The organism is Agrobacterium sp. V1, from assembly GCF_030518355.1.
In the GTDB taxonomy this organism is placed as follows: domain Bacteria; phylum Pseudomonadota; class Alphaproteobacteria; order Rhizobiales; family Rhizobiaceae; genus Agrobacterium; species Agrobacterium cucumeris.
This window is the reverse complement of record NZ_JAULSF010000001.1, coordinates 2588495-2645631: the sequence shown is the minus strand read 5'-3', so window position 1 is coordinate 2645631 and position 57137 is coordinate 2588495. Positions and strand designations below refer to the sequence as shown.

General features: G+C 57.6%; 54 protein-coding genes and 1 riboswitch (2 of these 55 running past the window's edge). Of the genes, 30 read left to right on the top strand and 24 right to left on the bottom strand.

Annotated features, from left to right (window positions below):
* Positions 1–2911 carry the 3' portion of a double-strand break repair helicase AddA gene (addA, locus tag QSV77_RS12710; protein WP_302733717.1) on the top strand. It extends 647 nt beyond the left edge of the window, so 2911 of the gene's 3558 nt are visible here — the last part of the coding sequence; its start codon lies off the left edge, out of view; the stop codon is at positions 2909–2911.
* A 77-nt stretch (positions 2912–2988) separates the two neighbouring features.
* The gene (gene trxA / locus QSV77_RS12705; RefSeq protein ID WP_142842115.1) at positions 2989–3309 is read left to right on the top strand and encodes a thioredoxin; all 321 of its coding nucleotides are present in this window, start codon (positions 2989–2991) and stop codon (positions 3307–3309) included.
* A 47-nt stretch (positions 3310–3356) separates the two neighbouring features.
* Here the strand turns inward: trxA and QSV77_RS12700 are convergent, their stop codons facing one another.
* The 8 genes from QSV77_RS12700 to QSV77_RS12665 form a co-directional block, all read right to left on the bottom strand.
* A complete protein-coding gene (locus QSV77_RS12700) occupies positions 3357–4736 on the bottom strand; it encodes a folylpolyglutamate synthase/dihydrofolate synthase family protein (protein WP_302733716.1) in 1380 nt (459 codons plus the stop codon).
* 86 nt (positions 4737–4822) lie between these two features.
* Complete coding sequence (gene accD / locus QSV77_RS12695) at positions 4823–5719, bottom strand: acetyl-CoA carboxylase, carboxyltransferase subunit beta (protein WP_142842117.1); 897 nt, start codon at positions 5717–5719, stop codon at positions 4823–4825.
* A gap of 26 nt (positions 5720–5745) precedes the next feature.
* Positions 5746–6585: a tryptophan synthase subunit alpha gene (trpA, locus tag QSV77_RS12690; RefSeq protein ID WP_271362635.1), complete on the bottom strand. Its 840-nt coding sequence runs from the start codon at positions 6583–6585 to the stop codon at positions 5746–5748.
* A gap of 4 nt (positions 6586–6589) precedes the next feature.
* A complete protein-coding gene (gene trpB, locus QSV77_RS12685) occupies positions 6590–7810 on the bottom strand; it encodes a tryptophan synthase subunit beta (protein ID WP_302733715.1) in 1221 nt (406 codons plus the stop codon).
* A 1-nt stretch (position 7811) separates the two neighbouring features.
* Positions 7812–8474, bottom strand: a complete 663-nt coding sequence (locus QSV77_RS12680) for a phosphoribosylanthranilate isomerase (protein ID WP_302733714.1) — start codon at positions 8472–8474, stop codon at positions 7812–7814.
* Positions 8475–8573: 99 nt separating this feature from the next.
* Entirely contained in the window at positions 8574–9341 is a 768-nt protein-coding gene (locus QSV77_RS12675; protein ID WP_302733713.1) for a M48 family metallopeptidase, read from the bottom strand.
* A gap of 69 nt (positions 9342–9410) precedes the next feature.
* Positions 9411–10643 (bottom strand): polyhydroxyalkanoate depolymerase, encoded by a 1233-nt coding sequence (locus QSV77_RS12670; RefSeq protein ID WP_302733712.1) that lies wholly within the window; start codon positions 10641–10643, stop codon positions 9411–9413.
* Between the two features lie 126 nt (positions 10644–10769).
* Positions 10770–11612 (bottom strand): fumarylacetoacetate hydrolase family protein, encoded by an 843-nt coding sequence (locus QSV77_RS12665; RefSeq protein ID WP_142842123.1) that lies wholly within the window; start codon positions 11610–11612, stop codon positions 10770–10772.
* 128 nt (positions 11613–11740) lie between these two features.
* Here QSV77_RS12665 and QSV77_RS12660 point away from each other — a divergent pair, with 128 nt between their 5' ends.
* Complete coding sequence (locus tag QSV77_RS12660) at positions 11741–12343, top strand: nitroreductase family protein (RefSeq protein WP_302733710.1); 603 nt, start codon at positions 11741–11743, stop codon at positions 12341–12343.
* A 103-nt stretch (positions 12344–12446) separates the two neighbouring features.
* On the opposite strand, the gene gyrB is transcribed toward QSV77_RS12660, so the two are convergent.
* The 5 genes from gyrB to QSV77_RS12635 form a co-directional block, all read right to left on the bottom strand.
* A complete protein-coding gene (gene gyrB / locus QSV77_RS12655; protein WP_269700777.1) occupies positions 12447–14882 on the bottom strand; it encodes a DNA topoisomerase (ATP-hydrolyzing) subunit B in 2436 nt (811 codons plus the stop codon).
* Between the two features lie 157 nt (positions 14883–15039).
* Positions 15040–15405: a helix-turn-helix domain-containing protein gene (locus QSV77_RS12650; RefSeq protein ID WP_046799712.1), complete on the bottom strand. Its 366-nt coding sequence runs from the start codon at positions 15403–15405 to the stop codon at positions 15040–15042.
* Positions 15402–15971 (bottom strand): Smr/MutS family protein, encoded by a 570-nt coding sequence (locus tag QSV77_RS12645; protein WP_302733709.1) that lies wholly within the window; start codon positions 15969–15971, stop codon positions 15402–15404. The genes QSV77_RS12650 and QSV77_RS12645 overlap by 4 nt, the downstream gene beginning before the upstream one ends.
* Positions 15968–17080 carry a murein transglycosylase A gene (locus QSV77_RS12640; protein ID WP_302733708.1) on the bottom strand — a complete coding sequence of 371 codons (1113 nt, stop codon included), beginning with the start codon at positions 17078–17080 and terminating at the stop codon, positions 15968–15970. Before QSV77_RS12640 ends, QSV77_RS12645 begins: the two co-directional genes overlap by 4 nt.
* A complete protein-coding gene (locus tag QSV77_RS12635) occupies positions 17077–17775 on the bottom strand; it encodes a Tim44/TimA family putative adaptor protein (protein ID WP_142842128.1) in 699 nt (232 codons plus the stop codon). The genes QSV77_RS12640 and QSV77_RS12635 overlap by 4 nt, the downstream gene beginning before the upstream one ends.
* A 151-nt stretch (positions 17776–17926) precedes the next feature.
* Here QSV77_RS12635 and QSV77_RS12630 point away from each other — a divergent pair, with 151 nt between their 5' ends.
* Positions 17927–18487 (top strand): FxsA family protein, encoded by a 561-nt coding sequence (locus QSV77_RS12630; RefSeq protein WP_302733706.1) that lies wholly within the window; start codon positions 17927–17929, stop codon positions 18485–18487.
* 103 nt (positions 18488–18590) lie between these two features.
* Complete coding sequence (secB, locus tag QSV77_RS12625) at positions 18591–19073, top strand: protein-export chaperone SecB (RefSeq protein ID WP_046799707.1); 483 nt, start codon at positions 18591–18593, stop codon at positions 19071–19073.
* A 122-nt stretch (positions 19074–19195) separates the two neighbouring features.
* Here the strand turns inward: secB and dnaQ are convergent, their stop codons facing one another.
* From dnaQ to QSV77_RS12600, 5 genes are read right to left on the bottom strand one after another with little or no spacing between them, the layout of a single operon-like run.
* Positions 19196–19894 carry a DNA polymerase III subunit epsilon gene (dnaQ, locus tag QSV77_RS12620; RefSeq protein ID WP_142842130.1) on the bottom strand — a complete coding sequence of 233 codons (699 nt, stop codon included), beginning with the start codon at positions 19892–19894 and terminating at the stop codon, positions 19196–19198.
* The gene (coaE, locus tag QSV77_RS12615; RefSeq protein WP_302733704.1) at positions 19887–20492 is read right to left on the bottom strand and encodes a dephospho-CoA kinase; all 606 of its coding nucleotides are present in this window, start codon (positions 20490–20492) and stop codon (positions 19887–19889) included. Before coaE ends, dnaQ begins: the two co-directional genes overlap by 8 nt.
* Positions 20492–21352 carry a shikimate dehydrogenase gene (locus QSV77_RS12610; RefSeq protein WP_302733941.1) on the bottom strand — a complete coding sequence of 287 codons (861 nt, stop codon included), beginning with the start codon at positions 21350–21352 and terminating at the stop codon, positions 20492–20494. Before QSV77_RS12610 ends, coaE begins: the two co-directional genes overlap by 1 nt.
* Positions 21345–21944, bottom strand: a complete 600-nt coding sequence (locus QSV77_RS12605) for a Maf-like protein (protein WP_302733703.1) — start codon at positions 21942–21944, stop codon at positions 21345–21347. The genes QSV77_RS12610 and QSV77_RS12605 overlap by 8 nt, the downstream gene beginning before the upstream one ends.
* A gap of 31 nt (positions 21945–21975) precedes the next feature.
* Positions 21976–22797: a pyruvate, water dikinase regulatory protein gene (locus QSV77_RS12600; RefSeq protein WP_046799702.1), complete on the bottom strand. Its 822-nt coding sequence runs from the start codon at positions 22795–22797 to the stop codon at positions 21976–21978.
* A 408-nt stretch (positions 22798–23205) separates the two neighbouring features.
* On the opposite strand from QSV77_RS12600, the gene hemE reads away from it, so the two are divergent.
* From hemE to QSV77_RS12560, 8 genes are all read left to right on the top strand, one after another.
* Positions 23206–24240 (top strand): uroporphyrinogen decarboxylase, encoded by a 1035-nt coding sequence (hemE, locus tag QSV77_RS12595; RefSeq protein WP_302733702.1) that lies wholly within the window; start codon positions 23206–23208, stop codon positions 24238–24240.
* Positions 24237–24782, top strand: a complete 546-nt coding sequence (gene hemJ / locus QSV77_RS12590; protein ID WP_161991377.1) for a protoporphyrinogen oxidase HemJ — start codon at positions 24237–24239, stop codon at positions 24780–24782. Before hemE ends, hemJ begins: the two co-directional genes overlap by 4 nt.
* A 186-nt stretch (positions 24783–24968) precedes the next feature.
* On the top strand, positions 24969–26234 hold the full coding sequence (gene rho / locus QSV77_RS12585; RefSeq protein WP_004444236.1) for a transcription termination factor Rho: 1266 nt from the start codon (positions 24969–24971) through the stop codon (positions 26232–26234).
* Between the two features lie 88 nt (positions 26235–26322).
* Positions 26323–27651 carry a tRNA uridine-5-carboxymethylaminomethyl(34) synthesis GTPase MnmE gene (gene mnmE / locus QSV77_RS12580; protein ID WP_302733700.1) on the top strand — a complete coding sequence of 443 codons (1329 nt, stop codon included), beginning with the start codon at positions 26323–26325 and terminating at the stop codon, positions 27649–27651.
* Positions 27652–27713: 62 nt separating this feature from the next.
* Positions 27714–29597, top strand: a complete 1884-nt coding sequence (gene mnmG, locus QSV77_RS12575) for a tRNA uridine-5-carboxymethylaminomethyl(34) synthesis enzyme MnmG (RefSeq protein ID WP_302733699.1) — start codon at positions 27714–27716, stop codon at positions 29595–29597.
* Positions 29598–29608: 11 nt separating this feature from the next.
* Positions 29609–30226, top strand: a complete 618-nt coding sequence (rsmG, locus tag QSV77_RS12570; protein ID WP_302733698.1) for a 16S rRNA (guanine(527)-N(7))-methyltransferase RsmG — start codon at positions 29609–29611, stop codon at positions 30224–30226.
* 19 nt (positions 30227–30245) lie between these two features.
* Positions 30246–31040: a ParA family protein gene (locus QSV77_RS12565; protein WP_271362615.1), complete on the top strand. Its 795-nt coding sequence runs from the start codon at positions 30246–30248 to the stop codon at positions 31038–31040.
* Between the two features lie 30 nt (positions 31041–31070).
* The gene (locus QSV77_RS12560; RefSeq protein WP_302733697.1) at positions 31071–31952 is read left to right on the top strand and encodes a ParB/RepB/Spo0J family partition protein; all 882 of its coding nucleotides are present in this window, start codon (positions 31071–31073) and stop codon (positions 31950–31952) included.
* 63 nt (positions 31953–32015) lie between these two features.
* On the opposite strand, the gene QSV77_RS12555 is transcribed toward QSV77_RS12560, so the two are convergent.
* The gene (locus tag QSV77_RS12555) at positions 32016–32216 is read right to left on the bottom strand and encodes a DUF1674 domain-containing protein (RefSeq protein WP_142842141.1); all 201 of its coding nucleotides are present in this window, start codon (positions 32214–32216) and stop codon (positions 32016–32018) included.
* Positions 32217–32335: 119 nt separating this feature from the next.
* On the opposite strand from QSV77_RS12555, the gene htpX reads away from it, so the two are divergent.
* From htpX to purH, 4 genes are all read left to right on the top strand, one after another.
* Positions 32336–33295 (top strand): zinc metalloprotease HtpX, encoded by a 960-nt coding sequence (gene htpX, locus QSV77_RS12550; protein WP_271362612.1) that lies wholly within the window; start codon positions 32336–32338, stop codon positions 33293–33295.
* Complete coding sequence (locus tag QSV77_RS12545) at positions 33292–34692, top strand: RsmB/NOP family class I SAM-dependent RNA methyltransferase (RefSeq protein ID WP_302733694.1); 1401 nt, start codon at positions 33292–33294, stop codon at positions 34690–34692. The genes htpX and QSV77_RS12545 overlap by 4 nt, the downstream gene beginning before the upstream one ends.
* 124 nt (positions 34693–34816) lie before the next feature.
* Positions 34817–36484, top strand: a complete 1668-nt coding sequence (locus tag QSV77_RS12540; RefSeq protein ID WP_302733940.1) for a heparinase II/III family protein — start codon at positions 34817–34819, stop codon at positions 36482–36484.
* A 167-nt stretch (positions 36485–36651) separates the two neighbouring features.
* Positions 36652–38268, top strand: a complete 1617-nt coding sequence (gene purH / locus QSV77_RS12535) for a bifunctional phosphoribosylaminoimidazolecarboxamide formyltransferase/IMP cyclohydrolase (protein ID WP_302733693.1) — start codon at positions 36652–36654, stop codon at positions 38266–38268.
* An 86-nt stretch (positions 38269–38354) separates the two neighbouring features.
* Here the strand turns inward: purH and QSV77_RS12530 are convergent, their stop codons facing one another.
* Positions 38355–39887, bottom strand: coding sequence for a UxaA family hydrolase (locus tag QSV77_RS12530; protein WP_271362609.1), 1533 nt, complete (start codon positions 39885–39887; stop codon positions 38355–38357).
* Between the two features lie 41 nt (positions 39888–39928).
* On the bottom strand, positions 39929–40621 hold the full coding sequence (locus tag QSV77_RS12525) for a FadR/GntR family transcriptional regulator (RefSeq protein ID WP_302733692.1): 693 nt from the start codon (positions 40619–40621) through the stop codon (positions 39929–39931).
* Positions 40622–40877: 256 nt separating this feature from the next.
* On the opposite strand from QSV77_RS12525, the gene QSV77_RS12520 reads away from it, so the two are divergent.
* The 9 genes from QSV77_RS12520 to QSV77_RS12480 all read left to right on the top strand — a co-directional run bounded on the left by QSV77_RS12520 (position 40878) and on the right by QSV77_RS12480 (position 50193).
* Complete coding sequence (locus QSV77_RS12520; protein WP_302733691.1) at positions 40878–42440, top strand: sugar ABC transporter ATP-binding protein; 1563 nt, start codon at positions 40878–40880, stop codon at positions 42438–42440.
* Positions 42441–42448: 8 nt separating this feature from the next.
* Positions 42449–43471, top strand: a complete 1023-nt coding sequence (locus QSV77_RS12515; RefSeq protein WP_142842148.1) for an ABC transporter permease — start codon at positions 42449–42451, stop codon at positions 43469–43471.
* 76 nt (positions 43472–43547) lie between these two features.
* Positions 43548–44489, top strand: coding sequence for an ABC transporter substrate-binding protein (locus QSV77_RS12510; RefSeq protein ID WP_046799686.1), 942 nt, complete (start codon positions 43548–43550; stop codon positions 44487–44489).
* A 64-nt stretch (positions 44490–44553) separates the two neighbouring features.
* Positions 44554–45567 carry an aldo/keto reductase gene (locus tag QSV77_RS12505; RefSeq protein WP_302733690.1) on the top strand — a complete coding sequence of 338 codons (1014 nt, stop codon included), beginning with the start codon at positions 44554–44556 and terminating at the stop codon, positions 45565–45567.
* 5 nt (positions 45568–45572) lie between these two features.
* Positions 45573–46394, top strand: coding sequence for an amidohydrolase (locus QSV77_RS12500; protein ID WP_302733689.1), 822 nt, complete (start codon positions 45573–45575; stop codon positions 46392–46394).
* Positions 46395–46397: 3 nt separating this feature from the next.
* Positions 46398–47408 (top strand): zinc-binding alcohol dehydrogenase family protein, encoded by a 1011-nt coding sequence (locus tag QSV77_RS12495; protein WP_153515424.1) that lies wholly within the window; start codon positions 46398–46400, stop codon positions 47406–47408.
* Complete coding sequence (locus tag QSV77_RS12490) at positions 47405–48538, top strand: mannitol dehydrogenase family protein (RefSeq protein ID WP_302733688.1); 1134 nt, start codon at positions 47405–47407, stop codon at positions 48536–48538. The genes QSV77_RS12495 and QSV77_RS12490 overlap by 4 nt, the downstream gene beginning before the upstream one ends.
* Before the next feature lie 11 nt (positions 48539–48549).
* Positions 48550–48879, top strand: a complete 330-nt coding sequence (locus QSV77_RS12485; RefSeq protein WP_302733687.1) for an L-rhamnose mutarotase — start codon at positions 48550–48552, stop codon at positions 48877–48879.
* A 36-nt stretch (positions 48880–48915) separates the two neighbouring features.
* Positions 48916–50193 carry an L-fuconate dehydratase gene (locus QSV77_RS12480; protein WP_302733686.1) on the top strand — a complete coding sequence of 426 codons (1278 nt, stop codon included), beginning with the start codon at positions 48916–48918 and terminating at the stop codon, positions 50191–50193.
* Here QSV77_RS12480 and cobD read toward each other — a convergent pair.
* Positions 50175–51221 carry a threonine-phosphate decarboxylase CobD gene (gene cobD, locus QSV77_RS12475; RefSeq protein ID WP_302733684.1) on the bottom strand — a complete coding sequence of 349 codons (1047 nt, stop codon included), beginning with the start codon at positions 51219–51221 and terminating at the stop codon, positions 50175–50177. The genes QSV77_RS12480 and cobD overlap by 19 nt on opposite strands.
* Here cobD and cbiB point away from each other — a divergent pair.
* Positions 51220–52185: an adenosylcobinamide-phosphate synthase CbiB gene (cbiB, locus tag QSV77_RS12470; RefSeq protein ID WP_302733683.1), complete on the top strand. Its 966-nt coding sequence runs from the start codon at positions 51220–51222 to the stop codon at positions 52183–52185. The two genes, cobD and cbiB, sit on opposite strands and share 2 nt — an antisense overlap.
* Here cbiB and QSV77_RS12465 read toward each other — a convergent pair.
* Complete coding sequence (locus tag QSV77_RS12465) at positions 52172–53629, bottom strand: cobyric acid synthase (RefSeq protein WP_302733682.1); 1458 nt, start codon at positions 53627–53629, stop codon at positions 52172–52174. The genes cbiB and QSV77_RS12465 overlap by 14 nt on opposite strands.
* A gap of 1 nt (position 53630) precedes the next feature.
* On the bottom strand, positions 53631–54248 hold the full coding sequence (gene cobO, locus QSV77_RS12460; protein WP_302733681.1) for a cob(I)yrinic acid a,c-diamide adenosyltransferase: 618 nt from the start codon (positions 54246–54248) through the stop codon (positions 53631–53633).
* 133 nt (positions 54249–54381) lie between these two features.
* A riboswitch (cobalamin riboswitch) is annotated at positions 54382–54601 on the top strand.
* 118 nt (positions 54602–54719) lie between these two features.
* Here cobO and QSV77_RS12455 point away from each other — a divergent pair.
* The 3 genes in view from QSV77_RS12455 to cobN are tightly spaced (at most 31 nt apart) and all read left to right on the top strand, a layout consistent with a single transcriptional unit that may run on beyond the window.
* The gene (locus tag QSV77_RS12455) at positions 54720–55145 is read left to right on the top strand and encodes a DUF1636 family protein (protein WP_302733680.1); all 426 of its coding nucleotides are present in this window, start codon (positions 54720–54722) and stop codon (positions 55143–55145) included.
* Positions 55142–56179, top strand: a complete 1038-nt coding sequence (gene cobW / locus QSV77_RS12450) for a cobalamin biosynthesis protein CobW (RefSeq protein ID WP_065114404.1) — start codon at positions 55142–55144, stop codon at positions 56177–56179. Before QSV77_RS12455 ends, cobW begins: the two co-directional genes overlap by 4 nt.
* Before the next feature lie 31 nt (positions 56180–56210).
* Positions 56211–57137: the beginning of a cobaltochelatase subunit CobN gene (gene cobN / locus QSV77_RS12445; RefSeq protein WP_302733679.1), read on the top strand. 2424 nt of this gene lie beyond the right edge of the window; 927 of the gene's 3351 nt are visible here — the first part of the coding sequence; the start codon lies at positions 56211–56213; its stop codon lies beyond the right edge, outside the window.

The following is a 57137-nucleotide window of genomic DNA, read 5'->3' as shown; positions in this document are numbered from 1 at the left end:
TCGCAGCGCCCTTCGCGCCTTTCTGCTCGAGGCAAAACAATCCGGCGGCATCGATACCCGTTTGCGGCAGGCTATGCAGATCGATCATGAGGAAACCGAGGAAACGGCGGCGGCGGCCTTCTGGCCCCTGCCCGGTCTTTCCGGCCTTGCGCTCGACACCTATCTGACGCTTGCCGATGAGGTGGGCGGATCGCGCGTCATCGATGTCGCTTATGCGCTAAGGGAAGCGAAACGGCAGACGGACCCGGTGCGGCGGATGGAGTTCATCGAAGCAGCACTGCTGACGGCCAAGGGCGAGAAGAAATCGGATGCCTATGTCATCAACAAGGGCATGCAGAAATCCGCCCCCGATCTTGTGGACGCGCTGACACTGGCGCGGGATCATGTCGTTGCCTGCCGCAACCGATATCGTCTGGTGCGGATGCTGGCGGCGACGAAATGCGCGCTTGTTCTGGCCGAAAGGCTGATCGGTGATTTCGAGGATCTGAAAAAGCAGCGTAGCCAGCTCGATTTCGAAGATCTGATCGAACGCGCCGCCAATCTCCTCAACCGCGATACCGCGGGTGCCTGGGTGCATTACAAGCTGGATCAGGGCATCGACCATATTCTCGTCGACGAGGCGCAGGACACAAGCCCGGTGCAATGGTCGATCATCCAGTCTCTGGCCGCGGATTTCTTCACCGGCGAAAGCGCCCGCATGGGGCGGCGCACGCTGTTTGCCGTGGGTGATGAAAAACAGTCGATCTATTCCTTTCAGGGTGCGCGGCCGGAACGGTTCTCGCAGGAGCGCGACGAGACCAAAAGGCGCGTCGATCAGGTGGAGCAGGCTTTTCACCGCATACGTCTTCCGCTCTCTTTCCGTTCGACGGAGGACGTACTGGCCGCCGTCGATCAGGTCTTCTCGATCCCGCAAAATGCCAGCGGCCTCAGTGCCGATAACGAGCCCGTCGAACATCGCTCCAACCGCGCAGGGCACCCTGGCACCGTGGAGGTGTGGGACATGGTGGCGCCGGAAACTGCCGATGACGAAGAAGACTGGACCGCGCCTTTTGATGCCTTGAGGGAAAGCGCACCCGCTACCATCGTCGCCCGCCGTATCGCTGCGCGGATCGCCGACATGATCGGAAGCGAAACTATTATTGAGAAGGGCGTGGAACGCGCCGTCGAAGCAGGCGACATTCTGGTGCTGGTGAGAAAACGCCATGCCTTCGTTAATGCGCTGACGCGGGAGTTGAAACGACGTAAAAACATTCCTGTCGCTGGCGCCGACCGTCTTCGCCTGACCGACCACATTGCCGTGCAGGATCTTCTGGCGCTCGGCCGTTTCGTAGTGCTGCCGGAGGATGATCTTTCGCTTGCCGCACTGTTAAAGAGCCCGCTCTTTAACCTGACCGAAGATGATGTCTTCGAGATCACCGCGACACGATCCGAGACGGAGAGCGTATGGCAGCGGCTGCAGGTGCTTTCACGGGAAGAGAAAAGCCATCTTTCCGTCGTTACCGGAAAACTGCAAAGCTTCATCACGCTTTCAAAAACGGCCACCGTGCATGATTTCTTCGCGGCGGTTCTGACACTGCATGATGGGCGCAAAAAATTCCTCGGGCGGCTTGGCAACGAGGCAAGCGACGTACTGGACGAGTTTCTGTCGTTTGCGCTGGACCATGAAAGAACCGGGCTGCCCGGCCTGCAAGCTTTCCTGTCCGTTCTGGAGACCGATTCGCCTGAAGTGAAGCGTGAGCAGGACAAGGACCGTGGCGAAGTGCGGATCATGACCGTGCATGCCTCTAAGGGGCTGGAAGCACCAGTCGTTTTTGTCGTCGATGGCGGTTCGAAAGCCTTCAACCACAGCCATGTGCCGAAGCTGCGCTTCATCGAAGCGGAAGGGGACGCGGTCCCGGTATGGCTGCCCGGCAGCGGCTTTTCCAATCATCTCATTCGCTTGGATGAGGAACGCCTGAAGACGGCCGCCGAAGACGAATATCGCCGGCTGCTGTATGTCGCGATGACCCGTGCCGCCGACCATCTGGTTATCTGTGGTTATCGCGGCCAGAAAGAAAATCCCGAATGCTGGCACGCCATCGTCAAGGCAGCGCTTGCGGATAATCAGGATCACTGCCAGCCGCAGCAGTTCGCAGCCGATGGCGAAGAATGGCAGGGGCTTGTCTGGCGCAAGTCCGAAGCTCGCTCGACACCTGCGCCGCAGAGGGTGCCAGAACCGCAGTTAGACGAAGTTTACGCCCTTCCGGTGGGACTTCTTGCCCCCTTGCCGGCCCTGCCTTCGCTGCCGAGACCGCTCAGTCCTTCCGGTGCGGGCACCATCATCGATGACGGCGCGGACGATCTGGCCGTGCGTTCACCGCTATTTGGCGAAAAAGCCGATGTCTCCTCTCTCGCGTTGCAACGCGGCCGACTGGTGCATCGCATGCTGCAGGCCCTGCCGGATTTCGCCGAGAGTGAGCGGGAAGCGGCGGCCCGGCGTTATGCGGAACGGGCGGCGCGTTTCTGGCCTCCTGCCGAGCGCGAATATCTGATACAGGCGATTTTGCGGGTTCTGTCCGAACCGGCGGTGCAACCGGCCTTTTCCGCCAACAGCCGCGCGGAAATATCCATCATGGGCACGATGACGATTGGCCGGCAACAATATGCCGTGTCCGGCCGTATCGACCGGCTGGCGGTGGATGGCGACCGCGTCATTCTGGTGGATTACAAAACGAACCGCGTTCCTCCACGTGAAGCCCGTGAGATCCCCTACTCCCACGTGGCCCAGCTTGCCATCTATCGGGAAATTCTGGCGCCGCTTTATCCCGGCAAGGAATTTGTCTGCGCGCTGATCTATACGGAAAATGCCAGTTTTGTGACGGTTGGCGATGCTGCGATGAGAGAGGCTCTTGCCGCAATAAAGACAAAGTGAGATACCGGGGCATTGAAATTCCGACGCGCCCGCATCACATCGATAGCGGAAAAGTTTAGCTGAAAGGAGAGCCAGATATGGCTACCGTAAAAGTCGACGCCGCCAACTTCCAGTCCGAAGTCCTCGAATCCTCCGAACCCGTTGTGGTGGATTTCTGGGCCGAATGGTGCGGTCCGTGCAAGATGATCGCGCCGAGCCTTGAAGAAATCGCGTCTGAGCTTGCCGGCAAGGTCAAGGTCGCAAAACTCAACATCGACGAAAACCCGGAACTGGCCGCCAAGTTCGGCGTTCGCTCGATCCCGACGCTCGCCATGTTCAAGGGCGGCGAAGTGGCCGATATCAAGGTAGGTGCTGCACCCAAGACAGCGCTTTCCGCCTGGATTTCCGGCGCCGCATAAGCCATTTTATGGAATGAAAAAAGCCCGGCATCACTGCCGGGCTTTTTTTATTGGGGGACCGTGCCGTTCAATGCAAGGGCATTTCCGGCAAGATAAAGCGATCCGCCGATCAGGATGCGCGGCGGTGGTCCTTCCGGATCGAGGCGACGGGACAGCTCGTCCAGCGCCTCGGTAAGCGACGAGGTCGGTGCCGCGACCAGCCCGGCATCAAAGGCCGCATGGGCGAGCACGACAGGATCAATCGCCGCATCCGTGCCACTGATCGGAACGGTGAAGACATATTCGGCAATATCGGCAAAAGCCTTGAAATAGCCCACGGGATCCTTGGTATTGATCATGCCGGCGATAATGAACAGCGGCCGGGGCGTCTTTTCCTCAAACCCTGCCATCGCCTCGGCAATCACTTCGCCAGCGCCGGGGTTGTGACCACCATCGACCCAGATTTCCGCATCCTTCGGAGCCATCTCGGCAATCTTGCCGGTCTGAATGCGTTGCAGACGGCCAGGCCATTCTACGGAGGTCATGGCCTTTTCGATCATCCGTTCCGTTACTTCGAATCCGGCGGCCTTGACGGCGCGGATCGCGGCGGCGGCATTGGCAAGCTGGTGGCGGCCGGGAAGCCGCGGCAGCGGCGCGTCGGTCAGGCCATATTCATCCTGATAGACCATGCGGCCGAATTCTTCATGGGCGGAAAAATCCTGACCATAGACCGATGCCGGGCAACCCAGGCGTTCAGCCGTGGCAACAAGAGTTTCCAGAGCCGCATCATATTCCTGGTGGCCGATGATAACGGGGGAACCGGGCTTCATGATGCCGGCCTTTTCGGCAGCGATCAGCTCCACGCGGTCGCCGAGATAGGCCTGGTGGTCCAGCGAGATCGGCATGATGACCGACACGGCAGGATTGTTGATTACATTGGTCGCATCAAAGCGCCCGCCGAGACCAACCTCGACAACGGCGGCATCGGCAGGCTGTTCCGCAAAGAGCACGAACATCGCGGCGGTCAGGATTTCGAAAACCGTTATCATCTGGCCGCCATTGGCAGCTTCAATACGGCGAAGCGCATCCGCAAAGACCTCGTCCTCGACATACCGGCCCTTATCGCCGGGAACGCCGATGCGATAGCGTTCATGCCAGTTTACGAGATGCGGAGAGGTATGGACGTGGACGGAAAGGCCTGCGGCCTCCAGCAAAGCACGACAAAAGGCGGTGACCGAACCCTTGCCGTTGGTGCCTGCCACATGAATAACGGGCGGCATCCTCTTCTGGGGATTGCCGAGTTTTTCGAGAAGACGGGAAATTCTGTCGAGTGAAAGATCAAAACCCTTGGGGTGGAGCTGCATCAGCTCTTCAATGATCTTCTCTGCCTCACTAATCGCGGGCTTCGTCATGTCTTCTGTTCGCCTTTCAGGCGTTTTGCTTGCCATTTGTCCGCCGCACCAAAGATGAAATCATGCAACGTATAGCATCATCCCGAAGGCCGTTCAGGCCTTCGGGCGACATATTTTTTTGCTCAGGCCGAAGCGGCCAGCGGTACGACAGCGTTTGCGTTGTCAGCAGGCGCCTTGGTCATGATCTTAAGCAGATTGGCCAGCGTGTCCGGGATTTCGCGACGGTCGATCACCATGTCCACCATGCCGTGCTCCAGAAGATATTCCGATGTCTGGAAACCTTCCGGCAACTTTTCACGAATGGTCTGCTCGATCACACGCTTGCCGGCAAAGCAGATTTCCGCACCCGGCTCGGCGATATGAACATCGCCAAGCATAGCGTAGGAAGCGGTCACGCCACCGGTCGTCGGGTTCGTCAGAACCACGATGTAGGGCATGCCGGCTTCTTTCAGCATGTTCACTGCAACGGTCGTGCGCGGCAGCTGCATCAGCGAAAGAATGCCTTCCTGCATGCGGGCACCGCCGGAGGCCGGGAACATGACGAGCGGGCAACGCTCGGAAATGGCGCGCTCGAATGCCTTGACGATGGCTTCGCCGGCGGCAATGCCCAGAGAGCCGCCCATGAACTGGAATTCATGCACGACGGCAACGATCTTCAGGCCTCTCAGGAGGCCGACGCCGGCAAGGATCGTGTCTTCCTGCTCGGTTTTCGTGCGGCTGTCACGCAGGCGATCGGTGTATTTCTTGGAATCGCGGAACTTCAATGGGTCCTGCGCCACCTTTGGCTGCGGCAGAGCCTCATAGACACCGCCATCGAAAAGATCGACGAGACGCGCCTTTGCCGGCATCTTCATGTGATAGCCCGAGGCCGGGATAACCCACTTGTTATCCTCGAGATCCTTATGGAAGACCATCTCACCCGTTTCCGGGCATTTGATCCACAGGTTCTCCGGAACCTCCGGACGGCGGCCAAGCATGGAATTGATCCGGGGCCGAACGTAATTGGTGATCCAGTTCAATCAATTACTCCTTGACTGAGCCGCGCTTATTCCGCAGCGGCAAGGCGCGACGCACGCACGCCCGTTGAAAGTCCCTTTACCAGCGTCGTAACGGCCGGCACGGTATCTGCGGTCGCCTTCCCGTCCTTGGTCAGGCTGCCGGCAATCTGGTTGACAATGGCCGAACCGACCACCACACCATCCGCCACGGCGCCGATCGCTTTCGCATGATCGGCCGTCTTGACACCAAAACCGACACAGACCGGCAGTTCCGTATGCGCCTTGATACGACCGACCGCGCCCGAGATCAACGAGGGATCGGGCAGCGCGGAACCGGTAATACCGTTCATAGAGACATAATAAACGAAACCTGAGGTATTTTTAAGAACAGCAGGCAGACGCTTGCCATCCGTCGTCGGGGTCGCGAGGCGGATGAAATTCACACCCCGCTCAAGAGCCGGAACGCAAAGCTCATCATCCATTTCCGGCGGCAGATCGACCACGATCAGACCGTCGACGCCAGCTGCCAGCGCATCTTCCAGGAACTGGTCGACACCGTAAATATAGATCGGGTTATAATATCCCATCATCACGATCGGTGTTGCATCGTCACCCTTGCGGAACTCACGTGCGAGATCGAGCGTGGTTTTCAGCGTCTGGCCACCCTTCAGCGCCCGCTGTCCGGCAAGCTGGATAGCCGGGCCGTCCGCCATCGGATCAGAAAACGGCATGCCGAGTTCGATGATATCGGCGCCCGCTTCCGGCAGCGCCTTCATGATGCCGAGCGAGGTTTCGAAATCCGGGTCGCCGCCCATGAAATAGGTGATCAGGGCCGGGCGATTTTCAACGCGCAGATCGGCGAAGCGCTTGTCCATACGTGCAGTCATGATATTATACATCCATTCCAAGGAACTTGCTGACGGTGTGGACATCCTTGTCGCCGCGACCGGAAAGGTTCATCAGGATGATCTCATCCTTGCCCATCTTCGGCGCGCGCTTGATGACCTCAGCCAATGCGTGGCTCGGCTCCAGTGCCGGAATGATGCCTTCGAGGCGGGTCAGCATCTGGAAGGCATCCAGCGCCTCATGGTCCATGATCGGCACATATTCGACGCGGCCGATATCGTTCAGCCAGGAATGTTCAGGGCCGATGCCGGGATAATCGAGACCGGCGGAAATGGAGTGGCCTTCCTTGATCTGGCCGTCCTCATCCTGCAGCAAATAGGTCCGGTTGCCATGCAGAACGCCGGGCGACCCGGCGGTGATCGATGCACAGTGCTCGTCGCCTGAAAGACCCTTGCCACCGGCTTCAACGCCGACGATGCGGACGTTCTCGTCATCGAGGAACGGGTGGAAAATACCGATAGCATTCGAGCCGCCGCCGACAGCCGCCACGACAAGATCCGGCAGGCGGCCTTCCGCCTCCTGCATCTGCACCTTGGCTTCCTCGCCGATGACAGCCTGGAAATCGCGGACCATTTCCGGATAGGGATGCGGGCCGGCTGCGGTGCCGATCAGATAATAGGTGTCGTCGACATTGGTGACCCAGTCACGCAGGGCCTCGTTCATGGCGTCCTTCAAGGTGCCGTGGCCAGCCGTTACCGGCTTAACTTCGGCGCCCAGAAGCTTCATGCGGAAAACATTCGGGGCCTGGCGGGCCACATCCGTCGCGCCCATATAAACCACGCAAGGCAGGCCAAAACGCGCGGCAACGGTGGCCGAGGCCACACCATGCTGGCCGGCACCGGTTTCGGCGATGATGCGGGTCTTGCCCATGCGCTTGGCAAGCAGGATCTGGCCGAGGCAATTGTTGATCTTGTGCGAGCCGGTGTGGTTCAGCTCTTCGCGCTTGAAATAAATCTTCGCGCCGCCGAGTTCCGCCGTCAGGCGCTCCGCGAAATAAAGCGGGCTCGGACGACCGGTGTAATGAGCGCCGAGATATTTCAGCTGCGCCTGAAATTCGGGATCGTTCTTGGCCTTGTCCCACTCCGCCTGCAAATCCAGAATAAGCGGCATCAGCGTTTCGGCAACGAAGCGGCCTCCGTAAATGCCAAAACGGCCGTCCTCATCGGGACCAGCGCGGAAAGAATTGGGTGTTGGCGCGTCGTTCACTTCAAGCTCCCTTTGGGCCTTTCGACCAATCATTCACCACATCGAAAAATGCATCGATCATGGCCAGATCCTTGACGCCCGGTGCGCTTTCGACGCCGGACGATAAATCTAATCCACTTGCCCTGGTTTCCGCCAGAGCTTCCGCGACATTGTCCTTGTTCAGCCCCCCGGAAAGCATGTAATCAATACTTCCGTCAAGAGAGCGCAGGATGGTCCAGTCGAAGGAAACACCATTACCGCCCGGCAGGTCGGAACCGGCGGGCGCCTTGGCATCCAGCAGGAAACGGTCGGCTATACCGATATAAGGGTCGATTTTGGCAAGATCAGCGGCATCACGAATGGAAATGGCCTTCATGACAGGCAGGCCATACAACGCCTTGATGTTCAGCAGTCGCTCCGGGCTTTCGCTACCGTGCAATTGCAGGATATCCGGTTTTACGAGATCGACGATCTCATCGAGGTAATCATTATCAGCATTGACGGTGACGGCGACAACCTTGGCGGCGCCACGGACGTCATCCGCGAGCCTGCCTGCGATATCGGGCTCGATGTTGCGCGGGCTTTTTTCAAAGAAGATAAAACCGACATAGGACGCGCCGCGCCTGACGGCGCGCTCCAGCGCTTCCGGTGTCTTCAATCCGCAAATCTTGATATCCGGTTTCATACCCGCGACCTGACATGAAATGCGACGAGAGTCGAGCCAAATCGCATTCATCTATGGAATGTTTCACGTGAATCCAGATGGCGATCCGCACCTCAAGTTTCAATCGAAATCGATGGCGTGCAGTTTAGAGCCGTGGCGCTTCAGCCAGCCCTTGGCTTCTTCTGTGTGCGGGCAAAGCTTTTCACATAGAGCCCAGAATTTCGGGCCGTGGTTCATTTCCCTGAGATGAGCGACCTCGTGGGCGGCGAGATAATCGATGACCTTTTCCGGGGCCATGACGATGCGCCAGGAGAAACTCAGATTTCCATCATGAGAGCACGAGCCCCAGCGACTGCGGGTATCCTTCATGCTGATCGACCGCACCGGCCGGCCGGCCGCATGCGCATGAACCGCAACCAGCCTTTCCAGATCGGCCTTCGCTTCTTTTTTCAGGAAAGTTGCGATCCGCCGTCTCAGATGTTCCGGCGCACCGCTGACTTTGAGGATAGCCGCACCGTCCGCGTCTTCAGCAACATGGGTCAGGCCGCGCAGGCTACCGGTGTGATCTATGCGGTGGGGTACGCCGCGAATATCGATGGTCGTGCCGGGACGCAGACCGTCATCAGGGCTGAATTTCAGAAGCTTGCCTTCCAGCCAGCCTTGATGCCTCTCGAGAAAATCATCAACCTGGCTGTGGTGGAGTCCCATCGGGATCGTCAGCTTCAGCGCCCGGCCACCGGGTTCAATACGCAGGGTAATGCGGGTGGCGCGCGGATTTTCCCTTACCGTGATCGGCACCTGTCTGCCCGCCACAGCGACAGTGCGCGGGCTGGGTGCGGCCTTTTTGGCTGCCGGCGATTTCACGGATTTTCCGAAGAGCGAAAACATGCGCTGTTCATAGCCGATTCGCCGCCGGTTTGGCCATGCAAATGCGCGGCACCGCCCGCGGTCTCACCCCTATGCGGTCTGGTGTTTGCGTATGAAATCCAGCATGCGCGGCACAATTTCCTTGCGGAACCGCGAACCGTTGAACACGCCGTAGTGGCCGACATCGGGTTGCATATAGTGCGCGCGTTTTTCATCGGGGATGTTCCGGCAAAGATCATGGGCGGCCTTTGTCTGGCCGACGCCGGAGATATCGTCATTCTCACCTTCCACGGTGAACAATGCGACATTGCGAATGGCGGCGGGATCAACCACCCTGCCCCGGTGCTGCATATTTCCCTTGGGAAGCGCATGGTCAATGAAGACGGTTTCCACCGTCTGCAGATAAAACTCCGCCGTCAAATCCATGACTGCCAGATATTCATCGTAAAATTCGCGATGTTTTTCGGCGGAATCGCCGTCATTCTTGACGAGGTTGAGGTAAAAATCCTTGTGCGCCGTCATGTGCTTGTCGAGGTTCATGGACATGAAACCGGACAGTTGCAGGAAGCCGGGATAGACATTTCTGCCAAAGGCAGGCTGCGGCCACGGCACCTGCATGACGACGTTGTCGCGGAACCATTCAATCGGCTTGGCTTTGGCGAGACCATTGACGGCGGTGGGATTGATGCGCGTATCGATTGGCCCGCCCATCAACGTCATGGATGCCGGCGCAAAACGATCTCCATCCGTTTCCATCAGGGAAACGGCGGCCAGCACCGGCACGGATGGCTGACACACGGCGACTACATGCGCGCCCGGGCCGATCTGTTGCAACATCTCAATGACATAGCTGATGTAATCGTCGAGATCGAAAGTCCCCTCACTCACCGGCACGGTGCGGGCATCGGTCCAATCGGTGATGTAGATATCCGCTGAAGGCAATAGGGCCTCTACCGTCCCGCGCAGCAGGGTGGCGTAGTGACCGGACATCGGCGCCACCAGCAGAACCTTCGGATCGGACTGACGAGCCGCATCAAGTTCTCTTCTGAAATGAACGAGATTGCAGAACGGACGCGACCATACGATCTCTTCCGCCACAGTGACGCTATGGCCATCAACAATCGTACTGCCAAGACCAAATTCGGGCTTGACGTAACGGCGGGTCAGGCGCTCGAACACCTCGAAACCGGCATCGAGGCTACGGCCGAAAGCAGTGCTGGAAAGCGGGTTCAGCGGATTATTGCAAGCCTGGCGCATCATATCGGCACCGGCGCGCAGCGGCATCATGGCCGCATGGTTCATTTCATAGAGATGGTAGAACACTGATGACGCCTCCCTCGCGGATCAAGCTCTTTTTTTGACCATAGCAGCTTTTCGCAAGTGCACAAAATCGAAGGCGCCGACAGTTTCCCGCCGACGCCTCAATTTCAGTTGAATGCCTAGCGGCAATCAGATGTCGGCGACAAAAGTCTGCTTCTGGGAACCGAGGGCCTCGATGCCGAGTTCCACGACATCACCGGCCTTCAGATAACGCGGCGGCTTCTGACCCATGCCGACGCCCGGAGGCGTGCCGGTGGAAATGACATCGCCGGGATGCAGCGACATGAACTGGCTGAGATAGGAAACCACATGGGCCACACCATAAACCATGGTCTTGCTGGAGCCGTCCTGCATGGTCTGGCCATTCACCTTCAGCCACATGCCGAGATTCTGCGGATCCGTAACTTCGTCCTTCGTTACCAGCCATGGGCCGATCGGGCCGAAGGTGTCGCAGGACTTGCCCTTGGTCCACTGCCCGGCACGCTCCGTCTGGAAGGCGCGCTCGGAAACATCGTGGGAAACGCAATAACCAGCGACATAATCGAGGGCATCAGCTTCGGAGACATATTTCGCGGTCTTGCCGATGACGACACCAAGCTCGACTTCCCAGTCGGTCTTTTCGGAGCCGCGCGGAATGGTAACGTCATCGTTCGGGCCGACGATGGCCGAGGTCGCCTTCATGAAAATGACAGGCTCCGGCGGTACGGTCGCACCTGTTTCGGCGGCATGGTCGGAGAAATTAAGGCCGATGCAGATGAACTTTCCGGTTCCCGCAACGCAGGCGCCGATGCGCTCTTCGTTCAGAACCGGCAGCGTGGCAAGATCAATGGCAGCAATCTTCTTGAGGCCTTCGGGAGAGATGGCGTCGCCGCCGATATCCTTCACGTGGGCAGACAGATCGCGGACTTTTCCTTCCGCGTCGAGAATGGCAGGCTTTTCCTGGCCGGGCTGGCCAACGCGCATCAATTTCATGGAACTCTCTCCCGGTTGTCAGACAAGATGATGCATATATGAACGATGCATTCATCCTTGTCACCCCTTGACTGCGGCAAGTTTCGAAAAATACCTTTTCCTTCCCGTCAACCAAAAGGACATGGCCCGTGACGAACAGCAATTCCCGGCAATCCGAATATCCCGTCGATCCCCTCTTCCTCGACCGCTGGTCTCCGCGCGCCTTTGATGGCAGTGCCATATCGCAGGAACATTTGCTGACCATTCTGGATGCGGCTCACTGGGCGCCCTCGGCATCCAACCTGCAGCCATGGCGATTTATCTATGCCCACAAGGACAGCGAAGACTGGCCGCTCTTCGTGGAGCTGCTGATGGAAGGAAACCAGCGCTGGGCAAAAAATGCCTCAGTGCTGCTGTTCGTGGTTTCCCGGGGCTACAATATCTCCCGCGAAGGCGAGAAAAAACCTTCCGCAACCCATTCTTTCGACGCTGGCGCTGCCTGGTTTTCACTCGCGATGCAGGCGCATCTGCTCGGGTATCATGCCCATGGCATGGGCGGCATCCTGAAGGACAGGATCGTTGAGGCGCTGGGTATTCCTGAAGGCTACAAGGTGGAAGCCGGGATCGCCATCGGTACGCTGACCGACAGTTCCGTCCTTCCGGACGATCTGGCGGAAAGGGAAGTGCCGAGCAAGCGCCTGCCGCTTGCGGACGTGGCTTTCGAGGGGCGCTTCACTGGCAAGGCCGATTGATATCTGGCGATTCTGAGAACAAAAGGCCCGGCGATTATTGATCGCCGGGCCTTTTGTTAAAGTTTCGTTTCACGTGAATCGCTACGCGAGACGCTGCACAGGATTAAATGTCGAGGTTGGCGACGCTGAGCGCATTTTCCTGGATGAAGTCGCGGCGCGGTTCCACCTCGTCACCCATCAGGCGGGCAAACAGGCCGTCGGCGTCGGTTGCATCGTTGACCTTGACCTGCAGCAGCGAGCGGACATTGGCGTCGAGCGTCGTTTCCCACAGCTGCTCGGCGTTCATTTCGCCGAGACCCTTATAACGCTGCATGGAAAGACCCTTGCGACCGGCGGCGAAAATCGCATCCAGGAGAGCGCGAGGTCCTGCCAGTTCCAGTGTGCCATCCTTGCGTTGCAGGACCGGCGGCGTGGCGTAGATTTCCCGGGTGCGGGCCGTGAGTTGATCGATATGGCGGGCATCGGCCGAACCGAGCAGACCCATATCGAGCGTCGAGACCTCCTTGACGCCGCGCACCATGCGCTCGAAGCGCAGACCGCCATCCTCCAGCACTGTGCCGGACCAGCCGCGCTCGGTTTCTTCCGCAATCATGTCCAAACGTCGGGCCACTTCAGCAACGGTTTCCTGAGCACGGGCGGCATCGGCCGAAAGCTCCGGGTTAAGTGCACCGGCGATGGCAGCCTGTTCGACGATTGAACGGCTGTAGCGAGAATGCAGACCATCGATCAGCGAGCGCATGCGCAGCGCATCGAGAATGACTTCGCGAAGATCGGCGCCGACTCGAACCTCACCGGTGCCGAGGGTCAGCGATGCTTCTTCAAGACCCATGGAAATGAGGTATTCTTCCAGCGCCTTCTCATCCTTGAGGTACTGCACCGATTTACCGCGTGTCACCTTATAAAGCGGTGGCTGGGCAATATAGAGATGGCCGCGCTCGATCAGTTCCGGCATCTGGCGGAAGAAGAAGGTCAACAGCAGGGTACGGATATGGGCGCCGTCGACGTCAGCATCCGTCATGATAATGATCTTGTGATAACGCAGCTTGTCGGCGTTAAATTCGTCCTTGCCGATCGACGTGCCGAGCGCGGTGATCAGCGTCCCGATTTCCTGGCTGGACAACATCTTGTCGAAACGGGCGCGTTCAACGTTGAGGATCTTACCGCGAAGCGGCAGGATGGCCTGCGTTTCACGCGAGCGGCCCTGCTTGGCGGAACCGCCGGCGGAGTCGCCCTCGACGAGGAAGAGTTCGGATTTGGCCGGATCGCGCTCGGAGCAGTCGGCAAGCTTGCCGGGCAGAGAAGCAATATCGAGCGCGCCCTTGCGACGCGTCAATTCGCGCGCCTTACGGGCGGCTTCACGGGCGACGGCCGCTTCCACCACCTTGCCGACGAGGATCTTCGCTTCCGACGGGTGCTCTTCCAGCCAGGTGGAGAGCGCTTCGTTGACGAGGCTTTCCACGACCGGGCGCACTTCCGACGAAACGAGCTTGTCCTTCGTCTGCGAGGAGAACTTGGGATCAGGAACCTTGACAGAGAGAATGGCCGTCAGGCCTTCGCGGCAGTCCTCGCCCTGCAGGCTCACCTTTTCTCTTTTCATGATGCCTGACGTATCGGCATAGGAGGTGACCTGACGGGTGAGCGCCGCGCGGAAACCGGCCATATGGGTGCCGCCATCGCGCTGGGGAATGTTGTTGGTGAAGCAGAGCACATTCTCGTGGTAGCTGTCGTTCCACCACAGCGCGACCTCGACGGTGATACCGTCCTTCTCGCCATGAATGGCAACAGGCTTGTCCACCAGCGGTTTCTTGGCGCGGTCCAGATAACGGACGAAGGCCTCAAGCCCGCCGTCATACAGCAATTCCTGCTGCTTGACGTCCGAATGGCGCTTGTCGGTAAGCAGGATGCGGACACCGGAGTTCAGGAACGCCAGTTCGCGCAGGCGGTGTTCCAGCGTGCCGTAATCATAATCCGTCATGGTGAAGGTTTCAGGGCTTGCCAGGAAGGTAACTTCCGTGCCGGAGCGGCCTTCATATTCGCCAATCACCGAAAGCGGTGCATCGGCAACACCATGGGTGAAGCCGATTTCGTGCAGCTTGCCGTTACGGCGGATTCTGAGCTTCAGCCAGACGGACAGCGCATTGACCACCGAGACGCCCACGCCATGCAGACCGCCGGACACCTTGTAGGAATTCTGGTCGAACTTTCCGCCCGCATGCAGCTGGGTCATGATGACTTCGGCAGCGGAAACACCTTCGGAAGGGTGGATATCGGTTGGAATGCCGCGGCCGTTATCCGTCACCGTCACCGATCCATCGGCGTTCAGCGTCACCGTCACCAGATCGGCATGACCGGCGAGCGCCTCGTCGATGGCGTTGTCGACCACTTCGTAGACCATGTGGTGGAGGCCCGAACCGTCGTCGGTATCGCCGATATACATGCCGGGCCGCTTGCGCACGGCATCAAGACCCTTGAGGACCTTGATCGAATCGGCTCCGTATTCCGTGTTCACGCCGACTTCGCTTGACGATGTTTCGGTCATAAGTACTCTTTCCAAAGTTTCCTGGCCAGGTTTTCCAGTGAGAAGGCCTGAAGCCAGCGAATCACTCAAATCCGACATGCGACTATAGAAATTCTACACCCAATCCCAAAGGCCGCATGCTTCAGGATGCTGCATAAAGCAGGGGATAGAGGGGGTTTCAATCGCAAGAACGGCTTTTTTGCAGCACCGCTGACAGTTCCTCTATCACACTCGGCGACAGCTTGCGAATATCCCGCGCCAGGCGATTGGCGAAAGCCGTATATTGCGGCGCAAGCCCGACCGTATCGATCACCACCTTGGGGTCGGACGAACCAGCCAGAAAGAACAATTCCTCCGCCTCGTCCCAGATGATGTTGAAATATCCGGCGATACGCTGGAGCAGATCAAAGCTCGGCTTGCCGCGTTTGCCATGCTCCAGCGCCGAGAGATAGGCGGGCGACACACCGATTGCCGCCGCCATCTGCTTCTGCGTCACGCCCTTGCGTTCACGAAGCTGCCGCACGGCCTCGGCAAACGGCGTCATGATTTTTCGCCCCGCCGGCGCGCCAGTCGCACATAGAGGGCGCCGTCGCCGCCATGATTGGCGGATGCGTCCTCGTAGGACGAAATGAGGTGACGATATTCCGGTTTGGAAAACCACATGGGCACCGCTCTTTTCAGCGCGCCGTCGCTGCCGATCGAGCGCCCCTTGCCGGTGATCACGAGCACGTGCCTCAGACCCCGTTCATGCGCACGCAATAGAAAATCCAAGAGCACTGCATGGGCTTCGCTCTGAAACATGCCGTGCAGATCAATACGCCCTTCCAGCGGCAACCGGCCACGGGTTAGTTTGCGTTTGACCGGTTTTTCCATCGGCTGATGAATTTTCGGCTTTTTCTCCAAGGTTGCCGGCGGAACGTCGATCGGTTCTGCGAGCATGCGCGGAAAAGGGCTGCTGACGCTTTGCGGGATAATGGCCTCCGTCGGCGCCTCTTCTATGTCGTCGAAAGCCAGCAAATCCTCCAGCCTGCCGGAGATAGGCCGCGCGGTTCTTGCGACCTTGCCCCACAGAATGCGTTCTTCCTTGCCAAGCTTTCGACTGCTTTTCATCGCCGATACCTTTCCGCAGCAACGCGCGGCAGCAGTATATAAAAATCGGCCTCATTACGCACCGTGCCGGCAAGCTCTCCTGCCTCGAAACCGGAGCCGGTGAAAATATCGCCCCGCGCCGGGCCGACGATAGCCGAGCCCGTATCAAGCGCCAGCATCAGCCGGGCGAAGGGTTTTCCATTATCCAGATGGGTCAGGGTTGGCGCATGGATAAAAAAGGGAAAACCGAAAGTATGGATAAGCCTGTCCACGGCCAGCGCCCGCCCGGCAACCAGCGGCACCTTGGCGGCGGCAATCGGTCCCATGTCCTGATCCACCACATCTGCCTCGCGGAAAAAAATGAAGGAGCGGTTATGCCACAGCACCTCATTTACCTCATCCGGGTAGTCGGCAAGCCACTTGCGGATCGTCTGCATCGAGATCGTTTTCGGATCTAGTTCGCCGCGATCCAGAAGCAGCCGTCCGATCGGTGAAAACGGATGCCCGGCCTTGGCCGCATAAGTGATGCGTTTTACCGTACCATCCGGAAACACCAGACGGGCCGCACCCTGAACGTGGACGAAAAACAGGTCGACTTTCGATTTCGCCCAGGCGATCTCAAGACCCCTACCCTCCAGATATCCCTCATCGATCGCCCGGCGATCGGGAAAATAGGAAATGCCATCCTCTTCCGCTTTTGCAAAAGCATAGGATGGATCGAAACCGGCGGGACGATTATCGTCGTTTATATCCACCAGCTCAGGCGGTCTTCGATAGATTGGGTGGCACCATACATCATCACGAACGGATGATACTTCCAGCTCGGGTTCATAGAAGGCGGTTACAAAACCGCTTTTTCCTCCAGATGGAGAAATTTTAAAGGGTACACAATTCGTCTCGAAGAAGTGGCGGGCCTGTTCCGGACTAGCTCCGTCCTTCTCATCGGCCATTTCCAGAAGAGAAACCAGCTCAGCAGCGGTCAGCCCCAGCGCACCGCTCCTGTAAGGTTTCGCATTCCGGAGATGAGACAGAACCGTCCGCATCACCGGAAAAAGCTTACCGGGATCGTCATCCTGCCAGCCGGGCAGGTTCTGGAAAGCAACTTCCTCGATCGAAAAGGGCGCGGTCATTGCTCGGATTCGGTGGCGATCAGCTTCCAGTTCGGATCGCGCGAGCGCATGTCACGCGAGAAGGTCCAGATATCGTCCACTTCCGCAACCGCATCCGGGTCACCATCCACCAGCTTGCCGTCCTTGTCATAGGTTGCCGAAATCAGCTGGCTGACGATCCTCAGCGTGATCTGCACCTCGGAATCGCGAATGCCAGCCTGGGTGATATCGGCTTTCTCGATACCCACGAAAGTGGATTTCACGACTTCGCCGCGGCTTTCGCGTTCGGAGATCGCCGCCTCGAAGCCTTCGAAGACCTCTTTCGACAAGAGATTCTTGAGAGTATTCCGGTCGCCATCGGCAAAACCCATAACGATCATCTCATAGGCCATGCGAGCACCGTTCAGGAATTCCTTGGGCCGGAACGTCGGGTCCTTGGTCATCACCTCGCGCAGGGACGCATTCAAGGGAGAATCGACGGGCGCCAGAGCATCCGCCTCGGCAAAGGGATTTTCATCCTCGGCCTCACCGCGTTTCGGCAGGGTCACGACCTTGTTATCATCCGTTACAGGGCCTTTGGCGACATCGCGCGGGCTATAGGGATCGAATGGCGGTTTCTCATTGCCCGTCCGGCGGCCGAGAACACTGCGCAACTGAAGGAATATCAGCACCGCCGCAACGAGAAAAAACAATGTGATAAAGTCGCTAAAGCCCATCTTTTACCAAAACCGCCATTTAAATTCGAAAACCACACCATCATATAGTCTGCATCTTATCATCATTCAAATGTGCAGATTCAATCATTGGTGTCCCAGGGTGTCCTCAGGAACCGGCAATCTGCCAGAGATGCACACGCAAGGCTAGAAGATGCGTTTTTCCTTTCTCCCCATTGTCATCCTGATGATGCCCATTCTCGAAATTGCCGGCTTTATTATTGTCGGCAAAGCCATAGGCCTCTGGCTGACCCTGGCACTCGTTCTCTTCACGTCGTTTCTCGGATTGCTCATCCTGCGCCTCGGCGGCATCGGCATGGTGAGAAATCTCCAAGATGCCGGACGCACCGGCGCCCAGCCGGCGGACGAGCTGGTCAACGGCGCCATGCGGGTCGTTGCCGGGATCCTGCTTATCATCCCTGGTTTCATCACTGACATCCTCGGCCTTCTGCTTCTTTCGACCACGGTGCGGCGTTTTTTCTGGAAGGCTTTTGGACCGCGTGTCGTCGTGGCGGGTTCGTTCCGCCAATCGGGCCGGCAATCAGGTCATCAGGCCGGTCCCCAGCCGGGAGACTATTCCGGGTTCCGCAATGGTCCGGGACATGCGGGCAATTCGAAAGTGGTTGATCTGGACGAGGAGGAGTTTCACCGTGAAGAGCAGAAGGGCTCTCCATGGTCGCACAAGCCGGACGATCGCGATCTGCCCAAGCCCTGATCCGCCCCTCAGAACCCATGTAAGGCCCCGATCACGAAGGGTTGTAAGGCTCCGGTCGAAATGATAGACCGCCATCCACGAATTCACGCCGCGAGGAAACGTAATGACCGCTGAAAATGGTGCACAGGGCGCAGTTAGTCCTTCCCTCAACATTCTTACCCAGTACATCAAGGATCTTTCCTTTGAAAATCCGGGCGCACCTCGTTCGCTCCAGGCTCGTGACAATGCGCCGGCGATCAACATCAACGTCAATGTCAACGCAAACCCGATCTCCGGTTCGGATTTCGATGTTGTTTTGTCGCTGAACGCGGAAGCCAAGGATGGTGACAAGGTCCTGTTCGCAGCCGAGCTGGTTTATGGCGGCGTGTTCCGCATTGCCGGTTTCCCGCAGGAGCACATGCTGCCGGTGCTGTTCATCGAGTGCCCTCGCCTGCTGTTCCCCTTCGCCCGCCAGATCATTGCGGACGTTACCCGCAACGGTGGTTTCCCGCCGCTGATGATCGACCCGATCGATTTCGCTCAGATGTTCGCCCAGCGCGTTGCCGAAGAGCAGGCCAGAGCCAAGGTTCAGGCCGTACCGAACTGAAGCCTTCAACAGCCTTCGAAAAAACAAACCCGGGTTCTTCGCCCGGGTTTTTCTTTGCCTTCATTTTTCTTTGTCTTCATTTTTCTTTTTCGGCATTCGCTGTTTTTGGGTCTGAGCAGACCTTAATTCTGGTAACGGTTCCAGATCGCCTTGTCGCCCATGCCGAGAACGAGCTTGCCATGGGCTGCAACCGTCTCCGTATCCAGCCGCGACGCCAATGCCCTCGGCCTCTGTAGCGGCTCGAGTGGCACATCGTCCTCAATGATGACTGCTTCCTGCTTGGCGGCGGAACCGAAACCGAGGGCCGTCTGACGCCCGCCGATCATTTCGATATAAACTTCTGCAAGCAATTCGGAGTCGAGAAGCGCGCCGTGCTTTGTGCGGTGGGAATTGTCGATACCGTAACGCCGGCAAAGCGCATCCAGGGAATTCGGTCCCATCGGGTTCTTGCGACGGGCGAGCGAAAGCGTGTCCGTCACCAAATCGGCTGCGACAGGCTCAATGCCGAGACGGGCAAATTCAGCATTGATGAAACCCATATCGAATGTCGCATTATGCGCCACCCAGCGGGCACCCTCGAAAAAATCGCGAATCTGATCGACGACTTCGGCGAATTTTGGTTTGTCTTTCAGGAAGTCATCGGTGATGCCGTGAACCGCAAGCGCGTCCGGATGAACCTTGCGGTCTTCCGGGCTGATATAAAGATGCAGCGTCCGGCCGGTCGGAAAATGGTTGATAAGCTCAATGCCGCCGATTTCGATCACACGATCCAGTTTCGATTCGAGGCCCGTGGTTTCCGTATCGAAAATGATCTCACGCATTATTCTCTCCGTGACCCGTCTTGGCCAATCTCTGCAATATTCCTCTTACCTGATCCCGTGCCGCTTCGACACCATTTCCGCTATCGATTACGAAATCGGCGCGCTGGCGCTTTTCGGCGTCTGGCATCTGCCGGGCCAAGATCATTTCAAATTTCTCTTGCGTCATGCCGGGCCGGGATAAAACCCGCTGCCGTTGAATGTCCGGCGCGCAGCTCACCACCACTATTTTATCGACACGCTTCTCCGCCCCGGTTTCAAACAGCAATGGAATATCGAGAAGGGCGAACTGGCGACCATCTTCCCTCGCCTCCGCCAGAAAGGCTTCCTGGCTTTCACGGACCAGCGGGTGGACAATCGCTTCGAGTCTGTTGAAATTAGCCGGATTCCCGCGCAGAACTTCAGCGAGTTTCTGCCGATCCACAGCGCCGGAAATGCTGGTACCGGGAAAGGCCGCTTCAATCAGCGGAACCGCTTGTCCACGATAAAGCGCGTGTACGACCTCGTCCGAATCCAGAACCGGAACGCCTTCTTCGGCAAACAGCTTCGCCGTCGTCGTTTTCCCCATTCCTATCGAGCCGGTGAGACCGATGACGATCATCAATGTTTCTCCATGTCCGCAATGATCAGGGAGCGGAGAGTTTCATCAACTTGCGGCATTTCACCGAACCATCGCTGGAAGCCGGGTTTTGCCTGGTGAAGCAGCATACCGAGCCCATCCACCGTTGTTATGCCCTGCGCTTCCGCCATCTTCAGAATTGGTGTTTTCAACGGTACATAGACGATATCAGTCACGACGGCGTTGGTGGCGAGTGGCGAAAAATCGAATTCAGGCGCTTCGGTGCCGTCCATGCCGAGCGATGTCGTATTCACGAAAAGCCCGGCACCCCGCATGACTTCATGAAGTGCCGCCTGCGGGTGCGAAAAAACCCGGGGGCCAAAACGGTCGGCCAGTTCCCGGGCGCGCTCAACCGTACGATTCAGGACGTGGATTTCGGCAATACCCCGATCGCGCAGGGACTGAATGACCGCCCGGCTCGCACCGCCGGCTCCCAAAACCACCGCACGATCGGTCTTGTCCCAGCCGGGATGGCGCTCATCGAGATTGGCGACAAAACCATAACCATCCGTATTGGTGGCGTGGAGCTTACCTTCTTCCACCCAGATGGTGTTGGCGGCACCCAGTTCTTCTGCCAGAGCATCGGGGCTGTCGGCTAAGTTATAAGCGGCTTCCTTGTGCGGAATGGTGACGTTGCCTCCAACCGCCGTACCCGGTTTGGCTTCCTTAAGTGTGGCAATGAAATTCGGAAAATCGTCCGGAGAAACTTCCACAGCCCTATAGGACCCGGCAACGCCGAATTTCTTTAGCCAGTAGGAATGGATAATCGGTGAGCGCGAATGCTTGATCGGGTAACCCGCGACGAAGGCGTTTATGGTTAATGTTTCACGTGAATCAGCCATCGATGACATCCATGTCGCGCAGTTTCGATAAAAGTGGCAAAAGCGGTAGGCCAAGAATCGTGAAATAATCCCCCTCGATGGAGGTGAATAGCTGGATTCCCTCCCCTTCGAGCTGGTAGGCGCCGACGCTGGTCAGGGCTCTGTGACCCACCCGCTGCAAATGACGGGAGACAAATTCGGCGGTCAAAATCCGCACGGCAAGTTCCGCGCTGGAGACCGTCTGCCATATCACCTCACCGCCATGAACGAGAACGGCGGCACTGTTCAGCCGGTGAACCTTACCTGACAATGACAGCAGATGGGCTTCGGCCTCCGCCATGGTTTTCGGCTTATGATAGACACGGGTCCCGAGCGCCATGGTCTGGTCACATCCAAGAACCAGCGTCGCCGGGTGCAGCCTGCCGACTGCAAGGGCCTTTGCCTTTGCCAGTTCCAGCGCGACCTCTTCCGGGTTCGCGCCGTCTCGTTCCAGCTGCTCATCGAGCGCACGCTCATCAATATCCGCGGGTATTGCAGAAAATGTCAGCCCCGCATTGCTCATCAGCATTTGGCGGGATGCACTGGACGAGGCGAGGATCAACTCTTGTTTCATCGACTGTCTGCTCCGAATGGTGAGATTCGGATTATCGTGTCCTTTGGCGAAGGGCAAGGATGGCAGCGGCCGTTTCCTCAATGGAACGGCGTGTGACATCGATCAGCGGCCAGTTGTTGCGGGCGCAGAGCGCACGGGCATATTTCAGCTCTTCCATGATGGTGGCGCGATCCGTGTAGCGGCCACTGTCAAATCCGCCCGTCACACCGAGTTCGCGGTTCTCGCGCACCTGCGATATGCGGTCTGACGTCGCAACAAGACCAACGATCAGCGGACGGGTGGCTGCATAGAGGCTATCGGGCAGGGGTACATTGGGAACGACCGGAATATTCGCGGTCTTTATTCCCCGGTTGGCGAGATAGATGCTGGTTGGGGTTTTTGACGTGCGGCTGATGCCGATGATGACGATATCGGCCTCGTCATAGGTTTCCGGCATTTGCCCGTCATCATGATCCATGGCGAAATTGAGCGCTTCGATCCGCGCAAAATAATCGGCATTCAACGCATGCTGCGCCCCCACCCGTCGTCGCGATGGCGCACCGAGATAGGTCTGGAAAATGCCGATGATCGGTTCAAGGACATTAACGCAGGGGACGCCGATCGCATGGCAGCGCAGATCCAGAAACTCGGCCAGCTGCTGGTCGACGATGGTATAAAGAACAATGCCCGGTTCCTTGTCGATAAGATCCACGACCTGGCCGAGCTGTTTCTGGTTCCTGATCATTGGATAAACATGTTCCACCGGCATTGAGGCATGGAACTGCGCCGAGACGGCGCGACCCGCCGACATGAGAGTCTCTCCCGTTGAGTCCGAAATCAGGTGCAGATGGAAGAAACTTTTTTTGTTCTCCACGCTCTTTTTCTCCCGCTGTTGATAAACCGGGACAAACTTCAAAATTGTCCTGAGGGCCGAGCCGCGACGTGAATAAGGTGGTGTTTTTCCACAATCCGCAAGTGGCTGCAATCCCGCCCGGCGTGCCTGTGAATTACTGGAAGAATGTAAAACTGTTCAAACTTTTCCCCACATTATCCACAGATGGGATGATTTCGGTTGTAAATCTAAAGTACTGAAATTATTTTGAAAATATCTGTTTTCCCATTTAGCTCGCGATGCTACGCCGAGCAATATCCGCTGGTGGTCATAAAACCCTGCCGCTGCGGCATTTCGACTGGAATGATTTTAATCCTTGCTACCCACAGACTCTAAGAAATAGAAAATCTTTTAAATCTCTTTGATTTTATTTTTTAGAAGTTGGGTGCCATGAGCGAACGCAAGGTAATGATGGTGTTGAACGGGCAGACGGTCACACCGCCACCCATATGGCTGATGCGTCAGGCGGGACGCTATCTTCCGGAGTACAGGGAAACGCGAAAGAGCGCGGGAAGTTTCCTTGATCTCTGTTATAATCCCGAGCTGGCAACTGAAGTGACCCTTCAGCCCATTCGCCGGTTCGGGCTTGATGCCGCCATTCTCTTTTCCGATATCCTGGTGATACCGGATGCGCTTCATCGCAATGTATCCTTTAGCGAAGGAAAGGGTCCGGCCATGGATCCGATCGATGTACGCGGCATCGAGAAGCTGGATTCGACGGATGTGATGGCGCATCTTGCGCCCGTTTTCGAAACCGTTTCGCGTCTGCGCAAGACGTTGCCGGATGAAACGACGCTTCTTGGCTTCTGCGGTGCGCCCTGGACAGTTGCGACCTATATGATCGCCGGCCATGGGACACCGGATCAGGCGCCAGCGCGGCTGTTCGGGTATCAGGAACCTGCAGCCATGGAAAAGCTGCTGGCTTTTCTTGCCGATGTTTCCGCCGATTATCTGGTGGCGCAGATCGATGCCGGTGCTGATGCGGTGCAGATTTTCGATTCCTGGGCCGGCGTGCTCGGTGAAAAGGAATTCGAGGAATATGCGGTAAAGCCGGTTGCCCGTATTATCGCATCGGTGCGTGCTCGCCGGCCCTCAGCAAAGATCATCGCTTTCGCCAAGGGTGCCGGTTATCTTCTCAAGGATTATCGTCGTAAAACGGGCGCAGATGCCATCGGGCTCGACTGGTCTGTGCCGTTGACCTTCGCCCGGGACTTGCAGAAGGAAGGCCCTGTGCAGGGCAATCTGGACCCGATGCTGATGGTGGCGGGCGGCAGGGCGTTGCAGGATGGCATCGATGCGGTGCTGCAGGCGCTCGGACAGGGCCCACTGATTTTCAATCTCGGCCATGGCATCACGCCGCAGGCTGACCCGGAAAACGTTGTAAGACTGGTGCAGCGGGTGCGTGCTGGCGGAGCCGCGGTATGAGCGAGGAGAAACAGACCTCCGCCCGCTCCGGAAACAGGGCAGCCCTGCGGGCTGGTATCGCACTCGGTGTCTTTGCGGTTTTTGTTGCGCTGTTGTTTTACGCCGATCCAGCCGATCTCTATCTCTGGATCAAGGCGCTGCATATCATCGCGGTCATTTCCTGGATGGCGGCGATTTTTTATCTGCCGCGGCTCTTCATCTATCACACCGACGCGCCCGCCGGTTCGCAGCAATCCGAAACCTTCAAGGTGATGGAGCAGCGCTTGATCAAGGTGATCATGAACCCGGCGATGATGATAAGCTGGATATTGGGGCTTTATCTGGGATGGTCGGTTTATGGTTTTTCCGGCGGCTGGTTACACGCGAAAATCGGGCTGGTCGTGCTTCTAACAGCCACTCACGTTTATTTCACCCGCAGCGCCAGACGTTTCGCGAGGGATGAAAACACCCGACCTGCCCGTCACTGGCGGTTGATGAACGAGGTTCCAACCGTGCTGATGATCCTCATTGTCATACTTGTGGTTGTGAAACCGTTTGGTTAAGGGGCTTTCACGATAAATTTCGCGGAATTCGTGCTTTCCTCTTGCAGCGGCCGTATTCAGTCGCTATTTTCAGGCCACTCATCTTCGTGGCATGTGAATTACTCAGTCATCTGCGGCATTTCCCACAGCATCTGATTCGCGAACACGCCCTCCCCCGACATTACATTATTAGACGGTCTTCCCTTCATGGCTGAAATGAAGCTTCAGGAACTTAAGAGCAAATCGCCCACCGACTTGCTGACTTTTGCCGAATCCCTGGAAGTTGAAAATGCGAGCACCATGCGCAAGCAGGAGCTTATGTTCGCAATCCTCAAGGTTCTCGCGAGCCAGGACATCGAAATCATCGGCGAAGGTGTCGTTGAAGTCCTGCAGGATGGTTTCGGGTTCCTGCGATCCGCAAACGCAAACTACTTGCCCGGTCCGGACGATATTTATATTTCCCCCTCGCAAATCCGCCGCTTCTCTTTGAAGACCGGTGACACTGTCGAGGGACCGATTCGTGGTCCCAAGGAAGGCGAACGTTATTTCGCGCTTCTGAAGGTGAACACGATCAATTTCGACGATCCGGAAAAGATTCGTCACAAGGTTCACTTCGACAATCTTACGCCGCTCTACCCGAATGAGCGCTTCAAGATGGAACTGGATGTCCCGACATCGAAGGATCTGTCGTCGCGCGTGATCGACCTGGTAGCACCACTCGGCAAGGGCCAGCGTGGTTTGATCGTCGCGCCGCCGCGTACCGGTAAAACGGTTCTGCTGCAGAACATCGCGCACTCCATCACGGCGAACCATCCGGAATGTTATCTGATCGTTCTCCTGATCGACGAACGCCCGGAAGAAGTCACCGACATGCAGCGCTCGGTTAAGGGCGAGGTTGTTTCCTCCACCTTCGACGAACCGGCTGTCCGTCACGTCCAGGTCGCTGAAATGGTCATCGAAAAGGCGAAGCGTCTTGTCGAACATGGCCGTGATGTCGTGATCCTGCTCGACTCCATTACACGTCTCGGCCGCGCCTATAACACTGTTGTTCCCTCTTCCGGCAAGGTTCTGACCGGTGGTGTGGATGCCAACGCCCTGCAGCGCCCAAAGCGCTTCTTCGGTGCTGCGCGTAACATCGAAGAAGGCGGTTCGCTGACGATCATCGCAACGGCGCTCATCGATACGGGCAGCCGTATGGATGAAGTGATCTTCGAAGAGTTCAAGGGTACAGGTAACTCGGAAATCGTGCTTGACCGCAAGGTTGCCGACAAGCGTATCTTCCCGGCTCTCGATATTCTCAAATCCGGTACCCGCAAGGAAGACCTGCTGGTGCCGCGTCAGGACCTGCAGAAGATTTTTGTTCTGCGTCGTATTCTCGCGCCGATGGGAACGATGGACGCCATCGAGTTCCTGATCGACAAGCTGAAGCAGACCAAGAACAATTCCGATTTCTTCGAATCGATGAATACCTGATCCGGAGTTTAGCCGGATTCATCTGAAAACCTTGAAGCCGCATCCGTTTATTCGGATGCGGCTTGACTGTTTTAAACCGAGGTGAGTGATGCCAGCTTCCGCCGATACGATCTATGCGCTTTCAAGCGGCGCTCTGCCGGCGGGCGTTGCCGTGATCAGGATCAGTGGTCCCCAAGCATTTCTGGCTCTAACGACGCTAACAGGTCGAGAAACCCCGTCACCAAGGCGGGCCGTTTTAAGTTCGATTCGGGATCGAAACGATGAAATTATCGATCAGGCACTGATCCTCGTTTTTCCTGCGCCAAATTCCTTCACGGGTGAAAACTGTGTCGAAATACACAGCCATGGTAGCCGCGCGGTGCTCGCCTCGATTTTTGCCGAGCTGGAAAATCTGGAGGGGTTTCGCCCTGCCGATCCCGGTGAATTTTCCCGCCGTGCTTTTGAAAACGGCAAGATGGACCTTCTCGAAGTCGAAGGCCTAGCCGACCTGCTGCAGGCGGAAACCGAGATGCAGCGGCGCCTGGCAGTGGAACAGAGCACAGGTAAACTCTCCGCGCTTTATGATGGCTGGGCAGGTCGCTTAACGCGTGCCCGCGCGTTGATCGAAGCGGAACTGGACTTCGCCGATGAAGACGATGTACCGGATTCGGTCGCAACTCAGGTGTGGGAGGCGATGTCGCAGTTGCGGGGGGAGATTGCCGATCATCTTCGCCAGGGTAATGGTGGCGAAATCATCCGTGATGGGTTTAAGATCGCATTGGTGGGTGAGCCGAATGCCGGTAAATCCACTCTGCTTAATGCTTTGAGCGGCCGTGATGTTGCGATCGTTACCGATATAGCGGGCACAACGCGGGACGTCCTGAGTGTCGATATCAATCTGGATGGTTATCTTGTCCGGATATTCGACACCGCAGGTATTAGGGAGACCGAGGATGTCGTGGAACGGGAGGGCGTGCGGCGAGCGAAATTAACGGCCGAGAATGCGGATCTCATTTTACTGCTTCAGGATAACGATTCGCCTCCGAAACAATCTTTCATTTCGTTTGGTAATGCTCGTCACCTCTATCTGCGCACGAAGTCGGCTCTCTCTACAGATTCCGCAGAAAATGCCTTTGACCTTTCTATCTCTGCTAAAGAGGGACATGGGCTGGATGAACTGCGAGCGGTCATCACCCAGGAGATCAGGAACCGGGTTGGTACCGGTCAAACGTTGGTTCCAGCCCGTGCCCGTCACAAAAAACGGCTTGAAGAGACGCTGAACTATGTTAGTGATGCGCTGGAATCCGAAGCCATGGACCTTGCGATAAGGTCAGAATATTTAAGGCTTGCGGCGACATCGCTTGGGCGCATTACCGGCCGTGTTGATGTGGAAGATTTGCTCGGCGTAATCTTCTCGGAATTCTGCATAGGAAAATGATTCACGTGAAACATTGGCTACCGCGGTGGCTATGTGGATGATTTAGGACAAGGCGCAGGCATATGCACCAATCATTTGATGTCATAATTATCGGCGGTGGCCATGCCGGCAGCGAAGCCGCCGCCGCGGGCGCGCGACATGGTGCAAAAACCGCCCTCATCACCCATAAGCGCGAGACTATCGGCGTGATGTCCTGTAACCCCGCGATTGGCGGTCTTGGCAAGGGGCATCTGGTTCGTGAGATTGATGCGCTTGACGGCTTGATGGGCAGGGTCGCTGATGCTGCCGGCATCCAGTTCCGTATGCTTAATCGTAAAAAGGGTCCGGCCGTTCGCGGGCCGCGGACGCAGGCTGACAGGCGACTTTACCGCGAGGCGATGCAGCGTGAAATCGACGCGATTGAAAATCTGACGATTATCGAGGGCGATGCCTTCGATATCGAGATGGCGGATGGGCGTGTCTCCGCGGTTATTATGGCGAATGGTAGCCGGATTCCGTGTGGTGCGGCTGTTTTGACCAGCGGCACTTTTCTGCGTGGCCTGATTCATATCGGTTCCGAAAAGATTCCTGCCGGTCGTGTCGGCGAAAAGCCATCCGTGGGTCTCTCCGAGACACTTTCTCGTCTTGGCTTGGTCATGGGGCGGTTGAAAACCGGCACGCCTGCCCGGCTCGATGGTCGCACCATTCACTGGGATGCCGTCGATCGACAGGGGGCGGATGAAGATCCGGTGCCTTTTTCCTTCATGACGGATCGGATTCTCAACCCGCAGATTGAGTGTGGCGTAACCCGCACGACGCCGGCCGGTCATAGGATTATCCAGGACAATATTCATCTTTCAGCGATGTATTCCGGGCAGATCGAGGGCGTTGGCCCACGCTATTGCCCGTCCATCGAAGATAAGATCACCCGTTTCGGGGAGCGGGATGGGCATCAGATATTTCTGGAACCAGAGGGTCTGGACGACCACACTATTTATCCGAACGGTATCTCAACCTCCCTTCCCGCTTCCGTGCAGGAACAATTTATTCGTACGATACCAGGGCTCGAACAGGTCACTATTCTTCAGCCCGGTTACGCCATCGAATATGATTATGTCGATCCGAGGGAGCTCAAGCCCTCGCTTGAATGCCGCAAAATTCCCGGCCTGTTCCTGGCGGGGCAGATCAACGGCACCACTGGTTATGAAGAAGCCGGCGCTCAAGGTCTTGTTGCGGGATTGAACGCTTCTCTTTATGCGAGCAATACCGATCCGCTCTATTTCAGTCGAACGGAATCCTATATCGGCGTCATGATCGATGATCTAACCTCGAAGGGCGTAAGCGAGCCCTATCGAATGTTTACATCGAGGGCGGAATATCGGCTTTCCCTGCGTGTGGATAATGCCGATTTGCGGCTGACGCCAATTGGCCAAAGAGCCGGGATTATCGGTTCCAAGCGCGAAAAGCGCTTTGAGGCATTTATTGCTGATCTGGAATCGGGTCGCGAGCTGATGAAGGCAGCTACCATCAGCCCTTCCCAAGCTGCGAAACAGGGATTGAAGCTCAATCAGGATGGCCAGCGCCGTTCCGTTTATGAATTGCTCGCTTATCCTGATATAACACTGGATGTTCTTACGCAGCATTGGCCGGAGCTGCAGTCGCTTCGAGGCAAGGTTGCAGAAACTCTGGAAATTGAAGCGAGCTATGCGGTTTATATGCAGCGGCAGAGCGCGGATATTGTTGATATCAAACGGGATGAAGACAGGAAAATCCCGGATGATTTCGATTTCCAAAGTCTCTCAGGTCTTTCCAATGAACTGAAACAAAAGTTGGAAAAGGTCCGCCCCGAGAACATTGCGCAGGCTGCACGTGTTGACGGTATGACGCCGGCTGCTATATCGCTGCTGCTTGCCCTACTGCGAAAAAGTTCCGCTGAGCAAGGCGAAAAATTACGCATGCACCAATAGCGAGTCGGATTATGAAGATAAACGGCCAGAGTGTTTCACGTGAAACACATGAGAGGCTCGAACACTTTGTCGAGCTTTTTAAGAAGTGGAATAAAACCACCAACCTGGTCGCGCCCTCCACTCTCACAGAGCTTTGGAGTAGGCATGTGGCCGACAGCGCCCAAGTATTCCAGCTCTCTCCCAAGGCACAAAGATGGGCTGACTTAGGTAGCGGCGGCGGTTTCCCGGGCGTTATAACCGCTATTTTTCTCGCGGAACTCGGCGATGGTTGGGTAGATCTGGTCGAAAGCAACAATAAAAAGGCTGCATTTCTGCGGATTGCCCTAAAGGAAACCGGCGCGAGAGGGAGTGTTCATCCGATAAGGATCGAAAAAGCGCCTGAAATTGTCAAAGCCTGCGATGCCGTTTCCGCTCGAGCACTGGCCGAGCTTGATCTGCTTTTCGACTATATTCATCCCTGGGCGCAGAATAATCCCGATCTCAAGGCCTTTTTTAATAAAGGCCGGGATTATGATTCTGAAGTGCAGAAAGCGCATGGTCGCTGGCAGTTTGATCTGGTAAAACACCAGAGTGCCATTGAGGCAGATTCTGTTGTTCTTGAAATCAGCAACCTCACTTTGAGACGCTGACAAGCTGGCCAGGTGCGGCATGACTTTTGAAAAAAACCGGATTATCGCAGTCGCAAACCAGAAAGGTGGCGTTGGAAAAACAACGACCGCCATTAATCTGGCAACGGCGCTGGCTGCTATTGGTGAGCGCGTACTGATCGTTGATCTGGATCCGCAGGGAAATGCCAGCACGGGGCTGGGGATTGACCGAAAGGAGCGTAAGCTTTCTTCTTACGATCTTCTGGTGGGCGATCACACCATCGGCGAAGTCGCCGTTCCAACGGCAGTTCCAAATCTCGATATTGTGCCGTCGACCATGGATTTGCTCGGTTTCGAGATGCAGGTTGCCAATGTTTCCAACCGGGTCTTTCTGTTGCGCGCGGCCATGGAAACGCAAGAGGCAAGAGATTATTCCTATATTCTCGTCGATTGCCCGCCCTCTTTCAATCTTCTGACCATGAACGCCATGACGGCCGCCCACTCTGTGCTGGTGCCGCTGCAGTGTGAGTTCTTTGCTCTGGAAGGTCTTAGCCAGTTGCTGGATACTGTCAGCCAGATCCGCGGCTCGGTTAATCCGCAGCTTGATATACAGGGTATTGTTCTGACGATGTTTGATGCGCGGAACAATCTTGCGCAGCAGGTTGTTACGGATGTGCGAACTCATTTGGGAGAAAAGGTTTACCACACGCTTATTCCGCGTAATGTTCGTGTGTCAGAAGCGCCGTCCTATGGTAAACCGGCAATTCTTTATGATCTGAAATGCGCTGGTAGCCAGGCTTATTTGCAGTTGGCATCGGAAGTGATCCAGAGAGAGCGGCTGCGCAAAGCCGCCTGACGTCTGCCGGAATGTATGGAGTAATATCTTATGAGTGATGATCTTTCCAAGCGTCGACTCGGGCGCGGTCTTGCTGCATTGATCGGCGAAATGGATCAGCCTATGCCAGTGGGCGAGCCGCAGCGCACCGTCAATGCTGACCGCACCATTCCGATTGAATTCATCGCTCGCAGCCAGAGAAATCCAAGACGTCATTTCGACGAGAATGAATTGCAGGATCTGGCCGCATCCATTCGCCAGCATGGAATTGTGCAGCCTGTGGTCGTGCGGACGGTTGCAACCAACCGTTACGAGATTATTGCCGGTGAAAGACGCTGGCGTGCGGCGCAGCTGGCTGGTTTTACCGATGTGCCTGTCATCGTTCGCGATGTGGACGACCGCACGGCACTGGAGCTGGCCATTGTTGAGAACGTTCAACGTTCAGACCTGAACCCGCTTGAAGAGGCGATGGGTTATGAACAGCTGATTGCCGAACACGGCTATACCCAGAATGATCTCGGCGAGATTATTGGCAAGAGCCGTAGCCATGTTGCAAACAGCCTTCGGCTTTTGAAACTTCCTGATCCGGTACGGGATATGCTTGCAGACGGTTCCTTATCCGCAGGTCACGCGCGGGCGCTTGTTTCCACGTCTGATCCGGCAAATCTGGCACGGACGATCGTCTCCAAGGGATTGTCGGTGCGTGATGCTGAGCGTCTGGCGCAGAACGATATCAAGTCACAGGGTGACGTGACGGAAAAGCGGCCGGCGGCTGAGAAAGATTCTGATACGGTTGCGTTGGAGCGCAGCCTCTCGGACGCCCTGGGGCTTGATGTAAAGATCAGCCACAAGGGTGGTTCGGGGCAAATCCGCATTGGATACCGGACGCTTGAACAGCTGGAGGCGGTCTGCCGGCTTCTGGAACAAAAATAGTCAACTATTTGTTTTGGTTGATAAATACCCGCTTTCGGCGGGTATTTTCGTTTTTGGCGCGGCTCAAAAGTCGATTGCACGGCCTTTTATCTCATAGTCGCCGAAACGAACGGGTTCGGCACCGCCGCGGCCGCCTGTTTCCGGTGGCAATTGAAGGTCTGCCTGTTGCCGGCGTCTCTCTTCGGCTTCTTTCAGGGCGCGTTCAGCTGCCGGCGATAGCCGTCTCGGCGTTTCCGCGCCGTTGTCATTATCCGCATCTTGCATGAGAAATCCTCCCTATGACGGGATATTGAAATATGTTTGGCGTTTACCAGATTATATAATCAGGTGGGGTTTAGAAACCCCACAATGGTTTCTGATGAACGACAAGGAGATTTTAACGGATGAACATGATGCGCACGGCAATGCTTCTGGCCTTCATGACGGCATTGTTCATGGGTGTCGGTTTTCTGATCGGCGGCAAGGGCGGCATGATGATTGCCCTTCTCATTGCTGCGGGTATGAACCTCTTCTCCTATTGGAATTCGGACAAAATGGTCCTCTCCGCCTATCGCGCGCGGGAGATTGACGAGGCCAATGCACCCGAATTTTTCCACATGATCCGCGATCTCTCGCACAATGCCGACCTGCCGATGCCGAAGGTCTATATTTACGATAGCCCTCAGCCCAACGCCTTTGCGACCGGACGGAACCCGCAGAACGCCGCAGTGGCGGCCTCCACGGGTCTGCTGGAGCGTCTTACCCCGGAAGAAGTGGCCGGCGTTATGGCGCATGAGTTGGCGCATGTGCAGAACCGCGACACGTTGACTATGACGATCACGGCCACGCTGGCGGGTGCTATCTCTATGCTCGGTAATTTCGCTTTCTTCTTTGGCGGCAACCGCGAAAATAACAATAATCCGCTCGGCTTTATCGGTGTGCTGGTTGCGATGATCGTTGCGCCGCTCGCCGCGATGCTGGTGCAGATGGCAATCAGCCGTACGCGGGAATATTCCGCCGACCGCCGCGGTGCGGAAATCTGTGGGAACCCGCTGTGGCTTGCCTCGGCGTTGCAGAAAATCTCCGGTATGGCGCAGCAAATTCACAATGACGATGCCGAGCGCAACCCGGCAACAGCGCACATGTTCATCATCAACCCCCTCTCCGGTGAGCGCATGGACAATCTCTTCTCCACGCATCCGAATACGGAAAACCGCGTGGCAGCGCTGCATGCCATGGCACAGGAGTTTTCCCCGCGAGCATCGACGCCGTCGCCGTCGGGTGGTAGACCTCTGCGCAAATCAGGCTCCGTTCCCAATACGGGACGAAGCAACGAAAACGAGCGCAAGGGACCGTGGTCTTGACATCCGATATTCAGAATAAGCCGGCCCGGTCCAAAAAAACGAGATCTGGACAAGCGAGACCGGGACAAGGCAGGGGCCGCGAAGACGGCCCTTCGTCGTTCGAGGATAAGCCAGGCCTTGCTGCGCGCATCGCCGCGACTCGAATTCTCGCTGCCGTTCTGGAAAAGAAGACTTCGCTTGATGGCATGCTGGATAGCGAAAATGGCAATCCGGTCTATCGGGCGCTTTCCATTGCGGACAGGGCGCTGGTGAGAGCCATCGTCAACAGTGCGCTTCGCCACCTCCCCCGCCTTGAGACGGCATTGTCGATGCTGCTTGACGGGCCGCTGCCACAGGGTGCGCGATCGCTGCACCATGTACTTGTCGTCGGCGCGGCGCAGATGCTTTATCTCGATGTCCCCGATCACTCCGCCGTCGATCTGGCGGTGGAGCAGGCCCATCGCGACCCCCGAAACAAGCGTTTCGTGAAGCTGGTCAACGCGGTTCTCAGGCGGCTTGGCCGGGAGAAAACGGAAATCGAGCAAGCCATTGCCGACGTGCCGGTGTTGCCGGACTGGTTCTATGCGCGGCTTGTTTCCGCTTATGGCGATGACGTGGCGCAACGGATTTCTGAAGCGCAGCTGACGCCGTCCTCCATTGATCTTACAGTCAAGACCGATCCGACCCTGTGGGCGGAAAAGCTGCGCGGCACCGTTTTGCCGAATGGCAGTGTGCGCCTTGGAGATTTCGAAGGCCAGATTCCCTCGCTTGAAGGTTTTGCCGAGGGCGCCTGGTGGGTGCAGGATCTCGCCGCCAGCATGCCGGTGCGGCTGCTGGGCGATATCTCCGGCAAGCGTGTTGCCGATCTTTGTGCCGCCCCCGGCGGTAAAACGGCCCAGCTGGCGCTGGCGGGTGCTAAAGTGACGGCGCTGGATCAGTCCGGCAATCGTCTGCGGCGTCTCAGGGAAAATCTCGACCGGCTTGGCCTCCATGCCGAAACGGTGGAGGTGAACATGTTGAAGTACCAGCCGGAGCAACTGTTTGACGCTGTTCTTCTCGATGCACCCTGTTCATCAACCGGCACGCTGCGCAAACATCCCGATGTCTGCTGGACCAAGGATGAAACGGACGTTGCCAAACTTGCGGCTCTTCAGGGCCAGATGTTGCGGCATGCACTGACATTGGTGGGTTCTGGCGGTATCGTTGTGTTCTCCAACTGCTCGCTTGATCCTTCGGAAGGCGAAGAAATGATTGCGCAGGTTCTGGCGGAAAATCCAGATGTGGAGCGTATTGCCGTTCGCAAGGAAGACTGGCCGGGAATGGAACTGGCTGTCAGCTCAGAGGGTGATCTGCGAACGACGCCGGATATGTTCGGCGGTGTCGACGGGTTTTTTAGCAGTGTCTTGCTTAAGAAGTAGAAAAAAGCGAAGCTTTCGCGAATCATTGATATTTATCGATAATGTTCCGGTCATCGCGGTTCACTGATAAAAACAAAACATGTGAAGCGGGAAACACAGCTTGTTAGGGTCCTTTGCAGGCAGCATGAATGCGGCCGGTCTTCTTTCACGGATGGCGTATCGTCATCTGTGTGTCGGCCTCACACCTTTGCGTCTGCATGTGCCGCGGTTTGCCAATCGTGTTCCAGATGGTCTGGTGGCGGCACCGACGGATTTGAGGGCTATCGATCCTTATTTTGCCGAGGAATTGCTTCGTGGGCGGATTGCGCTTGCCGGTCGCGTCGTGGAAACCGGCGGTCTCTCGCCTTTTCAGGTGGATTATCCCTCACTTGTTTTTGAGGAGCGGTTGCACGCCTTCGGGTGGTTGCGGCATATCCGTTCCGACAGGTCTAGTGAGGCTTGCAAGCGGGCGCGTCGCATCGTTGCCGAATGGATTGCCCTGAACGGCAGGCGTGTTACCGGGATAGGCTGGTCTCCGGAGATCACGGCCCAGCGGCTGATCGCCTGGCTGTCCCATTCGCCCGTCGTTTTATTCGAGGCCGATGCCGGCTTTTATCGCCGTTTCCTCAAAAGTCTCGCCTTTCATGTGCGTTATCTGGACAGGATCGTCAAACATGCGCCGGATGGCGAGACGCGGCTGCGGATCAGGATTGCGCTTGCCATGGCCTCCATCGCCATGCCCACACGCCTTTCTCGCATCACCCGGCATGGAATGAAGCTGGCTCAGGAAATGGAGCGCCAGATCTTGCCCGATGGTGGGCATGTGTCCCGTAACCCGCGGGTCATGCTGGATCTGCTGCTCGATCTTCTGCCGCTTCGGCAAAGTTATATCAATCTGGGTCACGATCTGCCCTCCGGGCTGGTGCCGGCGATAGACCGGATGTTTCCGGCCATCCGGTTTTTCCGGCACCAGGGCGGTGATCTGGCGCTGTTCAACGGCGCGACGGCGACACTTGCCAATGAGCTTGTCTCCGTGCTGCGTTATGACGAAACCGCCGGTCGGCCTTCGAAAATGTTGCCGGATGTCAATTACCATCGGCTTGCGACAGATGAGACCGTCATCATCGTCGACACGGGGTATCCCGGTTCGGCGGAGCTTTCCCGTAGTGCCCATTCGGGTTGCCTGTCTTTTGAAATGTCCTGCGGCAAGAATCGTTTCATCGTCAATTCGGGCTTTCCGAAAAACGCAGCTCCGGAATATCAGCGGGCCAGCCGGTCAACTGCCGCCCATTCCACCGTCACGCTTGCAGACACGTCGTCTTGCAGGCTGTCGCGCTCGAGATTGCTTGGGCCGATCATGATTTCCGGCGTCAGCCAGGTGGATAGCGAGCGTGGAACTGATGGAAACGGCAACGACGTCCTGCGGGCGTCGCATGATGGCTATCTGCAGAACTTTGGCTGCTATCATGAGCGGGAAATCGAGTTGAATGCGGCCGGCACGAAAATCAAAGGCCGTGACCTGCTCAGAGCCGACGAGAATACGACGAAGACACAGTCACAGCTGATCTCGGCGGTTTCGCGTTTCCATATCCATCCTCATATTCAGTTGCACCAGCGGGATGAGGAGTCGGTTTATCTGGAAGCGGCGGATGGAACCACCTGGCTGTTTTCGGCGCCGGGGCTGGAGGTTTTCGTGACGGAAGATGTGTTCATGGCTGATGCGTCCGGCATGCGGCCTTCGCAACAGATCGAGTTGCCCTTCAATCTCGCCAATACGCGGGAAATCCGCTGGATCATCGAACGCAAGGCCTGAGCCGTATCTCGTCCCGCAATCCGGGCGATTTCGCACGAAAACTGCCGATAGATTTCACCCTCCGTCATCCCCGCTGTTTATTAATCCGGTAAGCTGTGTTAACGCGGCGGCAATTGCTGGATCAATTCCATTTCAGCCTGTCCTCCCCGTTAAACGGAGTATGCCCGATGGCCGTCGTGTCCAAAAAAATTCCCGCCCCCGATAAAGTCAAAATCCGCACGGCGCTTCTTTCCGTGTCCGACAAGACTGACATTATCGAGCTGGCGACGGTTCTCTCCAAGCTGGGCGTCCGGCTGCTTTCGACTGGTGGAACCGCGAAGGCCATTGCCGATGCGGGACTAGCGGTGACGGATGTTTCCGAGGTGACCAATTTTCCCGAGATCATGGACGGCCGCGTCAAGACTCTTCACCCGAATGTGCATGGTGGTCTTCTGGCGATCCGGGATGATGCGGAACATGTCGAGGCGATGAAGGCACATGGTATCGAGGCGATCGATCTTTCCGTCATCAATCTTTATCCCTTCGAGGAAGTTCGCGCCAAGGGCGGCGATTATCCGACTACGGTGGAAAACATCGATATTGGCGGGCCGGCGATGATCCGCGCTTCCGCCAAGAACCATGCCTATGTCACCGTCGTTACCGATCCGTCCGACTATCCCGCGCTTGTCGAGGCCCTGCAGGCGGATGACGGCCAGACTTCCTATGCACTGCGTCAGCACTTTGCCGCCAAGGCCTATGCTCGCACGGCCGCCTATGACGCAGTGATTTCCAACTGGTTTGCTGAAGCGCTTTCGATCGAGACACCGGATTACCGTGCCATCGGCGGAACGCTGAAGGAAAAGATGCGTTATGGCGAAAACCCGCATCAGAGCGCCGGTTTTTACCTGACCGGCGAAAAGCGTCCCGGCGTCGCAACCGCAACGCTGCTTCAGGGCAAGCAGCTTTCCTACAATAATATCAACGATACGGATGCGGCTTACGAGCTGGTAGCGGAATTCCTGCCTGAAAATGCGCCGGCAGTCGCCATCATCAAGCATGCCAACCCCTGTGGCGTTGCGACCGGTCCGACGCTTGCCGAAGCTTACCGGCGGGCACTGGCCTGCGATTCCGTCTCTGCCTTTGGCGGCGTCATTGCCTTGAACCAAACGCTTGATGCGGAAACAGCGGAAGAGATCGTCAAGCTTTTCACCGAAGTCATCATCGCACCTGATGTCACCGAAGAAGCAAAGTCCATCATCGCTCGCAAGCCGAACCTGCGCCTGCTGACTGCTGGCGGTCTGCCGGACCCACGCGCAGCCGGCATCACCGCAAAGACCGTTTCTGGCGGCCTGCTGGTGCAAAGCCGTGACAATGGCATGGTCGAAGATCTCGACCTTAAGGTTGTCACCAAGCGCGCGCCGACGGCGCAGGAGCTTGAAGACATGAAGTTTGCCTTCAAGATCGCCAAGCATGTGAAATCAAATGCTGTGATCTATGCCAAGGATGGGCAGACCGCAGGCATCGGCGCAGGCCAGATGAGCCGGGTGGATTCCGCCCGCATCGCCGCCCAGAAGGCGGAAGATGCGGCCAAGGCGCTTGGCCTTACTGAGCCGCTGACGCGCGGGTCTGCCGTTGCTTCGGAAGCCTTTTACCCCTTCGCCGATGGTTTGCTTGCTGCGATTGCCGCTGGCGCCACAGCTGTCATCCAGCCGGGCGGCTCCATGCGTGACCAGGAAGTGATCGACGCTGCAAACGAGCATAATGTGACGATGGTGTTCACCGGCATGCGTCACTTCCGCCATTAAGCCGCGGACCTATAGTCAGGAATTGTTAAGGCCCGGAAATCGCTTTCCGGGCCTTTTGTTTCACGTGGGACAGTTTCGATTTTTATTCAGGTCACTGCGCCGACCTGCCACGGCACGAATTCGTTGTCGCCGTAGTCGTAAATTTCGCTGACGGTTTTGTCGCCGGAAGCCACGGCCAGAATATGTTCGAAAATTCGTTTGCCGGATTCTTCGATGGTTTCCGCGCCGGTAACGATCTCACCGCAGTTGATATCCATGTCTTCCTTCATGTGTTCATACATTTCGGAATTGGTGGCAATCTTGATGCAGGGTGATGGCTTGAAACCCGAGACCGAGCCTCGGCCGGTGGTGAAACAGATGACGTTGCAGCCGCCGGCGACCTGGCCGGTGACGGCAACGGGATCGTAGCCGGGCGTATCCATGAAAACGAAACCCTGCTCGGTGACGGTTTCGGCGAATTCATACACCGCCTTCAGCGGCATCGAGCCGCCTTTGGCGACTGCACCCAGTGATTTCTCCAGAATGGTGGTCAAGCCACCGAGCTTGTTGCCATGGGAGGGGTTGTTGTTCAGCTCGTCGCCATTGCGGGCGGTATAATCCCGCCACCAGTCGATACGCTGCAACAGTTTTTCGGCGACCGCCGGGGTGATGGCACGTTTTGTCAGCAGGTGCTCGGCGCCGTAAATCTCAGGTGTTTCGGAAAGAACCGTCGTGCCGCCATTGCGGACGATAAGGTCAGATGCATACCCCAGGGCCGGATTGGCGGAGATACCGGAGTAGCCATCCGAACCGCCGCATTCCAGCGCCACTTTAAGCTTCGAAAGCGGTTGTTCGGTGCGGCGGGCTGCATTGACCATCGGCAGCATGGCCTTGATCTCGGCAATCGCGGCATCGATTGTCTTGCGCGTGCCGCCGTGCTGCTGGATCGTCATGGTGCGCAGCCGCTCGCCCTCTTCCATCTTGTAATGTTCGAGGATGGGGGCGATCTGGTTTGTTTCGCAGCCGAGGCCGATCAGCAGAATGCCGCCGAAATTGGGATGACGGGCATAACCCTGAATGGTGCGGATCAGAAGGCGATAACCTTCCGATTTGGTATTCAGCGCGCAGCCGCCGCCGTGGGTCAGCGCGACGACACCATCGACGTTGTCGAAACCGTCAAGTCCGCCCTGCTTGTTGAAGTAGTCGGCGATATAACGCGACACCGTGGCGGAACAGTTCACCGATGCGATAACGCCGATATAGTTGCGCGTGCCAACGCCGCCGAGACCACGATCATAACCCATGAAGGTGCGGCGCTCGGTTTCCGGCACCATGCCCTTTTCTTCGATATCGACACTGAACTGATGTGCGTGTTCGGAAGGCACCATCGCGAGATTGTGAAGATGCACGTGCCGGCCCGGTTCGATATCCTGCGTGGCGATACCGATCACCTGGCCGTATTTCAGCACCTCGTCCCCGGATTTAATGTATTTCAGGGCCACTTTGTGCCCGCGTCCGATCAGTTCGCGAGCCGTCAGATCGCCCCTGCCCGTCGCACCACCGGCCGGAATAGACCGGCGCGCCACCGCAACATTGTCGTTGGCGTTCAGCAAAATGGTTGCCTCGGAATTCTCACTCACGGGTTTTCCTCCTCCCGGTATATTGCCTGCTATGTTTTAACTCAGCTTTCGACCCAGCGCCGTTTGGAGCCTTCCAGATGGGTATGAATGGCGGCCTGCGCCAATAGCGGATCTTTGAGCTCCAGAGCTGCCAGAATGGCTTCGTGCTCCTGAAGCGCATGAGTCCAGGTATTCCTATCCTCGAATTTGACCCGCAACTGGGCTGAAATGGGGCTGTGTCGTTCGTCGAAAAGACTTGCCACCAGCCGTGTGAGGACGCTGTTGCCGGATTGTTCGGCAATGGTGACGTGAAACAGCCGATCCTGATCCAGGGGTTTGCGTCCCGCCTCGATTTCCTTCTGCATCGTATTCAGGATCTGGCGAAGGTTTGCGATCGTCTCGTCGGTCATGCGGCTTGCCGCCAGCAAGATGGTCGCGCCTTCCAGAGCAGCGCGTGCTTGCATCAACTCAGAGGGGCTGTCGCCCAGCGATTTGGTGTGATGGGTTGTCTGGAGAGCTTCCGTCGAGACATAGACACCGGAACCCATGCGAATTTCGACAGTGTTGTCAATTTCAAGCGCAATCAGCGCTTCTCGCAACGAAGGTCTCGATACGCCGAGTTTCTGCGCCAGTTCCCGTTCGGCCGGAAGTCGTGTTCCAGGCAAAAATTCACCGAGATCGATGAGTTCACGGATCTGGTCCGCTATCTGCTGATAGAGCCGGCGTGGTTCCGCTATTTTGGCCTGACCATTCATGTGTTTTTCGATGAGCCCTGTCTTCAATCTCTATTTGGCCTTACCGTAACGCCAAGCGTATCAATACGCAAGAAATTACTTAAATATAAGAATTTACAGCATTATATCTGTTTTCTATAGGTTGAGATTCCATCTCCATTAAAACCCCGTTTCAAATTTTGGCCTAATTGGCTTGACCATTCTAAAAAACCGGCCTAACCATTTGGCCTGTTCAAGGCACCCCGGGGAGTGGGGAGCACGGGTGGGAGGTTTCCAGATGTCGCAGGGCGCATCGACAATTCAGGGCGATTTTTCGCCTGAGGAGACGGGCGCGGAGCGTTCGGCCCTCCTGCGTCTTGAAAACATCAGCAAGGAATTTCCGGGCGTAAAGGCGCTGTCGAATGTGCATTTCGATCTGCGCGGCGGTGAAGTGCACGCTGTCTGCGGCGAGAATGGCGCGGGAAAATCTACACTGATGAAAATCATCAGCGGCGTCTACCAGCCGAGCGACGGCACGATCCTGCACAAGGGCGTGAAGGTGCAATATGCGTCGCCGCTGGAGTCCGAAGCGGCCGGCATTGCCATCATTCATCAGGAACTTAATCTCGTTCCGCACCTCTCCGTCGCCGAAAACATCTATCTTGCCCGCGAGCCGCGGCGTGGTTTTCTCGTGGATCGCAAAAAGCTGCGCCTCGATGCGAAACGCTGTCTCGACAGGCTGGGAGTCGATATTGACCCTGACCAGATCGTGCGTGGCCTCTCAGTCGCCCAATGTCAGATGGTGGAGATCGCCAAGGCGCTCTCTCTTGATGCTGAAGTGCTCATCATGGATGAGCCGACCTCCTCGCTGACCGAGCAGGAAACACGGCTGCTGTTCAAGGTCATTCGTGATCTCAAGGCATCCGGTGTCGGTATCGTCTATATTTCTCATCGTCTCGATGAAATGGCCGAGATCGTTGATCGTGTAACCGTCCTGCGCGACGGTCGTTATATTTCGACCGACGATTTTGCGTCGATCACCGTTGACGATATTGTTACGCGCATGGTCGGGCGCTCGCTGGAAGACAAGTTCCCGGAGCGCACATCGAAGCCGACGGAAGACATTATTTTCTCTGCCGAGGGACTGACGCGCGCGGGCGTGTTTCAGGATGTCTCTTTCTCGCTGCGGCGTGGTGAAATTCTTGGCTTTGCCGGGCTGATGGGGGCCGGACGCACGGAGGTGGCGCGTGCAATCTTCGGAGCCGATGCCCTCGATAGCGGAAAAATCATCTTTGAGAGCCGCGAGCTTTCCATCCGCTCACCGCAGGACGCCATCAGGGAAGGTATTGCCTATCTGTCGGAAGACAGAAAGAGCGATGGTCTGGCCATCAAGATGTCCGTTGCCGCAAATACCACTCTTGCCAATATCGGCGAAGTTTCCAACCGTTTCGGGCTGATTGATTTCAAGAAACACGACGATGTCGCCAGACGTTACGTCGATCTCCTGAATATTCGTACACCTTCCATCCAGCAGACGGTGCGGCTGCTATCAGGTGGTAATCAGCAGAAAATCATCATCGGCAAATGGCTGTTCCGGCAGTCGCGTGTGCTGTTCTTCGATGAGCCGACGCGCGGCATCGATGTCGGCGCGAAATTCGCGATCTACAAGATCATGGACGAACTGGCTGCGAAGGGCATCGGCGTTGTTCTCATCAGTTCGGAGCTGCCGGAAATTCTCGGGCTGACGGATCGCATCGCCGTTTTCCACCAGGGCCGGATCACGGGCGTGCTTGAGACCGCCAAGACCAATCAGGAAGAAATCATGCGGTATGCGTCCGGTTACGGCCGGGCCGCGCAGTGAGGGACGACATGGCCAATATTGCAGAACCCAAGAAGAGCTTCGCTTTCAGCGACCGCCAGAAGGACATCATCCAGAAATTTGCGGCGCTTGGCAGCCTCGTTGCGCTTGTCGCGGTTTTTTCCGCAACCAGCAGCGCTTTCTTCACCGTCAATAATGGCATGACGATCGCATTGCAGGTTACGTCCATCGCGCTGCTCGGTATCGGTGCAACCTGCGTCATCATCACCGGCGGTATCGATCTTTCCGTCGGTTCGGTGCTTGCGCTTGCCGGCGTCGTTGCCGCACTTGCGGTGAAAGAACTTGGCATGCCGGTGCCGGTCGGCATGTTTCTCGGCATTCTGACGGGGTCTCTCTGCGGCTTCATCAACGGCCTGCTCGTCACGCGCTTCAAGCTGCCGCCTTTCATCGCCACACTCGGCATGATGCTGATTGCCCGCGGTGTAGCTTTGCAGATCACCGGTGCTCGCGCCGTGTCCGGTCTCGGCGAATCCTTCGGCGAACTCGGCAATGGCGCGCTTTTCCGCATCGTCAATATCGGTGATGACGGCTTTCCGAATGTGGTGTTTCCGGGTATCCCCTACCCCGTCATCCTGATGGTGGTGATTGCGCTTGCGGTTTCCTTCATGCTCAACCGCTCGATCCTCGGCCGTCATATCTATGCCGTCGGTTCCAACGCGGATGCGGCGCGGCTGTCTGGCGTGAATGTCGCCCGCGTTACCAACTTTACCTACATCCTGTCCGGAACGCTTGCGGGGTTGACAGGCTGCGTGCTGATGTCACGCCTCGTCACGGCCCAGCCGAATGAAGGCGTGATGTATGAGCTGGATGCGATTGCCAGCGCCGTCATTGGCGGCACGTCCCTGATCGGCGGTGTGGGCACCATTTCCGGTACGGCCATCGGCGCCTTCGTCATCGGCATCCTGCGCAACGGTCTCAATATGAACGGCGTTTCCGCCTTCACGCAACAGATCATCATCGGCCTCGTCATTCTGGTCACCGTCTGGATCGACCAGTTGCGCAACCGCCGCTGATCAAGGGCCTGCGGACCCTTTCCGCAAAAAAGATCGGCAAGGGGAGGCCCGGTATGCCGACATCACGGAGGAAGAAATGAACAAACTTGCGACCGCCCTTCTGACATCCGCAATCGCGCTGTGGAGCGTTTCCACCGTGCAGGCCGGCGAAATCGCCGTCATCGTCAAGACCGTCAATTCCACTTTCTGGCAGAACGTGCAGAAGGGCGCCGATGCGGCGATGAAGAACTCTGCCGGCAACACCATGACCTTCCAGGGTCCGGCTGCCGAATCTGCGATCGCCGACCAGGTCAACATGGTTGAAAACGCCATCAACCGTAAGGTCGCGGGCATTGTTCTTGCCCCTTCCGATCCGGATGCGCTGGTTCCGGCCGTCAAGAAGGCCTGGGAAGCCCGTATTCCCGTCGTTCTGATCGACTCGCAGCTGGCCAGCGGCTCGGAGCAGTATTACCAGTCGTTCCTCGCAACCGACAACAAGAAAGCCGGCGAACTGGCAGCGCAGGCGCTGATCGACAAGGTGGGCAAGGAAGGCAAGATCGCCGTCATGTCTTACGTCGCCGGTGCCGGTTCGGAAATCGGCCGCGTTGGCGGTTTCACGGATTACATCCAGATGAATTCCAACCTGAAGATCGTCGGTCCTTTCTATTCGCAGTCGCAGATGGCGACCGCGCTGAACCAGACCACCGACGTTCTGGCCGCCAATTCCGATCTGAAGGGTATCTTCGGCGCCAATGAGCCGACGGCAATCGGTGTTGGTCGTGCGCTCGCCCAGACCGGCAAGGCCGGCAAGGTGGTTGGCATCGGCTTCGACGGCAATCAGGACCTTCAGGGCTTCGTCAAGGATGGCACGCTGGCCGGCATCGTCGTTCAGGGTTCCTACCAGATGGGTGAGAAGGGCGTGGAAACCATCACCAAGCTCATCAACAAGGAAAAGGTTGAGAAGTTCGTCGACACCGGCGTCGTTGTTGTCACCAAGGACAATGTCGACAAGCCGGAAGCCAAGAACGTTCTTTATTGATGCATGATGGCGCGCCGCTTTGCGACGGCGCGCCTTTTCAAATAAAACCCGGAAAGTCCCTGCGATGAAAGTCTCCGATACACGCAAATTGCCGCACCGCGCCGTTGACGTCACGGTCATGGGCCTCGGCTGCGCCCAGATGGGCAATCTCTACCGCGTCACGCCCTATGAGGAGTCCAAAGGTGCGTTCGATACGGCTTGGGAAAGTGGAATGCGTTATTTCGATACCGCGCCCTTCTACGGTTATACGCGGTCAGAGCGTCGTCTCGGCACCATGGTAACGGAGCATGAGCGGAACGATTATACGCTCAGCACCAAGGTCGGCCGGGTGATGGTTCCGGATGAAACCGTCGGCGCGGAAGAGGACGCCTATATTGCGCCTCTGCCGTTCCGCCCGACCTATGATTATTCCTATGACGGTATCCTGCGTTCCTTCGAAGCCAGCCAGCAGCGGCTGGGTGTTCTGAAGCCGGATATTCTTTATGTGCATGATATCGGCTCCTTCACTCACGGCGAAAAGCACCAGCATTACTGGGAGCAGCTGACCACTGGTGGCGGCTTCCGGGCGCTTGGCAAACTGCGTGAGGAAGGTTCTACCGGAGCTGTTGGTCTTGGCGTCAACGAATGGCAGATCGTCAGCGATGCCATGGATGTCTTCGATATCGACGTTGCCATGCTTGCCGGCCGTTATACGCTCCTGGAACAGCAGAGCCTCGCCTTGATGAACCGCTGCGCTGAAGGCGGCGTCGGCATCGTTGTCGCCGGTGCCTTTAATTCGGGCATTCTGGCTGGTAACCGCAAGTTCAACTACGCCGATGCGCCTGCCGATATCCTCACGCGCGTTGATGCGCTGCAGGGCGTGTGCGAGGAGCTGGGCGTGTCGTTGCAGGCGGCTGCGCTGCAATTTCCGCTCGCCCATCCGGCTTCGGTCACGGTCGTGTCAGGCGCGCGCAACGCCCAACAACTTGCTTCCAATATCGAATGGTTCGAACAGCCTATCCCGGATGAGTTCTGGTCCGAGCTGCACAGGCGCGGCCTGATTGCCGAAGGTTCGCCCGTGCCCGGCGGAAAGGCCTGAACGCCATGCTCATCGACGCCCACCAGCATTTCTGGCTGATGAAGGACCGTGCCGGGCAATGGCCGCCGCCGTCGCTTGCCGCCATCTACCGGGATTTTCTTCCGGCCGATCTCTCGCCGTTGCTGGCTGCGGCCGGGGTTTCGGGCACGGTGCTGGTGCAGACAATGGAGACTGCCGCCGATACCGATTTCATGCTGGAGCTGGCGGAAAAGACCGATTTCATCAAGGGCGTGGTCGGCTGGGTGGACATGAAGTCCCCCGATGCGGCGACGGAAATTGCCCGCCGGGCAAAACATCCGGCCTTCAAGGGCGTGCGCCCCATGCTGCAGGGCATTGAGGATGTGGCCTGGATCGACGATCCGGCGCTGGATGCCGCGGTGGACGCGCTGGTGAAGCACGGGCTGGTATTCGATGCGCTGGTTCTGCCGGCAAATCTGTCGCATCTCCTGTCATTTGCCCTCCGCCATTCGCAAGTGCCTGTTGTCATCGATCATGGCGCAAAGCCGTTGATCGCCACTGGCCATTACAGCGGCTGGCGGAGCGACATGGCGGCTTTGGCGGCTCTTGCCAACGTCCATTGCAAGCTTTCCGGTTTGCTGACCGAGCGTGGCGAACAGCGGCCGGAAGCGGTGCGGCCTTATGCCGAAACCATTCTGGAACTGTTTGGCGCAAACCGCGTGATCTTCGGCAGCGACTGGCCGGTGTTGCGACTGGCCGGTGATTACCAGGCCTGGTTGGATTTCTGCCGCGATATCGTGCCGGCAGAGGACCATGCGGCAGTTTTTGGCGGCAACGCCATCCGTTTTTATTCCCTTTCTGACAGGTGATGCATGCTGGCGATTTTCTGTGACACTCCCGGTCAACTTACCGCCAAGGATCTGCCGAAGCCTCGTCGTGGTGAAGGTGAAGTGCTGGTGCGCATTCGCCGCATCGGTGTCTGCGGTACTGACCTGCATATCTTCACCGGCAACCAGCCTTATCTTTCCTACCCGCGCATCATGGGCCACGAGCTTTCCGGCACGGTGGAAGAAGCGCCTGATGGCAGTCCTCTTTCGGCCGGTGACGTCGTCACCGTCATTCCCTATATCTCCTGCGGAAAATGCAGTGCCTGCCTGAAAGGCAAGAGCAATTGCTGCAGGAACATTGGCGTGCTCGGCGTTCATCGCGATGGCGGCATGGTCGAATATCTGAGTGTGCCGCAGCAATTCGTGCTGAAGGCGGAGGGGTTGAGCCTCGATCAGGCGGCCATGACCGAATTTCTGGCGATCGGCGCGCATGCCGTGCGCCGTGGCGCGGTCGAGAAAGGGCAGAAGGTCCTGATCGTCGGCGCCGGCCCGATCGGCATGGCGGTTGCGGTTTTTGCGGTTCTCGATGGTGGCGAGGTGACCATGATCGACGGGCGCACCGACCGGCTGGATTTCTGCAAGCAGCATCTCGGCGTCGCCCATACGGTAACGCTCGGTGAGGGTGATAAGGACCGCCTTTCCGATATTACCGGCGGTGATTTCTTCGATGCGGTTTTTGATGCGACGGGCAATCCGAAAGCCATGGAGCGCGGGTTTTCCTTCGTCGGGCATGGCGGCTCCTATGTGCTGGTATCCATCGTCGCCAGCGATATCAGCTTCAATGATCCGGAGTTTCACAAGCGCGAGACGACGCTGCTCGGTAGCCGCAATGCAACGCCTGAGGATTTCGAGCGGGTGTTGCAGGCGCTGCGGGAAGGCAAGGTGCCGGAAGCACTGATTACCCACCGTATGACGCTTGCCGATGTGCCTTCCAAATTCGCCGGTCTGACCGATCCGAAAGCCGGAGTCATCAAGGGCATGGTGGAGGTGGCATGACAGCTGACACCCCCATTCTGCAATTTGGCACCAGCCGCTTTCTTCTGGCGCATGCGGATCTGTTCGTTTCGCAGGCGCTGGATAAAGGCGAGGCTCTTGGACATATTGCTATTGTCCAGACGACCGGCAATACGGAAAGCCTGAAGCGTGTTGCCGCATTGAATAGCGGCGCGTCCTACCCTGTGCGCATTCGCGGTATCCGCGATGGGCAGGAAGTGGACGAGGAAATTCCAGGCAAGGCTGTCGCACGCGCGCTGACCGCCGCAACCGACTGGGCCGAAGTGCGGCGTCTCGCCTGCGTGGCCGAGGTCATTTTGTCCAATACGGGTGATCGTGGTTATGAGCTGGATTCCGCTGACGGACCTGGCCTGGCGGCCTATTTCACGGTGGTGCCGAAAAGCTTTCCTGCCAAGCTCTGCATGTTGCTGCTGGAGCGTTTTCAGCGCAATCCGGAAGCACCTTTGTCGATCTTCCCCTGCGAGCTTGTGCCGCGCAACGGCGAAAGGCTGCAGCACGTCATTCGCCAGCTTGCAGACGAGTGGCAGTTGCCGGCGGGTTTTGCCTTTTATCTCAACGAGAAATGCCGTTTCGCCAATAGTCTGGTCGATCGCATCGTCTCCGAGCCGATCGATCCTGTTGGTGCGGTGGCGGAACCCTATGCGCTTTGGGCAATCGAGAGGCAGGAAGGGCTCGTTCTGCCATGCACGCACCCTGCGATCGTGCTGACGGACGATCTCGACCATTACGAAAAGCTGAAGCTCTTTCTGCTCAATCTCGGCCACTCCTATCTGGCCGAGCGCTGGATGCAGGATGCCCGCGCGAAGGATGAGACCGTTCGTCAGGCGATGGGCGACGACGCTCTCGTTACGGATCTGGAAACGCTGTGGCGGGATGAAGTTTTGCCGGTGTTTGCCGCCGAAGGCATGGGAGATGAGGCTGAGGTCTATATCGGTGTGCTGCGCGAACGTCTGCGCAATCCTTTTCTCGCGCATCGGTTGGCCGATATCGCCGGTAACCACGATGAAAAGAAGCGTCGTCGATTCATCCCGATCATCGCTGCTGCAGAACGGCTGGGATTGAACCTGCCGCAACGCGGGCTGCGTGCGGCACTCGCCACCATCAAGCAATAACGGAGTTTTTCATGCAGCGCATGGGCATGGTCATAGGCGTCAAACCTGAGATGATCGCGGAATATAAGAGGCTGCATGCCGCCGTCTGGCCGGAAGTTCTGGCGCTCATCAGCGACAGCAACATTCGCAACTATACGATCTTCCTGCGCGAACCGGAAAATCTGCTGTTCGGTTATTGGGAATATGATGGCACGGATTTCGGTGCCGATATGGCGAAGATAGCCGCAAGCCCCAAGAACCAGGAATGGTGGTCTTTTACCATTCCCTGCCAGCAACCGCTCGAAAGCCGCAAGCAAGACGAGTGGTGGGCGATGATGGAAGAAACCTTCCACCACGATTGAACGATTTCCTTTGACACTGACCGCGAGTAACCGGCCATGACCAAAATTACAGATCTGCGTGTTTTCGACCTGCGTTTTCCGACCTCCCAGAGCCTTGACGGTTCGGATGCAATGAACCCCGACCCGGATTATTCGGCGGCTTATGTCATTCTCGACACCGATGAGCCAGGCCTTAAGGGCCATGGGCTGACCTTTACCATCGGTCGCGGCAATGACATTTGCTGCATGGCCATCGAAGCGATGCGGCATCTGGTGGTCGGCACCGATCTCGCCGTGGTTACCGAGAACCCGGGTAAATATTGGCGGCATCTGACGAGCGACAGCCAGCTGCGCTGGATCGGCCCGGACAAGGGCGCGATGCATCTCGCCACCGGCGCCGTCGTCAATGCGGTCTGGGACCTGCTGGCGAAGAAGGCGGGCAAGCCGGTGTGGCAGCTTGTTGCCGATATGAGCGCGGAAGAAATCGCCGATATCGTCGATTATCGTTATCTGACCGATGTGTTGACCCGCGACGAAGCGCTCGCGATCCTCAAAAAGGCCGAAAGCGGCAAGAAGGAGCGTATAGAAAGGCTGAAGAACGAGGGTTATGCCTGCTACACGACGTCAGCCGGCTGGCTCGGTTATGACGACGCCAAGTTGCGCCGTCTTTGCCAGGAAGCCATCGATGCCGGATTCAACCATGTGAAGATGAAGGTTGGCCGTGATCTGGAAGATGACATTCGCCGTCTCACCATTGCCCGCGAGGTGATCGGCCCCGACCGTTACCTGATGATCGATGCCAATCAGGTGTGGGAAGTCGATCAGGCAATCGAGTGGGTGAATAAGCTCGCCTTTTCCAAGCCCTTCTTCATCGAAGAACCGACCAGCCCGGATGATGTCGCCGGCCATCGCAAGATTCGCGCAGCCATCGGTTCCGTGAAGGTGGCGACGGGCGAAATGTGCCAGAACCGCATCATGTTCAAGCAGTTCATCGCTGAAGGCGCGATCGATGTGGTGCAGATCGACAGCTGCCGTATGGGTGGCCTCAACGAAGTGCTGGCGGTGCTGCTGATTGCCGCCAAATACAATCTGCCGGTCTGGCCGCACGCCGGTGGCGTCGGGCTTTGCGAATATGTGCAGCACCTGTCGATGATCGACTATCTGGTGGTTTCAGGCACCAAGGAAGGCCGCGTCATCGAATATGTGGATCACCTGCACGAGCATTTCATCGAGCCTTGCGATATCCACAACGCCGCTTACATGCCGCCGAAACTGCCGGGCTTCTCCATCGAAATGAAGCCTGAGTCGATTGAGACCTATACTTTCGAGGCATGATTGAAAGAGAGCAGCGCCGCTTCCAGGCGCTGCCACTCCGCTTCGCTGCCGGGGAGGCCGAAACGAATATCGTTCGGCCTTTCATCGAAGACGCGGACCAGAATGCCGCGCTGGCCAAGATGCTCGTATAGTGCTGCGGCGTGCTTGTCCCGGACCAGCATGAAGAGGGACGTGCCGCCGGCGATTTCCAGCCCCGCTTTTTTCAGTAGGTCATTCATGCGTCGGGCTTCTTTCGCGAGCTGGAGGCGCATGAATGATTGCCATTCCTCGTCTGCCAAAGCTTCGGTCGCAATATGCAGTGCCGGGCCGGAAACTGCCCAGGGTCCGAGCATCGCATCCAGTGCGGCGGTGGTAGTGGGATGCGCAATCGCGAAACCGAGCCGCACGCCTGCCATGCCATAAAATTTGCCGAAGGATCGAAGCACAATCAGTGCATCGTGACCCGCAGCATTTGCGAGGCTTTCCGCACCTCCTGCTTCGACAAAGGCTTCATCCACGACGAGCAGGCCGCCTTTACCGCGCATCGAATCGGCCAAAGACAGCAAAGCGTCTCGATCCGTGATGCGGCCGTCGGGATTGTTGGGATTGACCACCACCGCGTAATCGTGAGCCGACAGGTCACCAAGATTTTCAACTTCGGTCACAGTCAGTCCGGCCATGCGCGCGGTGCGGGCATGTTCCGCATAAGCGGGAGAAAGCACGGCCCCGCTTTTTGCCCCACGGGAAAGCGCGATTTGAGCCAGCAACGGCATAAGCATCTGGGTGCCAGGTGAAAGCGTGATATGCGAGGCAGAAGGCGCGCCAAAATGGGCTGCTGCCAGTTGCTTCAACTCTTCGGCGGCACCAGGTTCCGGCAGGCGGGCAAATGCGCTGGCGGGAACGGGCGAATGCGGATAGGAGTGCGGATTGATTCCGGTCGATAGGTCGATCCACGGTTCAGGCGCTTCAGGGAACATCAGCCGCGCCTTGCCGAGATTGCCGCCGTGACGGATCGCTCCTTGAGCCTTTTCTGGTACTGTCTCGCCCATGTTCTTTGCTCTCGCTTTCCTGTCGCTCGTGATCGAACGCCTGACCGGTTATCCGGACTGGTTGTTCAACCGTATCGGCCACCCCGTCACGTGGGTCGGTTCGCTTATCGCGCTGCTGGACAAAAAATGGAACCGGGAGAGCGCGTCATTTTCGCAGCGTAAGGCTGCGGGCGTGGCGGCACTGGCTGTTTTTGCCGGTCTCACCGTCATTCTTGCATGGTCTGTGCAATCGTTTCTGCTTCTCCTTCCCTTCGGCCTGTTGGCTGTTGCAATCCTCGGCGCTTCGCTTCCGGCTCAGAAAAGTCTGGAGCAGCATGTGGAAGCTGTCGCCACCGCTCTGGAGCGCGAAGGGGTGGAAGGTGGCCGCAAGGCGGTATCGATGATCGTTGGTCGTGATCCGCAAAAGCTGGATGAGGCGGCGATCTGCCGGGCGGCGATTGAAAGTCTGGCCGAGAATTTTTCCGATGGCATCGTCGCCCCCGCCCTGTGGCTCGGCCTGTTGGGCCTGCCGGGCGGTGCGGCTTACAAGGCGATCAATACGGCTGACAGCATGATCGGCCATCGTTCGCCACGCCATGAAGCCTTTGGTTGGGCCTCGGCCCGGCTGGACGATCTGGTCAATCTGCCCGCCTCAAGATTAAGCGGCGGTCTTTTCGTCATTGCCGCGTTTTTCGTGAAAGGCGCTTCTCCGCGAGGGGCAATCGCCGCAATCCGTCGCGATGCGCGACACCACCGTTCTCCCAATGCCGGCTGGCCGGAGGCGGCGCTGGCCGGTGCTCTTGGCTTTGCGCTCGCTGGCCCGCGCTCCTATGGCGGGCAGATGATCGAGGCGCGTTTCATGGGCGAAGGCGGAAGAGCGACGCTGGTTGCCGGCGATATTCGCGCGGCGCTTCGGTTGGCAAGGATCGCCGACGGGTTGCTGATCGGCCTGTTCGGGCTTCTGGCAATCTTCATCGCGCTATAGCAAGCAGCCTGTCGAGATCGAGATGCTGCTCCATATGCGCGGCAAGACGATCGAGGACGGCCTCCACCTGTGCATCATAATTCAGTTCCGAACGTTGCCCGCCCAGCCGCCTCAGCCAGGCGCTGCGCTGGTGGTTATCTGCGAAAAGACCGTGAATATAGGTGCCGAAGACGCGGCCGTCAGGCGAAATGGCGCCATCGGCATGTCCTTTGATCATCGAAAACGGCTGGCGATCCGTAGTACTCTTCGTTTCGCCAACATGCATTTCATAGCCGGATAAATCAATTCCGTCGAAACTCCTGCCATGCACGGAAACCAGCCGCTTGTCGCCGGTCAAAACCGTATCGACATCCAGCAGGCCAAGCCCTGATACCGTTCCCGGCGGTCCTTCTATGCCGTCAGGATCAGCAACGGTTTTGCCGAGCATCTGGTATCCGCCGCAGAGGCCGAGAACATAACCGCCGCGCCGGGCATGGGCCTTGATATCGATATCGAGGCCCGCGTTTTTCAGAACGGCAAGATCGGCGATGGTGGATTTCGAACCACAAAGCAGCACCAGCCGGCAATCGGGGGGAATTGTCTCGCCCGGCCGTATGCGGATCAGTTCCACATCCGGCTCCATGTCCAGCGGATCGAGATCGTCGAAATTGGAGATATGCGGCAGGATTGGCACCGCGATGCGGATTTTTGCGCCCGGTTTCTGCTGGGCAGAGCCGGAAAGACCGAGGGCATCTTCCGCCGGTAGTTTCGCGGCATCGGAAAAATGCGGCAGGAGCCCGATGGAGACCCAGCCGGTCTTTTCGGCAATCATCCGCATGCCGTCGGAAAACAATGTGGGATCACCGCGAAAGCGGTTGACGATGAAGCCCGCTATCATTGCTGCGTCATCGCTTTCGAGTACCGCTTTGGTGCCGACGAGGCTGGCGATGACGCCGCCACGGTCGATATCACCGATCAGGATGACGGGAGCATCGGCTGCGCGGGCGAAACCCATATTGGCGATGTCATTGGCGCGCAGGTTGATTTCAGACGCGCTGCCCGCCCCTTCCACCAGCACCAGATCGGCCTGTTGTTTCAGGTGCTCAAAGCTTTCCAGCACACGCGGCATCAGCCCGGCTTTCATGTGCTGATAATCGGCCGCTCTGGCGTTGCCCACGATCTTGCCCTGCACCACCACCTGTGCGCCGGTCTCGCTCTGTGGTTTCAGGAGTACCGGGTTCATGTGAACGGAGAGTGGCACGCCCGCCGCCCGCGCTTGCAGTGCCTGGGCACGGCCGATCTCGCCGCCATCGGCGGTTACCGCCGCGTTGTTAGACATGTTCTGCGGCTTGAACGGCATCACCGACAGGCCGCGCCGGGTGAATGCCCGGGCAATGCCGGCCACCATCAGCGATTTGCCGACATCCGAGCCGGTTCCCTGAAACATCAGCACCCGTGCGGTCATGTCAGAATTCTATCCCGGCCTGCGCCTTCACACCCGCCTTGAAGTGGTGTTTCACCAGCGTCATCTCCGTCACCATGTCGGCGGCGTCGATCAGCGGTTGCTTGGCATTACGGCCGGTGACGATGACATGCAGATCAGGCCTGCGACTGGACAGGGTTTCAACGACCTCTTCCAGCGACAGGTAGTCGTAACGCAGCGCGATGTTCAGTTCGTCGAGGATCAGGAGGCCGATCGTTTCGTCGGCCATCAGGACCTTGGCTTCTTCCCAGGCCTTTGTGGCTGCGGCAACATCGCGTTTCAAATCCTGCGTGTCCCACGTGAAACCCTCGCCCATGGTGCGCCAGACAACCTTGTCACCGAAAAGCGTCAGCGCCTGTTGTTCGCCCGTTGACCATGCGCCCTTGATGAACTGCACGACGCCGACCCGCCGCCCGGTGCCGAGCATGCGCAAAGCAAGGCCGAAGGCCGCCGTGGATTTGCCTTTGCCCGGGCCGGTATTGATCATCAGCAGACCTTTTTCGATGGTCTTTGCCGCAACTTCGGCATCCTGAACCGTTTTGCGGTTGACCATTTTCTGCCGGTGGCGTTCGGCTTCGTTATCGCTGATGTCGCGCGTCATCGCGTTTTCCTTCTCATCCTGCGGTGCGGGGCCGGATGCCCCTGCCATTCGGAGCGGCGACTATACCCAATTTGCCGCACCCGGCAATGCGTGAGGGGCAGGCCACGGCATTGACCCTCCCCCTCGTTCAGCCTAATGGTAGCGGACTGACGGTCTTTTCCCGGCAACGGGAAAAGCTAAGAGGGAACACGGTTCCACCCGGACAATGGGTCATTCCGTGGCTGCCCCCGCAACTGTAAGTGGTAAGCCTGCACCGTAAAGCCACTGGACCTTTGAAGATGGGTTCGGGAAGGCGGTGCCCGGGTGTTTTGAAGCCGCAAGCCAGGAGACCTGCCGTTTCAGAAAAACGTCTGTCGGGCGGGGTGCTCCGGTCAGTCGGTCAGATCGAATATTGGGTTTGCGCATCCGCGCATGCCGTTTCGATATCCGCACCCCGACGATTTTTTTTGAAGGCGCGGGAAGCAAAACGGTTTGGATATTTCAACGACATCTTCATGTGCAGGCGGAAACACGCAGACTGACACGGCCTCCGGTGTGGTCGTCTTCGTTTGCCGAAGCTGTCGCGATGAAGCCGATCCCAATGCCGAACCGCGCGCCGGTTCGCGTCTCGCCGATGCCGTCATCGCAAAGGCGGAAGAATCCGGCACCATCGTCCGCTCCGTCAATTGCCTTGCCAATTGCAAGCGTGGCCTCAGCGCCGTGCTTCGCGGCGCAGACGGCTGGTCCTATGTGTTTGGCGGGCTGACGCCCAATGACGCCGAAGACCTGCTGACAGGTGCGCATATGCTGGCTGCCTCCGCAGACGGCCTGATGCCATGGCGCGGCCGCCCCGAACCATTGAAGCGCGGCATGGTGGCGCGCATTCCCCCATTCAATTTTACCGAGGAGAGATCATGAGCACCCTTCTGGACCGCGTTCCCTGCACCATCGTCACCGGCTTTCTGGGGGCCGGAAAAACCACGCTGCTGCGTGGCCTTCTCGAAAAGCTGGATGGCAAGCGGCTTGCCATCATCGTCAATGAATTCGGCGATATCGGCATCGATGGCGAAATTCTCAAGGGCTGCGGCATTGAAAGCTGCCCGGAAGAAAACATCGTCGAACTGGCGAATGGCTGCATCTGCTGCACGGTGGCGGATGATTTCCAGCCCGCTATCGAACAAATCCTCAGCCGCCAGCCGAAGGTGGAGCATATCCTCATCGAAACGTCGGGTCTCGCCCTGCCGAAGCCGCTGGTGCAGGCCTTCCAGTGGCCGGCGATCAAGAGCCGCGTGACAGTGGATGCCGTGGTGGCCGTGGTGGATGGCGCAGCCCTTGCCGAGGGACAGGTTGCCCACGACATGGAAGCACTTGCCGCCCAGCGGGCCAATGACGAGGCGCTCGATCACGATGATCCGGTAGAGGAAGTTTTCGAGGATCAGGTCGCCTGCGCCGATCTCATCGTGCTGACCAAGGCCGATCTTCTCGATGATGCCGGTCTCGAGAAGGCGAAGGCTCATGTACTTGAACATCTGCCCAGGGCGGCGAAGATCGTCGTCGCGTCGAATGGCGCCATTGATCCCGCCGTGCTGATCGGCCTTGGCCTTGCGGTGGAAGAGGATATCGAAAACCGCCGTACCCATCACGATGGCGCGTTCGACCATGAACACGACGATTTCGACAGCTTCGTCATCGACCTGCCGGCCGTGAGTGACCCGGAGGCGCTGGCAGCCCGCATCGCCGAGACGGCGGCTGCGGAAAATGTCCTGCGCATCAAAGGTTTCATCGAAGTTTCCGCAAAGCCGATGCGCCTGCAGGTGCAGGCTGTCGGCAGCCGCGTCAATCATTATTATGATCGCCCATGGGCGGCGGGTGAAGAACGCCGCAGCCGGCTCGTTATCATTGGTGAAAAGGGCATCAACCGTGAAAAGATCGAGCAGATGCTGGCCGCCTGACCGCTACGGACTTTTACTGGGAATGCCTTAGATGCATATTCTCGCCACCACATCCTCGTCCCTGGACGATCTGATCGAGCCGGTTGATCTCAACCAGCCCCGTTCGGATGTGGTGATGCTGTCTTTTTCGGCAAGCGATCTTGCCGGGCTGGAAAGGGCGTGGCGGCAGGCTGGAGATGCGCTCCCGTCGCTCTCCGCCGCCAATCTCTCCGAGCTTCGGCACCCCATGTCGGTCGATCTGTGGATCGAAAAGACGGCGGAGCATGCCCGTGTTATCCTTATCCGGATTCTCGGCGGGGCGGAGCGCTGGCGCTACGGCGTCGATCAGCTTGCCATGATGGCCCGACGGCGCGGCATCAAGCTTCTGCTATTGCCGGGCGAGTGCAGCGACAGGGACGAAAAGCTCGAAGCGGCCTCGACCGTGGACAGGCAGATACTGGCCTCTGCCCTTTCCTTTTTCCGTGAAGGGGGAAGGGCGAATATGGGTAGCCTTGCAACTGGTCTTGCGGTTCTGGCAAAGGATGGCGCGTGGCCGGATATTGAGGCCGATCCTCTGCCGAAGGCCGGATTTTACCGCCCCGGGCAGGGTGTCGTCAGTCAAGCGGAAGCCATTGCCGGTTTTCCAGCCGATGCAGCCATACTGCCCATTCTCTTTTACCGCTCGATGTTGCTGGCGGCTGATGCAGCACCCGTGGATGCGCTCTTCCATGCGCTTTCCGGGCGCGGTTTTGTGCCATTGCCGATTTTCGTCAGCGGTCTGAAGGACGGGGAGGCGATCCGTTTTCTCGAAAGCGTGTTGCCTGACCTGCAGCCTGCCGCCATCATTGCTGCGACCGCCTTTGCCAGCCAGACGGATGAGGACGGACGGACGCTGTTCGACCGCCTCGGTGTCCCTGTTTTTCAGGTGGTGATGGCGACCACCCGGCGTGATGGCTGGGCGGAAAATGCGCGTGGCCTC

What these genes read in the sequence shown, in the direction of transcription:
- cobO (WP_302733681.1), bottom strand. Translation starts at nt 54,248, where the DNA reads ATGACGCGCGACATCAGCGATAACGAAGCCGAACGCCACCGGCAGAAA.
- purH (WP_302733693.1), top strand. Translation starts at nt 36,652, where the DNA reads ATGGCCGTCGTGTCCAAAAAAATTCCCGCCCCCGATAAAGTCAAAATC.
- mnmG (WP_302733699.1), top strand. Translation starts at nt 27,714, where the DNA reads ATGCACCAATCATTTGATGTCATAATTATCGGCGGTGGCCATGCCGGC.
- QSV77_RS12515 (WP_142842148.1), top strand. Translation starts at nt 42,449, where the DNA reads ATGGCCAATATTGCAGAACCCAAGAAGAGCTTCGCTTTCAGCGACCGC.
- trxA (WP_142842115.1), top strand. Translation starts at nt 2,989, where the DNA reads ATGGCTACCGTAAAAGTCGACGCCGCCAACTTCCAGTCCGAAGTCCTC.
- trpA (WP_271362635.1), bottom strand. Translation starts at nt 6,585, where the DNA reads ATGACTGCACGTATGGACAAGCGCTTCGCCGATCTGCGCGTTGAAAAT.
- QSV77_RS12500 (WP_302733689.1), top strand. Translation starts at nt 45,573, where the DNA reads ATGCTCATCGACGCCCACCAGCATTTCTGGCTGATGAAGGACCGTGCC.
- QSV77_RS12630 (WP_302733706.1), top strand. Translation starts at nt 17,927, where the DNA reads ATGCGTTTTTCCTTTCTCCCCATTGTCATCCTGATGATGCCCATTCTC.
- QSV77_RS12555 (WP_142842141.1), bottom strand. Translation starts at nt 32,216, where the DNA reads ATGCAAGATGCGGATAATGACAACGGCGCGGAAACGCCGAGACGGCTA.
- QSV77_RS12645 (WP_302733709.1), bottom strand. Translation starts at nt 15,971, where the DNA reads ATGAAAAGCAGTCGAAAGCTTGGCAAGGAAGAACGCATTCTGTGGGGC.
- QSV77_RS12485 (WP_302733687.1), top strand. Translation starts at nt 48,550, where the DNA reads ATGCAGCGCATGGGCATGGTCATAGGCGTCAAACCTGAGATGATCGCG.
- mnmE (WP_302733700.1), top strand. Translation starts at nt 26,323, where the DNA reads ATGCCAGCTTCCGCCGATACGATCTATGCGCTTTCAAGCGGCGCTCTG.
- QSV77_RS12490 (WP_302733688.1), top strand. Translation starts at nt 47,405, where the DNA reads ATGACAGCTGACACCCCCATTCTGCAATTTGGCACCAGCCGCTTTCTT.
- QSV77_RS12495 (WP_153515424.1), top strand. Translation starts at nt 46,398, where the DNA reads ATGCTGGCGATTTTCTGTGACACTCCCGGTCAACTTACCGCCAAGGAT.
- dnaQ (WP_142842130.1), bottom strand. Translation starts at nt 19,894, where the DNA reads ATGCGTGAGATCATTTTCGATACGGAAACCACGGGCCTCGAATCGAAA.
- QSV77_RS12540 (WP_302733940.1), top strand. Translation starts at nt 34,817, where the DNA reads ATGAATGCGGCCGGTCTTCTTTCACGGATGGCGTATCGTCATCTGTGT.
- QSV77_RS12610 (WP_302733941.1), bottom strand. Translation starts at nt 21,352, where the DNA reads ATGGCTGATTCACGTGAAACATTAACCATAAACGCCTTCGTCGCGGGT.
- QSV77_RS12675 (WP_302733713.1), bottom strand. Translation starts at nt 9,341, where the DNA reads ATGTTTTCGCTCTTCGGAAAATCCGTGAAATCGCCGGCAGCCAAAAAG.
- QSV77_RS12465 (WP_302733682.1), bottom strand. Translation starts at nt 53,629, where the DNA reads ATGACCGCACGGGTGCTGATGTTTCAGGGAACCGGCTCGGATGTCGGC.
- QSV77_RS12700 (WP_302733716.1), bottom strand. Translation starts at nt 4,736, where the DNA reads ATGGCAAGCAAAACGCCTGAAAGGCGAACAGAAGACATGACGAAGCCC.
- QSV77_RS12525 (WP_302733692.1), bottom strand. Translation starts at nt 40,621, where the DNA reads ATGAATGGTCAGGCCAAAATAGCGGAACCACGCCGGCTCTATCAGCAG.
- QSV77_RS12680 (WP_302733714.1), bottom strand. Translation starts at nt 8,474, where the DNA reads ATGAAACCGGATATCAAGATTTGCGGATTGAAGACACCGGAAGCGCTG.
- QSV77_RS12560 (WP_302733697.1), top strand. Translation starts at nt 31,071, where the DNA reads ATGAGTGATGATCTTTCCAAGCGTCGACTCGGGCGCGGTCTTGCTGCA.
- cobD (WP_302733684.1), bottom strand. Translation starts at nt 51,221, where the DNA reads ATGGGCGAGACAGTACCAGAAAAGGCTCAAGGAGCGATCCGTCACGGC.
- secB (WP_046799707.1), top strand. Translation starts at nt 18,591, where the DNA reads ATGACCGCTGAAAATGGTGCACAGGGCGCAGTTAGTCCTTCCCTCAAC.
- hemE (WP_302733702.1), top strand. Translation starts at nt 23,206, where the DNA reads ATGAGCGAACGCAAGGTAATGATGGTGTTGAACGGGCAGACGGTCACA.
- hemJ (WP_161991377.1), top strand. Translation starts at nt 24,237, where the DNA reads ATGAGCGAGGAGAAACAGACCTCCGCCCGCTCCGGAAACAGGGCAGCC.
- QSV77_RS12565 (WP_271362615.1), top strand. Translation starts at nt 30,246, where the DNA reads ATGACTTTTGAAAAAAACCGGATTATCGCAGTCGCAAACCAGAAAGGT.
- rsmG (WP_302733698.1), top strand. Translation starts at nt 29,609, where the DNA reads ATGAAGATAAACGGCCAGAGTGTTTCACGTGAAACACATGAGAGGCTC.
- htpX (WP_271362612.1), top strand. Translation starts at nt 32,336, where the DNA reads ATGAACATGATGCGCACGGCAATGCTTCTGGCCTTCATGACGGCATTG.
- coaE (WP_302733704.1), bottom strand. Translation starts at nt 20,492, where the DNA reads ATGATCGTCATCGGTCTCACCGGCTCGATAGGAATGGGGAAAACGACG.
- rho (WP_004444236.1), top strand. Translation starts at nt 24,969, where the DNA reads ATGGCTGAAATGAAGCTTCAGGAACTTAAGAGCAAATCGCCCACCGAC.
- QSV77_RS12650 (WP_046799712.1), bottom strand. Translation starts at nt 15,405, where the DNA reads ATGACGCCGTTTGCCGAGGCCGTGCGGCAGCTTCGTGAACGCAAGGGC.
- cbiB (WP_302733683.1), top strand. Translation starts at nt 51,220, where the DNA reads ATGTTCTTTGCTCTCGCTTTCCTGTCGCTCGTGATCGAACGCCTGACC.
- cobW (WP_065114404.1), top strand. Translation starts at nt 55,142, where the DNA reads ATGAGCACCCTTCTGGACCGCGTTCCCTGCACCATCGTCACCGGCTTT.
- QSV77_RS12510 (WP_046799686.1), top strand. Translation starts at nt 43,548, where the DNA reads ATGAACAAACTTGCGACCGCCCTTCTGACATCCGCAATCGCGCTGTGG.
- QSV77_RS12520 (WP_302733691.1), top strand. Translation starts at nt 40,878, where the DNA reads ATGTCGCAGGGCGCATCGACAATTCAGGGCGATTTTTCGCCTGAGGAG.
- QSV77_RS12640 (WP_302733708.1), bottom strand. Translation starts at nt 17,080, where the DNA reads ATGACCGCGCCCTTTTCGATCGAGGAAGTTGCTTTCCAGAACCTGCCC.
- QSV77_RS12505 (WP_302733690.1), top strand. Translation starts at nt 44,554, where the DNA reads ATGAAAGTCTCCGATACACGCAAATTGCCGCACCGCGCCGTTGACGTC.
- QSV77_RS12665 (WP_142842123.1), bottom strand. Translation starts at nt 11,612, where the DNA reads ATGAAATTGATGCGCGTTGGCCAGCCCGGCCAGGAAAAGCCTGCCATT.
- gyrB (WP_269700777.1), bottom strand. Translation starts at nt 14,882, where the DNA reads ATGACCGAAACATCGTCAAGCGAAGTCGGCGTGAACACGGAATACGGA.
- QSV77_RS12605 (WP_302733703.1), bottom strand. Translation starts at nt 21,944, where the DNA reads ATGAAACAAGAGTTGATCCTCGCCTCGTCCAGTGCATCCCGCCAAATG.
- QSV77_RS12480 (WP_302733686.1), top strand. Translation starts at nt 48,916, where the DNA reads ATGACCAAAATTACAGATCTGCGTGTTTTCGACCTGCGTTTTCCGACC.
- QSV77_RS12635 (WP_142842128.1), bottom strand. Translation starts at nt 17,775, where the DNA reads ATGGGCTTTAGCGACTTTATCACATTGTTTTTTCTCGTTGCGGCGGTG.